Here is a 57671-nt window from a genome sequence, read left to right on the forward strand (position 1 = left end):
AGGTCGTCACATTCAGCATGGTGAAATCACACTGGCTCATTTGGCAGAAGAAACGTTTAGCTCTGAGCTACTGCCTAACGGTAGTATTACCGGCGAGAAGCTCGCTGAGGAATCCGTAGGTTCTATTCATCTCATGGCCGGAAGCGTAGATGGCAGTCATCTGAGCTCGGATACAGTGAAGGGACGTCATATTGGGCACAGTGAAATCACCTTAGCTCATCTAGCCAAAGATGCACGTAGCGCAGACTTGCTCCCAGATGGCAGTATTACCCGAGAAAAGCTGGCGGAAGAATCTGTGAACTCAAATCATCTTATACCTGGAAGTGTGAATGGCAGCCATCTGAGCCCGGATACAGTAGAAGGCCGCCATATCGGGTACGGTGAAATCACCTTAGCTCATCTAGCCAAAGATGCACGTAGCGCAGACTTGCTTCCAGATGGCAGTATTACCAGAGAAAAGCTGGCGAGAGAATCTGTAAATTCAAATCATTTAATACCTGGAAGTGTGGATGGCAGTCATCTGAGTCCGGATGCAGTGGAAGGCCGTCATATCCGAAATGGTGAGATTACGTTAGATCATTTGGCAAAAGAAACGCGCAGCTCTGAATTGTTACCCGACGGTAGTATCACCAGTGAGAAGCTGGCAGTAGAATCCGTAGATTCAAATCATCTAATACCAGGAAGTGTAGATGGCAGTCATTTGAGTCCGGACGCAGTGGAAGGCCGTCATATCCGAAATGGTGAGATTACGTTAGCTCATTTGGCAAAAGAAACACGTAGCTCTGAATTGCTGCCGGACGGTAGCATTACCGGTGAGAAGCTGGCAGTAGAATCCGTAGATTCAAATCATCTAATACCAGGAAGTGTAGATGGCAGTCATTTGAGTCCAGACGCAGTGGAAGGCCGTCATATCCGAAATGGTGAGATTACGTTAGCTCATTTGGCAAAAGAAACACGTAGCTCTGAATTGCTGCCGGACGGTAGCATTACCGGTGAGAAGCTGGCAGAAGAATCCGTTAGTTCTATTCATCTTGAACCTGGAAGTGTAGGGAGTAGTCATCTGAGTTCGGGTGCAGTAGAAGGCCATCATATCGGGTATGGTGAGATTACAATGGCTCATCTAGCACCAGAGACACGCAGCTCAGAATTACTGCCGGACGGCAGCATTACCGGAGAGAAGCTGGCAGAAGAATCCGTAGATTCAAACCATCTGGCACCAGGAAGTGTAGATGGCAGTCATTTGAGCTCAGGTGCAGTAGAACGACGTCATATCGGGTACGGTGAGATTACCCTGGCTCATCTAGCACCAGAAACACGCAGCTCCGATTTCCTGCCGGATGGTAGCATTACCGGTGAGAAGCTAGCAGAAGAATCCGTAGATTCAAACCATCTGGCACCAGGAAGTGTAGATGGCAGTCATTTGAGCTCAGGTGCAGTAGAACGACGTCATATCGGGTACGGTGAGATTACCCTGGCTCATCTAGCACCAGAAACACGCAGCTCCGATTTCCTGCCAGATGGTAGCATTACGGGTGAGAAGCTGGCAGAAGAATCCGTAGATTCAGTTCATCTTGTACCAGAAAGTGTGGATGGTAGTCATCTGAGCCCGGGTACAGTAGAAGGACGTCATATCGCATACGGTGAAATCACCCTAGCTCATCTGTCAGAAGAGGTTCGTAGTTCTGATCTGCTGCCGGACGGCAGCCTTACCGGAGAGAAGTTGGCAAAAGCATCCGTAGATTCAAATCATCTTGTGCCTGGAAGTGTAAATGGAAGTCACCTGAGTCCAAGTACAGTAAAAGGCCGTCATATCCGGCACGGAGAGATTACTCTGGCTCATCTGTCAGAAGAGGTTCGTAGTTCTGATCTGCTGCCAGATGGTAGCATTCCTGGTAAGAAGCTGGAGGGTGGATCCATTCATGCTTTCCATCTGGCCCCAGGCAGCGTGTATGGGGGGCATTTAGCGGGGGATACGATAGATAGCCGTCATCTGCGATCTGGGTGTATCACCTTGAAGCATCTGTCAGAAGAGGTGCACAGCTCCGATCTGTTGCCGGATGGCAGCATAACAGGTGGAAAGATTGAAGGCGGAACTATCCAATCATTCCATTTGGCCCCAGGTAGCGTCTTTGGTGGGCATTTGGTAGAGGAAGCGGTGGATGGTCATCACATTCGATCAGACAGCATCACCTTGAAGCATTTGTCAGAAGAGGTCCGCAGTTCCGATCTATTGCCGCAAGGCAGTATTACTGAAGAAAAGTTAGCCGAAGGCTCAGTGAATGCTTTACATTTGCAGTCGTGGAGTGTGTACGGAGAGCATCTGGCTGACAAAATCGTAGAGGATCGGCACTTGCAGCCTGGTATCATCAAATTGGAGCATCTCGCAGATGAAACTCGCACCTCAGCGCTGCTTCCGGATGCAAGCATCGATGGAGCCAAGCTGAAGGCAGACAGTATTGATTCCGTTCATCTGATTGAGGGTAGTGTAGGCACGAAAGAGCTTCAGGACGAAGCGGTGGTTGCTTCGAAGATCTCTTCATTTTCTATTCAAGCGCGTCATCTAGAGGAAGAGAGCGTTCAAGATTATCATATTGCCCCCGGCGCAGTAAATGGGTTCCATTTGGCACCGAGTTCTGTAAATGCTGAGCATCTATCCTTCAGTCCGATTCAGACTGCAGGTAAGCGAGAAGCGCTTCAGCAGTTTGGAATGACAGCATTCATGTTCAATGGGGATGCTGAGAGTGTGGAAGTGACCGTATCGTTCGATGAGAACTTTGGTCATACCGGTTATGTGCTCGTCGCCATGACGAATCAACCTTACTTCTATGCTTCCTTAAAGAGCAGAGCCAATGGAGATGCAGTGATACAAGTGGTGCGACTGCGCGAAACTCCGCATTTCTATGGGGTCATCTCTTGGATTGCTATCGGCGCTCCATTAGCCAGACCGGCAGTGGATGATCGTGTGTTTGATTAATTCGCAATGATGATGTACAAAATGCTAAGCGCAGCCGATGGCTGCGCTTTTTGTTGTGTTGTCCTCCTAGCAATTAAGAGGGTGAGTACATTTGTCCTGTTTTCCACATGACAGGAGACAAAGGCCGTTACCCTGTTCGGCGTAGTACATAAACTGTGATGTAACCCTCAGCCTGACGAATAGGCTCTGTAAGGAAGGTGGATGAGCATGAAGCCCAAACGTACTTCTGCCCGCCGCACGGGACGGCGGGTCTCTCGGATCAAACGGCGGACTTCACGCCCAGTGCGGCAAGTCGCCGCAATCCCTATCGTTAACCATCCAAATCCCTATGTTTCTGTTATTATTCCTGCCATGAACGAAGCGAAGACCATTGCGGGAGTGATATCCGGAGCTAGAAGGGTCCATCCGCGCTGCGAGGTTATTGTAATCGTCAACGGATCAGCCGATCAAACGGCAGAAATTGCCCTTTCGCTTGGTGCGCATGTTATTTCCTATGAGTTGCCGCTGGGACACGACGCTGGTCGCAGTGTCGGAGCAGAGGTAGCTAAGGGAGAGGTTCTCTTGTTTACCGATGGAGATTTAGTGATTCCTGCCTCGGGGCTACGTCCTTTCGTCACCGCCATTAGTGGTGGCGCAGACATAGCGCTTAATGATTATTCCGGACCGGTACGGAGACTTTCGCCCCATCCGGTGGTGCTGTCCAAACATGCACTTAATATTTTGCTTGGCCGTCCGGATCTAAAAGGATGTTCGATGACGGCGGTTCCGCACGCAATCAGCCGAAGAGCGCTTGAAATCTTAGGGAGTCAATCATTATCTCGTCCCCCTCTGGCACATGCTCAGGCAGTTCTGAGTGGTTTACGTGTGGTAGCTGCTCACAAAGTGCATGTAGGGAAACTGAATGCGGTCAGACGTAAGGAAGATGGCACAGATCCTTTGCAGCAGTTGATTACAGCAGATCATATGGAGGCTGTATCCCTCTTGCTTGAACACCGGGGAAACAGGGCGGGGTTCAGCGACGGAACCCGGCGCAGAGAGATGGTGAGATGATGGTTGCTCTGTTACAAGTATCTGGTAGCTCTGCCGTTCGACGAGGAACAGCAACTCGTACGGTAAAGAAAAGTTCAGCATCTAGTCAGGCCAAAACAACACTGGCACCCCGCCAAAGGGTAGCGAATCGTTCGGTAAAAAGAGGCACCCCTACCGCTCGGCCACCGATTCTGTCTCGGCAATCCAAGGTAGGTCGCGAGGTGCTGAATTTACCGAGCTTACGTGGGACCTTGTCAGTTATTATCTCCGCGCGTAACGAGGAGCAGACCTTGGGACGTCTGCTGCAACAGGTATCGCGGCTGGGACCTACTGAAATTATCGTCGTGCTTAACGGTTGCAGCGATAGCAGCTTTCCCATTTCCAGACAACATCGTCAAGCTATAGTTGTGCATTGTCCGGAGTTAGTTGGACATGATGTAGGGCGGGCTATTGGTGCGAAGCTGAGTCGAGGAGATATTCTGCTCTTCCTGGACGGAGATATGGTTATCCCTGCATCTCAGCTCGGATTATTCACAGCTGCTGTAGATGGTGGAATTGACGTGGCTCTTAATGATTTGGATCCACTGATGCCTTCTTTTGGATTATGCGATGATGTTACTCGCAGCAAGCTGTTTCTGAATTATGCTCTTGGACGGTACGATCTCGGAGTTAGCTCTATGACGGCTGTTCCTCACGCGCTTTCACGGAGAGCACTTGAGACTATAGGCTACCGTGAATTAATAGTTCCTCCTAAAGCCCAAGCTCGTTCTGTATTAGAGAAGCTAAGGGTGGAGAAAGTTGGAACGGTGAATGTGATTAAGCATAATCGGCTGCGTCAAGCGAACATAGGCGCTGGAAATGCTGTGGAGAAACTGATCATAGGGGATCACGCAGAGGCTCTCCTTGAGGTGCTTTCCCGTCGAGATGATGGGGGCCTACTTAATAGCGAAACGCAGCGTGAATACCGCAGACAAGTAGCCGCTTGGAGGAACCGGATATGACGATGACTAGTATTATTATTCCGACCTACAACGCGTTGCCACTGCTGCGGTCCTGTGTGGAATCGATACGTGCTTATACTCCACTGCCTTACGAGATCATCGTTGTAGATAATGCTTCATCAGATGGAACGGATGCCTATTGCCGCGCGAATCGTATAACGTTTATTTCATTGCCTGAGAATCGAGGCTTTCCATCCGCCTGCAATTTGGGTCTACTGCTAGCATCAGGGGATGAATTGTTACTGCTGAATAATGATGTGGTGGTTTCCCATAGATGGTTAACTAATCTGAAGAGATCGCTATATAGTGCTCCTGAAGTTGGTATTGTTGGGCCAGTGACAAACTATGCGAGTGGACGTCAACAGGTGAAGACTGATTATGAAAGTCTGTTAGATTTTCATAAGGCTGCAGAGATAACTAACCGTTCCAATCCTCAAAAATGGTTGGAGACTAAACGTTTGGTAGGATTATGTTTTTTATTCAAAAGAGAGCTACTTACTTCCGTAGGTCTGTTGGATGAGAGATACTCACCTGGACATTACGAGGATGATGACTATTGTTATCGCGCCAGGCTAAAGGGATACCGATTGCTCATCGCAGGGGATTGCCTTGTACACCATGAAGGAAGTGCGAGCTTCAAGCAGGTATACCACACCGGGCTACAGGAGCTGGTGGAACGAAATCGTAAGCTCTTTATGAACAAATGGAATGTGGATCCAACGAGTTTCATATAAAGTGCAGATCCGAAGGCAAAGGACTTAGATAAAGAGGAGGAAAGTAAGTGAAAGGAGTCATACTGGCGGGCGGAACAGGATCCAGACTTCAACCGCTGACCCGGCTTATGAACAAACATTTGCTTCCGGTCGGCAAATATCCTATGGTCTGTTACGGCATAGATCGGCTTCGCCGGGGAGGGATTACCGACATTCTTCTGGTCATCAGCAAGCAATCTGCTGGTCTGTATACGGATTTTTTAGGCAGCGGTGCAGCATTTGGTGTATCTCTGACTTATAAGATTCAGGAAGCTGCTGGAGGCATTGCAGAGGCTCTCGATTTAGCAGAAGGATTCATTTTCCCTGGGGAACGGTTTGTCGTATTGCTTGGTGATAATCTGTTTATGGATGATCTGACGCCTTACGTGGAGAGCTATCTCCGGCAGCCTGAAGGTACAGCCAAGGTATTGCTGAAGCCGGTGGACGACGCACGTAGATACGGTGTTCCCGTGTTCGATAGTCAAGATTCTGCATGGATTGCTTATATCGAAGAGAAACCTGAGCATCCCAAGACCAAATTTTGCGTAACAGGTATTTATATGTACGATGAAGCTGTGTTTGACATCATCCGCCAAGTATCCCCTTCCAAGAGGGGGGAGCTGGAGATTACCGATGTAAATAATATATATGCTGCTAACCGCAGGCTCAGCTATGATGTTCTCAAGGATTGGTGGAGCGATGCGGGGACGTTCCAGTCTCTGCGGGAGGCGGGAGAGAAGCTGAAGGATGCACTGCCATAAGTGGCAGCGGTAACGTGGAGTGGCCGGCCTTGGTAGGGCACTCCTTTTTTATAAACTATAAGAAAGTATATCTTTCACCATACTTTGCTTATATTTCTAAGAGAAACGGGGGTCGTCCTTATGGACGGCTCCCATTTTTTCTTGATTGGCGCAGCAGTCCGGACGCCTGATCTCAAGCTTGCGTAGAGATATTATCTTCATCAATCCGGTTCTGTTTGCGGTATTTGAGCGGTGAGGTTCCGGTCATGGTTTTAAATACTCTTCCAAAATGGGTCAGGTTACCAAATCCTGCACGCTCAGCGATTTCCGAAACGGTTAATTTGGAGTCCTGCAGCAGGGAGCGGGCTTCTTTCAGGCGGGTGTTATTTACATATTCGCTGAAAGTAAAACCGGTTGTGTCCTTGAACGTTCGGCTTAAATGGGAGGTGCTTATGGAGAACCTGTCCGATATGTATTCCAGAGACAGAGGCTCAGCGAAGTTACCGTTGATGAAATGGATGATTTGGGAAATTTTCTTATGGGTCCGGTTCGTTTCTACAAAATGCTCGTTTTGATCCGGAAGCTTTTTTCGTTGGATGAAGATCAGCAGCTCCATCAACAGGATTTTCCGATAGTAGTCGAAATTTGGAGGTCTCTTGGTGTCTTCATGAATCAATTTGCTAAAAAGATTCTCGACAAAGATCTGGTCGTTGCCGCTTAACTTGATCGCATTTGATCTGGAGTGAAAGCAGGAGAAGAGGTCACATGGAAGAGGGCTGTCCGCAAAAAAGTCGCGAAGGAACTCCCTTTTAAACAATAAAGTAACTCTTTCGTACATCGTACCGTTTACATTAATCAGTCTGTGCAGGTCATTAGCGTTAATGAACAATAAAACCCCGCTGACGATTTGAAAGGTTCGGTCTTCTATAAAATAGTACAGCTCTCCAGACACTAAGTAGAGAATTTCATAAGCATCGTGATAATGATTTGAAGGCATACTTGAGACATTTTTTTTCTCTCGGCTAATGTGAAAGGGATCAGACTTATAGAAGTTGATTTCCAGGGGTGTCATCTCCAATCCGGCGGGAATGATCCTCGCAGAAACATGATCCATACCTGAATCAATCGTATCACGTTCATTGACCTGTTGAACAGGATAGAAATTAAATAGCGGTAAAAGTAGAAAATCATTAACAATAACAAAATATGCAGAGATTGAATAGAAATGAATGCGCTATATTTACATATAAATCGTATTTAAGGAGGGGAAAAGAAAATCAGGGTCCGCTGCAAGTGAAAGTTAAAGCGCTTAAACTATTATCTGCGAAAAGAGGGAACGAGAGTGCAAAAGAAGGGTCATTTGAAAAGAAGGCTGCACCAATCCATTTCTTTGTTGCTCGTGCTTATACTGCTGCCATTCCAGATTGCAAATGCAGCACCTGCACCAGATGCTGTCGGTTCAGATTCAATAACCGGTGTAAAGACGATTGCCGAATGGGTGTTTGATGAGGCCGATGAAAATGTGGGGGTAATCTCAGCTACATACGGCATCTATGAGACAGCTTCTACTTTTCGCAATGTAGGCGGTGTGTTCGAGGATGTGGATGTAAGCAAGAAAGCGATCAGCTATCAGGGCTGGGACAATGGAAACGGGAAAAAGTATTGGCTTGCTACCGTGTCTACAACCGGGTTTGAGAAGATCACCTTATCCTCTGAGCAAAATTCATCCGGGTCAGGTCCGCGTGATTTTAAAGTGCAGACGAGTGTAGACCGACAAACGTGGGAGGATGTGCCGAATACGAATCTTAAAATGGCCGTCTCCAGTTTTGATTGCCCGGGAGATACCTGCAGACTGGTGAATACTCCCCTTCCGAACAGCGATGATCGGGAAATATTATATATTCGCTGGATCGTCAGCTCCGATAGCAACACCAGGGGGAATGATGAGGGCATAGGGGGTTCAGGTTCCAGTAGAATCCGAAATATCAAGGTGTCCGGCGAGCCGATCCCGGGGAAAGAACCTGTCATTCCTACCGTAGATCTTGTCCAGCAGCCTTCAGACGGTTCTGGAAATGTGTCTCCCGAAGCTCCCGTTGAAATCAAATTCAACAAGGCCATTGCCCTTGATCCGGGTTATGCTGTCCGATTTTCCGATGAGAACGATCAACCGGTTGATGGGGTTACACTTGAAGTCTTAAACAGAGATACTTTGCGGATAAACCATCCTCCGTTGACTTATGGGAAGTCTTACACAGTAACTATACCCAAGGAGCTTATCAAGGGGGCAGATCTTGTGCCGCTAGTTCGGGAAGTTTCCTGGAGTTTTGGCGTTCAGGATTCGCCTCTTGCTCCAAAATCCATCAATATGACATTTAACGGAGATCCAAAGACGAGCATTGCTTTGGCCTGGTACACGGATGCAATGACGGATACCGTGGTACAGGTTATAGAAGCCTCAAAGGTTATGGGGAACATTTTCCCGGAGAACGGGGCTTTGACTTATCAGGGAGAGGCCGAAGAAATTGAGACCTTTATGAGTAAAAGCGACAGAAGTACGAACCATAAAACGAAATTTATTAGTCATAAAGTCATTGCAGACCAGCTTCAACCGGGAACAGCTTACAAATTTCGGGCAGGTAACGGCAAATCAGGTGATTGGAGCTCTATCGGCTCGTTCACTACCGATGCTGCCGGCCACCAGCCTTTCCGTTTTATCGCCGGTTCCGATTCACAGGCTTCCAGCAAGTCTGACTTTGAGCCTTGGGGTGATACCTTCCGGAAAGCAGTTGATTATATAGGCGACCCTAAATTCCTGATCAGCGCCGGAGATCTGGTGGATAACGGTGATTTGGAGGAGCAGTGGCAATGGATGCTCGGAGCAGCCCAGAATCAATTGCTGCAAGTGCCATATGTGCCTGTACTTGGCGGTCATGAGGTCATGGATTATGACGGAGACGAGACGACGCCGAATAACAACTTCTACAACCATTTCAACTTGCCGAAACAGGTTGTTGCGGATACTCATGAAGGCTCTGTGTATTCTTTTGAATACGGTGATGCACTCTATCTTGTCTTCAATTCGCAGTATTCGGGGGCACTTGCAGAGAATGGGAAAGAAGTGGAATGGGCAGATGACCAATTCTGGGACCAAGTGGCCTGGATGAAGAGTACGGTCGCCCGCAGCGACAAGAAGTGGAAGTTTGTTACTTTTCACAAAAGCCCCTATGCAGCAGGTGACAACTCTGCACAATGGGAAGACGATCGCGTCCAGTTTTACAAGAAATACCTGATTCCCGCCTTTGACGAGATGGGCATTGATATGGTGTTCGAGGCCCATGATCATATGTATATGAGATCCTTCCAAATGTACAATGATGAAGTTATTCCCAAGGAGAAGCTGACATTTGATGGAGAGGGCAATGCGCTCAACCCCAAAGGCACGGTCTATCTCATGTCTAATGCATTCGGAAATAAATTCTATTATAAGAACAATCAATATGAACTGGATGAGAATGGAGAACCCCGCGAGATTCAGGACGAAAACGGGAATCCGGTTCCTTATGATGATTACTTTGCAGCCATCGACGAACAGCCGGAGAAGAAGATGTTTACGGATGTTTCCATTACAGACCGGGTGCTTTCCTTTACAGCATATACCGCAGCCGTAGTGGATGAGAATCAGCCGGACACCGTTGGCGACGGCCTAAAAGCATATGACAAGTATGGGATCAAGCGAACGGACACCAAGCCGGACCCGGCGGAAGCGGTGAAGGTGAAATTGAACGGCAGCAAGGCGGTTCTGACCTGGAGTGCACCTTCCGCAAGTACAGAACCTGTAAGAGGATTCCGGATTTATGAGAAGAATGACAAGGTGAAGACACACTGGAGTATATATGTGCCAGCAGCGGAAGGTCAAACGGAATACACCTACACGGTAGATGATATCAATCCTGCGAAAAAATACGAATTTATCGTCAAAGCGGTCGGCACAAGAATCAATTCAGATCCGGTCGAAGTCAGTACAATCGAAGGTCCAAGCGAGTCGGAGCCGCCTTCAGCACCTTCAGATTTAAAAGGAACTGCGGTTTCTCCTTACCAAATCAACTTGAAATGGACGGCATCGGCCGGCAATATTCAGGCAGCGGGCTACAACGTATACCGCAACGGCAGCAAGGTCGGCACGACGAAGGAAATATCCTACGGCGATACCGGGTTAACTCCGGATACGGCCTATAGTTATACTGTGAAGGCCTATAATGCAGAAGAGAAGGAATCGCTGGCGAGCAATACCGTTCAAGTAAAGACCAAACCTTCATCCACTGGAGAGGGTGTCCATAAGGCATTTCCGCAGCATACGTCTTATGTGGCCGGCTCCATTAAGCCGAATCACTTGACTCAGGCCCAACTGGACGCTACGGTGGGCAGATTATATAACGAGTGGAAAACAAAATATCTGAAACAAAATCCATATCAGTCAGACCAGTATTACGTGTGGTATAGCGACGGAGATTGGTTTGAGAATAACGAGATTACAGTTTCAGAAGCGCATGGCTACGGAATGCTGATTACCGCTTTGCTCGCGGGTCATGATCCGGAGGCTAAGAAGTATTTTGACGGGATGTATCGCTATTTCAGAGCACATCCAAGTGAAATCAATCCCGATTTAATGGCATGGCAGCAAGCGGATACCGGTACCGAAATTATTGATATCAATGGTGTGGATTCGGCAACCGACGGCGATATGGATATTGCTTACGCTCTTCTGCTTGCCGACAGCCAATGGGGCAGCAGCGGGGAAATTAACTACTTGTCCCAGGCCAAAAAGGTAATCAACGCCATTATGAAAAGCGATGTCAACCATTCCGAGTGGACATTGAAATTGGCGGATTGGGTCAGTGACAATGATTCCATGTTCGGCAATGCTACACGTCCTTCCGATTTTATGCTGCAGCATCTGAAAGATTTTAAAAATGTATCCGGGGACCCCAATTGGGATCGTGTTACCGATAAGACCTACAACATCATTAATAGTCTGTATGAAAATTACAGTCCCAAAGCCGGTTTGTTGCCGGATTTTGTATTCAAGGATGATACGGATGGGCAATACAAACCGGTAAGCCAGAAAATATGGGATACCCCGGATGGATACTTCCTGGAATCGGAAAATGACGGGGATTACAACTACAACTCTTCCCGTATTCCCTGGCGGATCAGTACGGATTATCTCCTGACAGGTGATAACCGGGCTAAAGAGCAGCTCAGCACGCTGAACCGCTGGATTCGGGCCAAGGCGGATAATGATCCGGCCAAGATCCTTGCGGGATATAAGCTGGACGGCACGGAAGCAATCAATGATTATGCAGACACATCCTTCTCCGCACCGATGATGGTCAGCGCCATGATCGATTCATCCAATCAGGAGTGGCTGAATAAATTATGGGATTATAATGCGGCCGTTTCCACTGAAGACGATTTATATTTTGGCAATAATCTGCGTCTGCTCAGCATGATTGTGGCATCCGGCAACTGGTGGACACCAACCATCGTTGATACTGAGGCTCCCATGGAACCAACAATAGAGAGAGCGGAAGCGGTATCCAGCTCTGCCATTGATCTAAAATGGACACCTTCCACGGATAATTTGGGAGTAACGGGATACAGGATTTACCGCAATGACGTTGAAATTAAGACACTGGAGGCAACAGAATACAGAGATAGCGGTTTATCTGCGGATACCCAGTACAAATACTATATTATAGCTGTTGATGCAGCAGGAAATACGTCCAAGATAAGCAATGTGAGAATCGTATCTACATTAAAGGCCAGCGGGGACGGTGGCTCGGGCGGCGGAGGTGGTAACCCGACTCCAACGCCAACGCCGGCAGCTCCGAAGCCAAGTGAAGGTCCGTCGACAACACCGGCACCAACACCGGAACTGCAGCCAAAGAAACCTGTTTTCAGTGATATCGGCAGCCATTTGTGGGCCAAAGAGGCTATTGAAGCTCTGGCGGCTAAAGGAATCGTTCAGGGAACGTCGAGTACTTTCTTTGAACCGGGCGCCAAGATGAAAAGAGCGGACTTTATCTTGCTTCTGGTCAGAGCGTTTAATTTAAAGGCTGGTTTTGAAGTGAGCTTTGCGGATGCCGATCAGGACGCATACTATTATGAAGCGCTGGGAATCGCCAAACAATTGGGCATTGCCAGCGGAGTCGGCGGCAACAGGTTCAATCCGGGAGCAGAGATTTCCCGGCAGGATATGATGGTATTCATCGTAAGAGCATTGCAGAAGTCAGGAAAATTAGCAGAGGCCGGTTCTATCTCCGACCTTGGCAAATTTGCGGATGCCTCCAAAGTGGCTGATTATGCCGTGAAGGCAGCAGCCGTACTGGTCAGGGAGGGCATTGTCCTTGGTGAAGGGAAATTGCTCCATCCAACGGGAGCTGCAACCCGCGCCGAAACGGCGGTTCTCTTTTACAGAATCATCAATAAATATTATTAATCCAAAAGGCCAACAGCCCGTTCCAATGGACCGGGCTGTTGGCCTTTTATTTTCCATTTACAAGGCCTGTTGCAATTTTCTAAAGTATCCTGAGTCCGCCAATCCGCTTGTTTAGAGACGTAACTTGCCTTTATATCCTCGGCACCGTCCCGGCTTCTGCCGCATATGCTGTAGCAGGGCGTTTGAGCAAAGGAGACATGAAGGTGCAGAATAAAATAACAAAAGTCCTGCAGCACATGGCCCATACGCACGAACAGATGGCGCGGATACTAGATGCCGAGCGCCACGTGGCTGTCCGTATGTCGCAAATTGTCCACGATCTGCCAGATGCAGATCCCGGTTTTGACGGTATCAGCGGGATGATCGAAAGCTCAACTCAAGTAAACAAGAATATTATTGCTTACTTGAATGCACTTGCAGATCTGGAAGAAGCGATGGCTGAAGGGGTAGGCAGAGTAATTAAGGAATTGAACGGCCAAGAAGAAGAGTAACGCTATAGGAGCAGGAGGCGGATGATGAGCAGAGAAAAGGCTTATCTGCAAATGCTGGAGTCGACCGCCACTATCCAGTGGAACATTGCAATGATTCTGGAAGCTAAGGCGGTTGAAGCTGAAAAGGTAAAACAGTGGGCACAACATCATATCCACGCTAGAGCTTTCGAATCTCATGAAGAGCAGCTGAAGGAATCCCTCTCCATTCACGAAGTTATCGTGGAAATGGTCGAAGGGCTGACTAAACTGGAGAATGGACTCTACAGCAATTTAAAAGCAGTGCTGGGCAGTGGTGAAGATGATGGTGGCGGGGAAGGTTTTGGAGACATGTCAGGTGATGGGTTCAGTTTTGGAGAAGACAGCAAATGAGCGGGGACCGTCTCTCTGAACATGCCGTCAAGCTGGAGATGATCCGCTCCATTTCGCGCAGTCAGGCTGCTTTGGCGGCCATCTTGGAGAGCATCGCCGAATTGACGGGGCAATCTGAGCTGACGGCCCGCAAATTGAGCGACAATATCAGAATCTTAAGTGGGTATCAGAGCGCGATGTGCCGGATGATGTCCGGGATTTCACTACATCAACCGAAACGGGGAATTCCTGCTGCGCCATGGCTGAGCAAGGCATACGCCGTAGGAACCTCCAGAGATCATGGAGCACAGGAGGAATAGAAGCATGAAGAAAAAGAGCCTTAGAACATTACGTTCAGGCAGAACCCGCAGACGCACACTACTGCTCTCGCGGAAAACGAAAGTGCGTAGAGGTCTAGCCCGCAAACCCCGCAGAGGACTTTCTCGGAAAGTCGTTCGTTATGGAAAGACGAAGAAGGGGCTTTTGGTACGAAAGAAAAGAAGACTCCGCCGCAAGCTTGTTCGAAAGGTGAGGGTTATACAAGCACCAGTTCATGTAGTGCCGGTTATCGAGGCTCCACCTGCCCCGCAGGTCATTCCGCTCCCCCCGGACCTTGGCGTTTCGCCGGAAACGCCACCGGCAGACGCCTTTCAGCAGGGGTACACAGAAGCATACAACGTGGGGTTCGACGCCGGTTTCGCCAAGGGCTTCGAGGACGGGCATAAGCTGGAGTTTAATTGAGCAGCGGCAGGTAAGTTAAGAGGAAGGGACCCGGAGATCTAATCTATGACGTGTTATTCTGATCTTTCGTGTCCCTCAGCTTAGAGGGATTGCATCCTCTCTGGAATCATCCTACTATCGGAATTTGTCTCCGAATATGATAGACTTCTAAAACGAGAATCTATTCAGAGGTTTTCAGATGTCGATAAGAAAGAGGGGATAGCAGGATGCAAGTAGGAAATGGGATCAGAAAAGCTAGACAGGATGAGATCGAAGAGATCATGGAATTGATCTCAAAATGTGTACAAGTTATGCAGGCCGCTGGAAGCGACCAGTGGGATGAGAGCTATCCGAATAAAGAGATTATCGAACTGGATATCGCACAGGGTACCTTATATGTATGTGAAGAAGATCAAGCTATCGCGGGTATTCTTGTACTGGATGAGAATGCTTCTGAGGAATATAAGAAGATCGAGTGGAAGCAAAATCAAGGGCCACATCTGATTATGCATCGTTTAGCAGTTCATCCACATATTCAGGGAAAAGGGATTGCGACTAGGCTAATTGCTTTCGCGGAGGATTACGCAGCGCGTAATGGTTACACAAGTATTCGGCTGGATACTTATGCGAAGAATACTAGAGCATTGGAAATCTATCCTCGCCTTGGTTATGACCATAGAGGTGAAGTGGGTTTTCCGAACCGCACGGCGAACTTTCCAGTATTCGAGAAGGTGCTGAAACCGGAACATAGTTAGGAAGCTTTAACATAAAAAAAGGTTCAGAGGGTTAACCTCTGGACCTTTTTTCTTTATTCCCTTAACGGCATGTCTGATATCGAGTATCGGTATTTTTTTGATCCCGGTTAAGGATAAGAAGCCTTCTACCGGATACGCCGATCAGGTAACGAACGTTAACGATATCTTCATCGCTCATATCATCAATGGACAGAACTGCTGTAAGGCGTATTCTTGTTGATGTGCGACCCGTAACGGTGAGTCTTCTTGGGATAAAAGCAATGGTTCCTGTATCTCCCGATATTACATAAAGCCTGTTGTTTCTAGAAACGGTTTTTAAATTACAGAACATGGTGTTGCTCATTGTAATGCCCCAGTACTTTCGAAAATACGAAATAACCTTAGCTCTGGTACTGAATCTAACCGGCAGACGATAATAATCGGCGCCATCAACGCGGATCACTCTACGAGAATCGGCAGAGTCGTAGACCTCGAACCATACTTTTTCAGCAGCGGCGATGAATGCTTGCAACTCATTTGGGGTTTGAGAAATTGTTGGCATTTGATCTCCTCCTCGCTATTACTTTATTAAAAGCGAAGCTATCGGTTCGGGTGATAGGACGAGTATAAAAGCGGAACTTAAGAAACATTGATAAGCAGTGTGGGAAATCATAATTTAAGTTAGGTTTTATTACATACTAATAGAGATGATCATTGTTTTTAATTGTGAATAGATCTATTCAAGAAATTTGTGTTAGTTTAAATAACTTTTGTTGACATTAAACCTGTCTTTGTCTTATGATTGATTTATTCAAATTTGGAATAGAATAGCTTCTCTTTTCGTATATCCTTAATAATTGGTTTAAGGGTCTCTACCGGAAACCGTAAATTTCTGGCTACGAAAATATGCTACGGCATATTTTTGTGGCCTTTTTGTGTTACACCGTGAAACGGCAAACGAATGAACAATGAGGGGGATAAGGACAATGGGGAGCATTCTGATCAAAAATGCTGAGATCATTACAATGAACAAACAGGAGGAAATTATTGTCGGGGATGTTCGAATTAATGACGATCTCATTGTAGAAATAGGCACTGGTCTGATCCCGCAGGGAGACGAAAAGGTCATCGATGCCACGAACCGTACGCTAATTCCCGGTTTTGTTCAGACGCATATTCATTTATGCCAGACGTTATTCCGTGGGAAGGGAGATGATCTGGAGCTTATGGACTGGCTGCGTAAACGGATTTGGCCGTTAGAGGCAGCGCATGATGAGGAATCCCTTTATTATTCGGCGATGCTCGGTATTGGAGAACTGATTTCCAGCGGAACCACTACGATTGTTGATATGGAGACTGTTCACCATACGGACTATGCTTTTCAGGCCATTGCTAAAAGTGGAATACGTGCTTTGTCCGGTAAGGTAATGATGGATCAAAAAGGAGGAGATGTGCCTGAAGCACTGCAGGAGGATACCGCTTCTTCTTTACAGGAAAGTGTGGATTTGCTTGAAAAATGGAATGGCTATGGCAATGGACGGATTCAATATGCGTTCTCTCCGCGTTTTGTAATATCCTGCACCGAACCCTTGTTAACCGAGGTACGAGATCTCTCCGCAAGGTATGATGTGAAGGTGCACACCCATGCTTCTGAGAATTTAGGGGAGATTGAGATTGTGCAGGCGATGACCGGGATGCGTAACATCGTCTACCTGGACCATCTAGGATTAGCTAATGAGCGCTTAATACTGGCGCATTGTGTATGGCTGAATGCTGAGGAGCGGCGCATATTGCGGGATCGTGGAGTTCATGTAAGTCATTGCCCTGGCTCAAATCTGAAACTAGCCTCCGGAATTGCTGATACACCGGGGATGCTCCATGATCATGTGTCACTAAGTCTGGGTGCTGACGGTGCACCGTGCAATAACAATCTGGATATGTTTAATGAAATGCGGCTCGCGGCAATTATTCAGAAGCCTCAACATGGACCTACGACGATGGATGCCCGCAGTGTATTTCGTATGGCAACTATAGGTGGGGCAAAAGCGGTAGGGATGGAAGATAAGATCGGCAGTATCGAGGTGGGTAAAAAAGCAGACCTAGTGCTCCTGAATCTCTTCAATTTCCATACCTTCCCCTCCTATGACGTAGATCCCATCTCTAGAATTGTATATTCAGCTACCCGGGCAGATGTGGAAACTACGATTATCGACGGGGAGATTGTGATGGAAAGAGGTCTGCTGAAGACTGTAGATAAGGAAGTTGTGTTAAATGAAGCGAACCGTTCTATTAAAAGATTGCTTAAGTATACTTCAATCGTCTGAAGATTGATCAACTCATAGTTAACAGGGATGTTCCAATGCCGAAAGAGCAGCGGGGCATCTCTTTTTTTGAGTGGAAGATAATTCTACCATTTTGATAAAAAAAGTAAGTATTGTTATACTAGAACAACCTGATATTTTACAAATTACTAGAATAGATTTGATATTTCGAACAAATGAACATGTAAGAGGGGATTATAAGTGAAAAAGCAAGGGCCGGATCGCGCCCATTTTTTTATCGTTGTTATATTGTTATGGTTAAAGCTGTTGCTTCTGAGAGTGTTGTTCTTTGATAGAATTGCTTGGGAATGGATTGCAGCGGATGTAGCGCCAGTTCTTTTTATTATGGGGATTTTAACGGTGATTACGCCATCTAGGGTGAGAACAACCGTCTATTGGATATTTAACGGCTTTTTATCGCTGTTGCTGTTCGCAGCCGCTGTATATTTTAATCACTTTGGTTCTGTTCCAACCTACCTGGCCTTATCTGAAATCAATCAGGTATTTCAAGTGAAGGCAAGCGTAGAATCTACCATAAAGAGTATTGATTACTTATTCTTTACGGATTTTGTCATCTTCGCTATCTATGGTTTGATTCGCAGATGGAAACAAGGAAAGACCTACCCGCGTGAACGCTTTAGTTCCCGGAAGACAGGATTCGTGCATGTGGTGGTGATTCTGGTATCCATTATTGGAGGCTTATCTTTATCGGCATATTCTGTCCACTCTGCACGGGGGATTACAAATGAGCTTGTACAGGCGGAAACTGCCGGATTTCTAAATTATGAAGTCGTTGCTGCGATTAAGATTAATGAAGATAACAATCTCATTGGAACGGGTGATATTAAGGATACGATTGCGAAGGTTGACGCGCTGCAATCTTCTTATCCATATAGTGACAAGCCGGCGGGTACGACTCCTGATTATTTTGGCTCACAAAAGGGTAAAAATGTAATTGTGCTACAATTAGAAGCTTTTCAGAATTTCCCACTACATCAATCCTTGGATGGTCAAGAATTGACGCCAGTCATGAATAAGTTAGCGGATGAGGGCTTTTATTTTCCTCATGTTTACCAGCAGATTGGTCCAGGGAATACATCTGACGCTGAATTCATGAGCAATACGTCTATTTATCCGATTGGTACTTTGGCCATGTCTACCGGATTCGGGGACAGAGAATTGCCAAGCTTACCACGACTGCTAAGGGATAAAGGGTATGAGGCATACACCTTTCATGTGAATAAAGTAGGGTTTTGGAATCGGAATGAACTATATCCGGCGCTTGGGTTTAACGGTTATTATGACAAAGATTATTTTACGAATGATCATTTTAATGCGTTTGGTGCTTCCGATGAACAACTGTATATTACGGGTGTCGAGAAATTGACAGAGCTGAAGAAGAAGGGAACTCCCTTCTACGCACAGATGGTGACAGCATCCAGTCATCATCCTTTCAAAATCCCAGATTCCTTTAAGAAAATCACTGTGCCTGATAATTTGAAGGATACGATGCTTGGTGATTATTTGACTGCTATAAACTATACTGATTATGCCATAGGTACTTTAATAGAAGGTTTGAAAGAAAATGGATTGTGGGATAACACTGTTCTGGTCATGTATGGCGACCACTTTGGCCTGCAGCCTCAGGACGTTCCGCCAGAGCAAGTGGAAAGTGCACTTGGTGTTCCATATGATTCCCGGATCAGCCGCTTTAATATTCCACTCATTGTGCGTGTGCCGGGAATGGAGCAAGGGAAGGTAGTAGAGCGTACGGGAGGACAACTAGATATCCTTCCTACGATTGCTAATTTAATGGGTGTTTCACTACAACAAGAAGGTTATACAGCCTTTGGTCATGACTTGCTCAACATTGATCGTAATGTGTTAGGGATGAGATATTATTTGCCTTCCGGCTCCTTCTTTAATGATGACATTCTCTATGTCCCTGGAAAAGGATTTGCAGATGGTGAAGCTGTGTCGCTGGATACGCTCAAGCCGGTAACGGACTTCTCGAAATATCAGAGCGATTATGAGTATGTATTGAAGCTAATGAATTTGTCCGACGAATATGTGAAGCTGTTACCACAGAGATAGGGGGAATCATGAAAAAGTTCTGGAAACCGGAGTATCTCGTAAGCCTTGCCGGCTGCGGTCTCATTATTTATCTGCTATTCGTAGGACCTTTTATTGGGGTTGCTGATAATGGAGATTTCCTGCGTATGATGAATACCATCGGTCTGAACTACTATGATACTGCAGCATCGTATACCGACCAGTTTTTTAATTTTAGCCATTCTCGTTTTGCGTATGAGAATTTGTTTAGGGGCTTCTATCCTTCTTCACAGATTTTGATTGTGCTTGTACCGAGGTTGATCGGCGGGCTCATCCATGGCAGCTTTTTTGATGTTAGATTGCTCGGTGCAGTTTACGGTCTTCTTTTACTGGTGGCGACCTGGCTGCTGGTGAAGTACAATGCTCGCGGCTCTTATGTTACGGGGCTGCTGCTAGGTGTAGCTATTTTGTTTGTATTCTATGATATTGGGTATTTGGCATACTTTAACTCCTTGTTTGGAGAACCGGTATCGATGGTGTTTATGCTGTTGACCTTTGCACTGGGGTTAAGACTCACTATCCAAGAAAAGCCTACGACTAAGGGATTAACCTTATTTTTTATTGCGATACTGTTTCTGGTCACCTCCAAAATTCAGAATGCGCCGATTGGGATTGCCTTTGCATTGATCTTCCTGCGGTTTATGACGCTTGATGGTGAGCGAAAATGGAGAAAGCTGGCCTTACGCTTTTCGATTGCGATATTTCTGGTATCCATCGTTATGTACGTGACGGCGCCAAAAGAGCTGAAGCATATTAACCTGTATCAGACTGTGTTTTTTGGGATATTAAACGAATCACCAGATGTGAAGGGAGATTTGCAGGATCTCGGATTGCCGGAGCGGTTGGAGGTACTTGCGGGCACGAATTATTTTCAGACCGATACAGTGATCAAACAGGATGATCCTTCGCTGGTACCGGATTTCTACGACCGGGTATCCCATAAGGATGTATTGTTCTTCTACTTAAAACATCCAGGACGGTTAATAGATAATATGGAATATGCTGCTAGTAACAGTATGGCGATTCGTCCTTATTATCTAGGGAACTATGAGAAGAGTGAAAATAAGCCAGCAGGTGCATTATCGTACACTTACAGCGGGTGGAGCGAATTCAAGAACAAGCATATTCCGCATACGCTCGGATTTCTCACTATATTCTATCTGGTGTATTTTGCCGGGGCGGTGTTCCAATATTTCCGTAGTCGGGATGTTCAGGGAAGAGTTGCTGGTGAACTGCTGATGTTATTAGGACTGATAGGGATTTTCTCCTTCCTGGTTCCGATTCTTGGGGACGGAAGGGCTGACATCGGTAAGCATTTATTCTTGTTTAATGTGTGCTTCGATATGATGGTTGTAGTCATGTTCGGATGGGTTGTACACAAGGTAGTGGGAATTGTAAGACGTTAATTTATGGAACAATTCAAACAGCAAGTTTCCGATTATGGAGACTTGCTGTTTTTATTAAAATATAAGAATTTATATGTTCCATGTTGTAAATTATCCTTATATTTCTCGCTTAAACGCTTACCGTCCTTATAGGGACGTCGAAGGTGTTTATGCTTGTTCATCCTCTAATAGCTCACGCAGCATACCCTGGCGGTCATTCATAAATGCTTTGGTCACGGTATAGTGCTCTGTTTCCTCCAAGGCGACAGACCTTATGCCCTCACCTTCTAGAAGAAAAATCTCAGCTCCCGGATAGGACATTAGAATGGGAGAATGGGTCGCGATAATAAACTGTGAATCCTGTTGCACTAGCTCATGCATACGCACCAGCAGAGACATTTGCCGTAGAGGAGATAGAGCCGCTTCAGGTTCATCGAGAATATAAAGACCACGCCCTCCAAAACGATGAACGAACGCTGCGAAAAAAGACTCTCCGTGAGACTGCTCGTGCAGGGATTTACCACCGTAGGAGTTCTTGATCGGTGGGCTGAAACCCGGTTGTTCATCTAATTCATCAATGTAAGAAGCCACATTATAATAGCTCTCCGCGCGTAGAAAAAAGCCGTCCTTTGGACGTCTAACCCCTCTAGCAATTCTAAAATACTCATAGAGACTCGAATGAGAGGAACGAGTGTTAAAAGAGAAGTTAAGTGTTCCACCTTCAGGGTTAAAGCCCCACGCAGCAGCAATTCCCTCTAGCAATGTAGATTTCCCTGTGCCATTCTCCCCGACAAGAAAGGTTACTGGCTTTTGAAAAATAAGCCGATCCAGTGTTCTTACGGCTGGCAGATGAAATGGATAGGCTTGGAATGATGGAACCTGATCACGAAGCAGTTCTGCATGGCGCAAGTACAACGTGGTGTTATTCATAGTGCCCCCCTTGTGAATGCCATAAATAATCATTTCCGCTCAGATATGACGAGATGTAAGTCTCAAGCTAGACCTTTATAGTGCGTGTTCTAAAAGTGCGGTTTTCAGCACCGAGAAGATTGAAAGAAGGTTGAAACAGAGGAGCGGAGCGTAGTGGAAGCTACGTGAGCACCGGAAGTTTCGCCTGAATTCAATCTTCGATGTCGAGTAAGCTTCTTGGGCTACTTCGTGATCAAAAGCGGACTTTTTGAACAACCTCTTATAGTATACCAGCATCCTGTGAGTGGATGAAATCATCTAAGGTTCGGGCAAGCCGGGCAAAAGACAGGGGACATCTGCCAATTTAGTTCTAGTAAAGACAGATGTCCATGAGGCGAGTGCTGACTCCGCATATAGTTATACTGTCTTGAGAATACGACGGGGCAGGGTGAAGGCCGTGAAAGCGAGAAAGAGAAAAAAACACAAGCATCCGCGAGAATATCGCGACGGTTATCACGAAGGATATCGTCTTGGCATGTGTGAGGCTGTGCAGCGTCTGAATACTCCAGGGGTCGAAGCTTGCCGACCATTTAAGTTAATGTATGTTCCTCAAGGATTTCAGGCGATCGACACTGGCGTAACGGAGGCGCTGCAGCAGCTTGTAAGTGAGCTTGTAATAAGTACTCCTGAAACGATGCTGGAAACCGCGGCACGGGAAATGCCTGGGGCAGTGCTAGTGATGAATGGGCTTCATGTATTCCCGGAAAATCATTTAGAACAGATTTCGGAGATAAGAAAGCTAGGCATCCCAACCGCCATTTGGTTTGTGGATGATCCTTATTTTACAGAGGACACTTCAGTCATTTGCAAGCATTATGATCACGTATTTACACATGAGCTGGGTTGTGTAGAGTTTTATCAATCCCTTGGGGTGTCATCGGTTCATTATTTGCCACTATGTGTCAATCCAAAGATGTTCTACCCACGGCGTACCGGCCCGCAATATCAGTATGACATTGTATTTATTGGTAATGCATTTCGTAATCGGACAGAGCTGTTTGACGAACTGGCACCTTATCTTAAGGGGAAAAAAGTGCTTATCGCTGGGGGGTTCTGGGAACGCCTCGCAACCTATGATCAACTTACACCTTTTATCAGCAATGGCTTTATCCCGCCTGAGGAGACAGCGAACTACTACAGTGGAGCAAAAATAGTCATTAATATTCACCGCCCGTGGGAAGAGGGTCAGGATAACCGGAATAGCTACCGCCTTCCTTCACGCTCCATTAATCCGCGCACCTATGAGATCAGCGCCTGCGGTACTATGCAGCTTACGGATGTTCGTGAGGATTTGGGCAATTATTATCGGCCTGGTTATGATCTGGATACTTTTGGCTCGGCTAAGGAACTGCAGCAGAAGATTGAGTACTATTTGAAGCATGAAAAAGAGCGGCGAATCTATGCTTTACGGGGATTACGGACTACCATGCGAAACCATACATTCACTGCGCGTTTGCCTCATTTGCTGAATGTAATTGCTTCACGTGTATGAAATCTATAACGGGATAAAGGAGCGAGGATTATGAACAATAATGAATTTATTATGCCTACCCCCCCATTACCTCTTACACCTCCGGAGGAAGAAAAGCTGCGTGGTCGTCTGAGTGGTTTTAAGGGGGGGTATGATGAGGGCTATTTACGGGGGCGCCTTGCGATCCTGAATGGTCGATCTGAAGAAGTATTTCCTGTGCGGAATATTCATGTCATGTATGTCGCTTCTGGCAAAGGCTACCCTTACTCTCCTTTAGATGATGCGGTTCTTTGCGCACTACAAAAATTAACAGCTCAAGTCACAATTACGGATGTGCGTCAAAATCTAGTAGAGCTGGCTGCAGCGCAAAGACCGGATCTGGTATTGGTGCTAGACGGTATGGATTTACCTCTTGAGCAGATCGATGCTCTACGCACTAGTGGCATTCGGACAGCTATCTGGCTTACTGATGATCCTTATTACACTGACTTTACGGTCAAGATTGTGGCTCACTACGATTTTGTATTCACACTTGAACGTAATTGTATTGATTTCTATCGGGGACTTGGTTGCCCTGAGGTCCATTATCTTCCTTTTGCTGCTCACCTGGAGCATTACCGTCCTACTACAACACGTTCGTCAGTCAATCGGGAAGTTAGCTTTATTGGCTCCGCCTATTGGAACCGGGTGAACTTCTTCCGTGAGATTCTTCCTGATTTGATGAACTATAACACGGTGATTAACGGAATCTGGTGGGATCGTCTGCCTGAGGCTCCGCTCTACGGTGACCGTATTGAAATTGGCAAATGGATGTCCCCACAAGAGACGTCAGTAGCTTACAGCGGCTCCAAAATCGTCATTAACCTCCACCGCTCGCACATTGATGAAGTGGTTAATAACAATACGCTTTCGATTCCTGCCGTTTCTCCTAATCCGCGTACCTTTGAAATTGCAGCAACGGGCACGTTGCAATTAGTAGATGCTAGAGATGATATGGGATCTTTCTACAAACCGGATGAAGAAATTGTGACCTTTGCGAGTCCTCAGGAAATGATGGATAAGATCCGTTATTACTTAACCCATGAGGAGGAACGCCGGGCAATCGCGCTGCGTGCTTTTGAACGGACGCTCAAGGATCACACTTACGCAAAACGTATTCACCAGATGCTAACAGTAATCTATGGCTAGACTTTGGCCCAAACTGGATATGGAAATGTGCGCTTAGCAGGGGACAGGTGTCGTGCCGGCATCTGTTTTTCCTCGATATACTGTAGAACCGGACCTCAGCGTATGCCTGTAACCTGATGAAAAGAAGCTGATGGAGCGGCTTGTATAGCTGAACGGAGGCAAAGGTGGGTTATGGACTGAGAGGGCGAGGCTCGGGCTAAGCGGATGCTTTCGAAGCGAGTTTTACTGCGAAGTAAGAAACTTGAGCAACGCTTCGTAAAACAAAGCGGATGCTTTCGAAGCGAGTTTTACTGCGAAGTAAGAAACTTGAGCAACGCTTCGTAAAACTAAGCGAATGCTTCCGAAGCGAGTTTTACTGCGAAGTAAGAAACTTGAGCAACGCTTCGTAAAACTTTTAGGGAGGTGAATGGCTGCTCCAGGCCCTCGTTAGGGAGCGCCGAAACGCCATGGCTGATAAAGCTACAATCGTCCTCTTTTCACATGTATCTAATACACGCAGTATTACCGGAGCGGAGAAGCTGTTGTTGTTTTTCGCTCAGGAGCTTTCTCCGTACTTTAATTGTATTCTCGTTGCACCACAGGACGGCAAGCTGACTGCTCAGGCTCGAAGCTTCGGAATAAGTGTACAGTTGCTCTCGATTCCTCTTTTATATGGAATGTACACTCCTTATGCAGGGCTCGAGGCAGATGCTCGTAAATTCCAGGAAAGCAGGGAGTACCACGAGTTAACAGACTGGCTGACCTCTCTGCGCCCGGCGTTTATTATTACAAGTACCTGTGTCCATGCTTTGCCAGCAATGGCTGCCAAGTCACTGGGCATTCCGGTGGTATGGAAAATATCAGAGACGATAACAGACAATGAATATACACCCATTAGTGTAGGGCTGATTCATCGGAATAGTGATGAGATTCTGGCTATTTCACAAACGGCAGCAGCTTGCTTTCCAGAGGAAGTAAGAGCGGAGAAAGTGATTCAGCTTCCCCCTTCTTGGAATGACAAAGAGATGATGATTGAGGCTTGGAGCAAGCTTCGGGGCGAACGACGGCGAGAGCTAAAGATTAAACCGCAGGAGCAGCTGGTCGGTTATATTTCTTCCTTTATTAATAAGGAAAAAGGATTGGAACATTTTGTGAAAATGGCTGTGCTTGTGTACGCGGTCCATCCTAGTGCGAAATTTGTTGTCATAGGTTCAGCTGGTGACAAAAGCTACTATGATCGCTGTGTCCGCAAGGTAAAGCTCGAGGGTCTGTATACCCGATTTAAATTTGTTGGTTATGCTGAATGCCTTCCATCTGCTTATTGCGCTATGGATGTGCTGGTTGTTCCCAGCCTGATCCGCGAAGGCTTTGGAATGACCGCTTTGGAAGGAATGGCTTTTGGAAAGCCTGTGGTCGCTTACGACTCCGGGGGCTTGCGGGAAATCCTGCACTCAGCAGGCTGCGGCGAAAATCTCGTGCCCGCGTCGGACATTTCCGCGCTGGCCGAAAGAGTCAACGTTATGCTGGCGCAGCCGGGACTGGCGATAACCATAGGCGCCCAAGCGCGGGAGCGAGTCGACGCCGTTTATGGTCCGGCGGCTTATCGGAGCCGCCTGCAGGGTCTTGCGGAGATGTGGAGCCTCCGCTATTGCAGCGCACCGCCGGTGCGCGAGGCTGACAGCGTGGTGGAACTACCCGCTGTCCTGCCTGAATTGCCCGCTGCGTCGCCGGCTTTGCCGCGAAGCAAGGGCCTGCCGAGCCGCGTCGCCCGCAAGCGACGCGGCAAAGCCCGGGCGCGCCGGCGAAGCGGGCGCCCGTTGGTTTTGCGCCGCGCTGCTCGCAAGCGGCGTAAGGGTTCTGCCCGGCGGCGGAGCACCGCCGGGGGCAAGCGCCGCCGAGCCCGCCGGGGTGGGCGGCGGCGCGCTGCGTAAGTGCCTCGCTTGCCGCGAAGGTGGCAGGCTGAGCGGAAAGAGGGGCATTTATGCTCCAGATTATCACGAATTCGGATAAACGAGCGAAAAGAGGGGTATAAATGCCCCAGATTGCCGCGAATTCGGCTAAACGAGCGAAAAGAGGGGTATTTATGCTCCAGATTGTCGCGAATTCGGCTAAACGAGCGAAAAGAGGGGTATAAATCCCGCAAATTGCCGCGATTCGAGCCGGAACCGCCAAATGAACGGTATAAATCCCGCAAATTGCCGCGATTCGAGCCGGAACCGCCAAATGAACGGTATAAATCCCGCAGATTGCCGCGATTCCAGCCGGAACCGCCAAATGAGCGGTATAAATCCCGCAAATTGTCGCAAATCCAGCCGGAACCGCCAAATGAACGGTATAAATCCCGTAGATTGCCGCAAATCTGCTATTCTACCAATCCTGCTAAAAGCCCAACCCGCGCTTCTAGCAGTCTCAGTCCACCCGACTGAGTCAAGTCAGACCATCATCAAACAGGCAGGGGAGTGAACTCATGAAGATCATGACGATTTTAGGCACGAGGCCTGAAATCATCCGCCTCAGTGTTATCATTCCGCTTCTCGACGAACATGCTGAGCGGCACATCCTGGTGCATACCGGCCAGAACTTCACCGCCAGTCTCAGTGGCATTTTCTTTGCAGAGCTGGGACTGCGGGCGCCGGATTATGTGCTGCAGGATAAGCAAGCAGGACTCGGCGGCCAGCTTGCCGCCATGTTCGGAGGGCTAGAGAGCATTTTACAGAAAGAACAGCCAGACCGTGTCTTGCTTCTGGGGGATACGAATAGCGCGTTATGCGCGATTTTGGCCGAACGAATGGGTATTCCGGTGGTGCATATGGAGGCAGGCAACCGCTGCTATGACCTAAAAGTGCCCGAAGAGAAAAACCGCCGTGTCATAGATGCCGTTTCGACCATTAATATGCCATATACACAGCAGAGCAAAAGACATCTAATCAGCGAAGGCTTCCCAAGCAGACGTATTGTGTTAACAGGAAATCCGATTCATGAGGTCATGACTCATTTTGAACCGAAAATCCAGGCTAGCAGCATTCTGGAGCAGCTGAATCTTACCTCAGGGCAGTATTTCCTTGTAACAGCACATCGTGCAGAGAATGTAGATGATCCAGAGTCCCTTGTACAAATTATGTCAGGTCTTAACGCAGTGGCTGAGCATTTTGGAATTCGTTTAATATGCAGCATTCATCCTCGCACTCGCTCCAAACTAACTGAGCAATTTTCTCTTCCAATGAACCCTCTCGTTGAATTTCATGAGCCCTTCGGATTTTTTGATTTTGTTTATTTGGAACAGCACGCCTTGTGTGCCATCACCGACAGTGGGACCGTACAGGAGGAATGCTGCTTGATGAAAGTACCAACCGTTACGATTCGCAGAACAACAGAGCGTCCCGAAACGGTAGATTGCGGAAGTAACGTGGTGTCAGGTGTTGACCAGAAAAGTATTCTACGTAGCGTCAAGCTGATGGCGGCGCTCCGTCGGGATTGGGAGGCTCCGGAAGGTTACTTGACTCCGGATGTTTCGGTAAAGGTAGTTAAATTTTTGCTTGGAGGGAACCTGCATGTTCAATAATAAACGGATTGTGGTCACAGGCGGCACCGGTTCCTGGGGGCATGAGCTGATTAGGCAACTTCTGCCGCAAAATCCTAAGGAAATTATCGTATTCTCCCGCAGTGAGTCCGCTCAGGTGGCGATGAGCCGGGAGTTCGAGGATCAACGACTCAGCTTTATCATTGGCGATATCCGTGACAAGGATGCGCTGGTCGCCGCGTGCCGTGGCGTTGATTATATCTTCCATTTGGCGGCGCTCAAACATGTTCCGGTCTGTGAGGATCAGCCGTATGAAGCGCTCAAAACCAATGTTGTAGGCACTCAGAATGTAATCGAAGCAGCCATTGTGAATGGCGTTGAGAAAGCCATTTACATTTCTACGGATAAGGCTGCAAACCCGTCGAACTTCTATGGAATGACCAAAGCGATTGGAGAAAAATTGTTCGTCTATGCCAATCTAATTGGCTCAAACACCCGTTTTGTAACCGTACGTGGAGGTAATGTGCTCGGAACGAACGGCAGCGTAGTACATTTGTTCATGAAGCAGATCAAGGACAAGGGACAGGTACGTATTACCGATATGAAAATGACCCGCTTCTTTTTCACACTACGCGATGCGATTACGCTGTTATTTAAAGCTTCTGAGGTTAGCTTAGGTGGAGAAATCTTTGTCATGACGATGCCTACTTGCCGGATTATCGACCTGGCTGAGGTGTTAATCGAGGCCTCTGGAGAGCCGAATGTAAGTATTATCGAGACCGGAATTCGTCCGGGGGAGAAAATACACGAGATTCTAATGAGCGATTTCGAAAGCTTAACAACCGTTGTCTACGATGAACAGTATCTAGTGATTCTCCCTACGCTGAACATGCCAGAGTTAAAGGCACATTATAGCGCTTATCCTCATGTCTCTTTTAATAGTTTCAGCTCCGAGACGAATCTAATGGATCAGGAAGAGATCAAAAGCATCTTGATTCGAGGAGGTTTCCTGCAATGAAGCTGCTTATCCTTGGTGGAAACGGTATGGCGGGGCATATGCTGGCGGATTATTTCCGCCGCCAGGGCAAGCATCACGTCTTCCATACAACCCGGGATAAGAGCGATCTTGGCGGGCTGTATGTAGATGCGAACGATATAGCCGGAGTAGAGAAGCTGGTCGATATCGTCTCCCCTCATTGCATCATTAATGCGATGGGGGTACTCAATCAATTCGCAGAACGTGACAAAATAGGGGCTTACCACGTGAATGGCTTTCTTCCTCACCACTTGTGGCGGATGGCGGAAGCTGTTCATGCAAGACTTATTCATATCAGTACCGACTGCGTGTTTGAAGGAACACGCGGGGGGTACACAGAAGAGGATGTTCCTGATGGAACCTCTGCCTATGCGATTTCGAAAAGTCTTGGCGAGGTGCGGCAACCTGGGCATCTTACGATCCGGACTTCGATTATTGGTCCGGAAATCCGCCCAGACGGCATTGGTTTGATGGATTGGTTTCTGGCACAGCGTGGTCAAGTGTCAGGATACCGCCGGGTGATGTGGAACGGAGTCACTACACTCCAATTAGCTAAGGCAATGGATACGCTGCTGGATTCCACGGTATCGGGGCTGATCCATTTAGCGCATCCGAAGCCGGTAAGTAAGTATGAGCTGCTTCAGCATATTCAGGCTGCTTTTCATAAAGAGGATGTGGAAATCATCCCTGAGGATGAACATGTTCAAGATCGAACATTAGTGAATACAAGAACGGATGTTAATTTACCGTTGCCTTCGTACCCATTGATGCTGCAAGAACTGGCTGACTGGATGAAACAGTCAGAGATGTCCCCATGAAAGGTCAAAAACTACTGATTACCGGGGCTGCCGGATTCACCGGTCGACATGCCGTTCATTTGTTCTTGGCAGGAGGCGCTGAGGTTACTGCTGTGGTGCGTCCGCCATCCACAGCGGGTGCCCTAGCTTCCGCTTTGTTTCCAGAAGGAGTGAAGGTTTATTACTGTGATTTAAGCAATCGGAAGGCCGTAGCTGAGATGATCAAGGAAACTACACCGGAGGCTGTCCTTCATTTGGCAGGAAACAACTCGGTGCCCGAGTCTTGGCGTAACCCTTTGCTCTTTATGGAGACGAATGTGATGGCAACGTTATATTTGTTAGAAGCCATGCGAAGTCTACCTACCAGTCGAATTCTTGTAGCAGGCTCGCGACTTAAATTCAAACCGGGTGTGGTGGCAGGACCCCCACACCCATATAGCCTCAGCAAAACAATAGAAGAGCTGGTGTCTCTGGCTTGGGGGACGCTGTTTAAACAGCCCGTTCTGCTGGCTGAGCCCTGCAACCTAATCGGTCCCGGTCCTTCTACTGGTTTCTGCTCTTTATTGGCACAGCATATTGTTCGTAGTGAAGTACATGCAGGCGAAGAAATCCCTCCCTTTAAACTTTCATCTCGCTATGCATTACGTGATTTTTTGGATGTACGCGATGCTGTAAGAGCTTATGACTTTATATTGCGCGAAGGTACTAATGGAACCATTTATCAAATCGACTCAGGGACACAACGGCAACTTGGGGATATTGCGGAGCAACTGATAAGCCGCTCCAGTGCTTCAATTCCGATGGACTGGGGACCAGCACAAGCTGCTCTGTCTATTCCGGTTAACGGAGTGGCGGGGGATAAACTAATAACTTCAGATGCCTCTGCAACACCTGAAGACAATGTATCTTCACTGGGCTGGAAGCCGGGAATTGAGTTTAGTCAGTCCTTAACAGATATTTTGGACTATTGCCGCGTGAACTGGGAAGGACGGATGTTATGAGACCGAAAGTATCGGTAGTGATTCCTTTTTATAACTGCCCTTATATAGAACATGCCTTGCAAAGTGTGCTTTCACAGTCTTGGGAGCCATACGAGATCATCGTCGTCGATGACGGCTCGACCGTTCACACAGATCTGATTAGACCGTATTTTCCGCGAATTCATTATTTAGGGAAAAGTAACGGAGGAACCGCCTCTGCACTGAATCACGGCATCTTGCATGCAAGCGGAGACTATGTGGCCTGGCTCAGCTCAGATGACTTATTCTATCGAGACAAAATCAATAATCAGGTGCTGTTCATGGAGCAGAACAACCTGTTCATCTCTTATACCAACTTCAATTTTATTAACGGTCAATCTCAACTAGTTCAGATGAACGCATCGTTATTGTTTCCTAGTCACCTCGATTATTTACGTTGTTTTTTACAGGGGAACCCTATTAATGGCTGCACGGTGATGTTCAAACGAGAGGTATTTGGAGCGATTGGGCTTTTTGATGAATCACTTCCCTATACACATGACTATGATTTATGGTACCGCGCGATTCTGAACGGGTATGCACCTGTGATGCTGAATCAGTCACTCACCGCTTACCGTAATCATGAAGGGATGGGGACGCTTAAGTATTACGATGTCATTATGGCAGAGGCAGCTGCAACCAACGCTCGCTACAAGGGTCCGCTCCAACACTTGATCTCTTCGATGGGGGGGTAAGAAGGTTATGTACCGGGAAATTGAAGTGAATGACTTTCTACCAATCTTATTGGAGCAGTTGAAATTCTGTGAAAGTATACTGGATATCGGCAGCGGCACCGGTACCCTGCTTGAACGGTATGAAGCCGCAGTTGTCCTAGGACTAGAAATTCACAGACCTTACCTACTGCATCGTGAATATAAATCACCTCACATTATTCCAGTGCATGGGGATGCTAGTCATATGGATAAATTATTTCTTCCTAAGACGTTCTCGGCAGTCACTTTTATCGATTCCATAGAACACTTTGAAAGGAAGGAAGGACAGAGATTACTCGGGATGGCCGAGAGAATCGCCTATAATCGTGTAGTCGTGTTTACACCTCGGGGGTTTTTTCCGCAGGAGGGAACGGACCATTATCACTTGCAAGGAGAACATTATCAAAAGCATCGGAGCGGATGGGAGCCGGAGGACTTTATGGAGCTGGGGTATGCTGTAACTGTACTTAAAGGCTTTCATCATGCTCAAAACCCATCGTTTCGTGAGGCGTATGGCGAAGGCCATGCTCCGGTAGATGCCTTATTGGCTTGCAAAACAGTATAAAGAGCGAGCTTCAGGTGAAGGAGGTGAGCGCATGAGTGAAGAACCTAAAGTGTCAGTGATCATTCCTTTTTATAACTGTCCATATGTGGATCTCGCCATCCAAAGCGTCTTGGAACAAAGTTATTCGAACATAGAGATCATTGTAATCGATGATGGATCTACTCTTTGGATGGAAAAGCTTGAGCCCTTCAGGGATAAGATTATTTATATACGAAAAAGCAATGGAGGAACCGCCTCCGCGCTAAACAGAGGGATAGGAGTAGCTACCGGAACTTATTTTGCCTGGCTAAGTGCTGACGATTTATTTCATCCGAATAAAATCAATCACCAGATGCAAATGCTCAAGAGCACAGATACTTTGTTTAATTATACAGCCTATTATTATGTAAACGAGCAGGGTGAGCGGATTTCAGAGACGATAAGTATGATTTTTGACAGCAGGGCACAGTTTATTGAGACCATGATGTTAGGCTGTCCGGTGAATGGAAGTACGGTTCTTCTCCATATGGATATCTTTCGCACAGTAGGGAAATTTAATGAGAAATTGTTGTATACACAAGATTATGATCTATGGCTGCGTATTTTGCCGTATTATACATGGTCTTATATAGAGGAACCGCTGCTTGATTACCGAGTTCATAACGAAATGGGCTCAGTGATTCACAAAGAGGAGCAGAAAAAGGAGATTGAGCAGGTACAAGCAAGACATCGCCGGGTTCTATCACGCTTGTTGCAAAAGGAGAGAAGGAAATGAAATTAATATTTCCTGTTCTAACTCTAACTAGGGGCGGGGCGCAGCGTATGCTCACGGAGCTGGCTAATCGTCTGACAGAAATGGGTCATGAAGTGACGATCCTCTTACCCAGTGATGGTGTCGTAGAATACGAGATGAAATGTAAACTGATCTATGCAAAAGAAGGAGAACTGGCAGCAAGCGATTTTCCTGCAGGAGATGTGATTATCTCCAACTTCTATACCACAGTCGAGGTATCACAGCGGGCAAGTGAAGAGGGGAAAGGCATTCATGTTCGATTGGCGCTTTGTTATGAGCCTACCTTTTTACCTGACAATAGCCGTTCTTTTTCATCGTATAATATTGCATCCAACCTACTGGTTCTATCACACTGGCAACAAGGAATTGTCCAGATGAACCATGGGATTAAAGGGAGAATCGTACCGATCGGGGTAGGTCCTGTTTTTAAAAATACGAAAATCCGTAATCGTAATAAAAGGCTGGTAATTTCCGCGATTATGCGCAAACCAGAGGGCGGATTCTCAGCTCACCGTGAGCAGGATTATTTACTTCGGCAATTAAACAAGGTTAAAGCCCACCATCCAGAGGTTGAAATATATTTAATTTCTCCTCCCGGAGAACAAGCGGAATCTGCAACGCTACAAGCCCTAGTGAACGACGAACGTTACCAAATAAGAACTCCAGCGAATGATACAGAACTTTGTTTCCACTATAGTGAGAGCGACATTTTCGTAAGTTCGAGTACGTATGATACAGGTTCGTTACCAGGGATCGAGGCTATGCGTTGTGGTGCAGCGCTCGTTACGGTTTACGCCGGTGGGAATAAGGAATATTGTACACATGGTCATAACTGTTTGATGTCCTACCGGTTTGAGAATCGGCTTGCAGATGACATTATAACCTTAATCAGAGACCCGTCTTTACGCCGACGATTGGCTCGTAAGGGGGAAGAGGTTTCACAGGATTTCACTTGGGAAAAAAGTACACGAATATTTCAAAATATGTTATTTGAGATTGTATCAAGGAATCCATCTTAGTATGTCCCAAAATTATAAAAGAACCTTCAAATCCACAAAAAAGTGGTTTGAAGGTTCTTTTGCAGTTAGAAGATGGCAAAGGAGTTCATCATTTCACGAAAAGACTGCGCATATTTTTCCGTACCGTAACGTGAAACCATATAATTTCTTCCTTGCTGGCGGAGTGCATTTCGCATTGGCATATTGTTCATTAGCTCTAGCCCTTCATTGACGGCCGTTTGGATGTTGCCAAGAGGATAAAATTTACCTGAAATATTATGCACAATAAAAGATCTAACGCCGTCGGAATCCGTGCTAAGTACGGGACAAGTGCAGCAAATGGCTTCCGCAACGGCATATCCAAATCCCTCTGTAACCGAGGTGGATAACAGAAACCCACCAGAATTGGCTATCGAGGAATAATAAATCGGCATCACATGATTTGGAATATTGGTAAAGGTACTCAGACGGTCATTCAGACCTAAGGTTTGCAATTCTTCTTGGAAGAGCTGCTTTTGATCTTCTGTGGCTAATTCAGGATCATGAAACATCCATAAATGAAGGTTTGGTTTGTGAAGGCGAATTTGATGGGCAATTCTCAAATATTCGCGCCAATTTTTGTTGCTTTCCAGACGCCCGACCCAAGCGATGACCGGATCAGCGGGAGGTTCAGCAGGGATGTGCTGAAAGGACTGAACATCAACAATATTGGGAATGACATACCGATGTAGCCATGGACAGATTTCAATAAACAGCTCCAGTAAATGATCCGTTGGTGGGATTAAGACAGCGTTACAGTAGGAGCGGAAATAAGGAATAGCGTCTTTGATTAGATCTTCCGCATGACTCCGTTTTCCAAGTCCTTGAGATTCGTATATCAAAATACCGCCATAACCGAGCTCACGCAGACGCTTGAGCAATAAATAATCGGATGTAACAATAATGGCATCATAGTTATGTGTCTCAAGTACTTCTTTAATCTCCTCATCTATAGAGGAAATGAAGACCGGAAAGTTAGCCTTATTCTGGCTTCCTGAACCAGGCATTAGATATAAAACATGACATTCGATCCCATTACGCTGGAGACTCTCGCACCGCAGCTTATTTAAAGTCTCCACCCCGCCACTCGGTATATAAAACGTGAATAAAACTTTCATGCACGTGCCTCCTGACTTTTGCGGAGCAATACCGACTCGTTGAAATACGGCTTACTGTTTATAAGATACGCCGATGTGCATTCGCAGGTGACGGTAAACAGTCATAGTTCCAAATCCTTTCAGGATAGCTTGTTCTTCGGAAGGTCATGCTAACGACTGTTACGCTGCACACATACAACAATAGAGATGGAGGATGAATTCATGATGCGATCCAAGATCAGCATGTCAGTCTCAGCCGCATTACTTCTAGGCTTGGTGAGTATTACAGGGTGTGGGACGAATACGGCAGAAAAGACTAATGTGCAAACTAATAGTGTCCGGGGGGTAAATGACGGACGTATCGGTGTAAACTCCGTGCGCGGAGGAACAATGGGTACGCATAATATTACTAAAATGGAGGTCAGTCAGGATCTTGCTGATCGTATTGCTGCTATGCCTGAAGTTCGCACTGCGAACGTAATGCTTGCAGGTAAAAATGCGTATGTCGCCGTAACGTTACATGATACAACTACTGGTCTTCGGGCCAAAGGTACTACATCTTATCGAGCCAAATCGTCTACAGTTCCTCACAATTATGGACCGACTGGAGTAATGTCGGGTACAGGAAGAGTGAAAATAGGACGCGATGGAATGAATGATACAGGGGCCGTAACGAATGGAACGAACGGAGCTCTGAGAGGCACTGTGAATACAGTCCCTGGTACAACAAGCACTGGACCTGCAACACTTGGCATGGGTACTCACAGAAATGGAACAACCGGAATGGGAAGTCTGGGAACAGGTACAGGTACAGGTACAGGTACAGGTACAGGAACGACTGGGACAAGAACCCATACTTATAATAATGGACCTCTGCTGAATAGCAACGGTTCGAAACATGATGTCAATATGGGAATGGGTATTGGTAACGGAATGGGCATGGGAACCAGAAATACAACCGGAACCGGGACAGGAATGACAGATGGTTTGGGGACTGGAATGGGTATTCGCAGTACCACTCCAAACTACACCAATAGTACGCATGGTACGAATTACAGAAGTAATTCCACACACATGAACAGTACTCATTCGACTCACATGAACAGTACAAATAACACTATGAATATGAAAGAAACAGATACAGTAACTAAAGAAATTAAAGCGAAAATCGCTGCTGAAGTTAAAAAACATGATGCAACGATTAAGGATGTATATGTATCAGCAAACCCAGACTTTGTAGAGCGTGTTAACGTTTATGCAGAAGAGGCCCGTGCGGGTCATCCAATCAAGGGTTTTGTGGATGAATTCCGAACGATGGTTGAGCGAATTTTCCCGACGCGTAATTATTAATCAATAGTTCGATTTTATAAACCAAAAAAAGCAACAGTCCTCACCTTTGTGGCGAGAATTGTTGCTTTTTTATTATATAACCACCTTATTAAATGGTAACTGGGCGACCGCCAATCCATACGCCTCGCAAATTCAATTCAGCGTCAAGACGCAGGATATCACCACGTTTTCCGGCTTCCAAGGTACCGATCGAACGCTCCATTCCAATCGATATCGCCGGAGTAAGGCTTGCAGCACGGGAGGCTTCTTCTAAGCTGAGCCCTACTTCTTGTATGAGATAACGGAAGCCACGAATCATGGTAAGTGTACTACCCGCCAAAGCGGCAGGGTTATCTTTAAGTGTGGCGATGCCATCTTGAACCAGCACAGGTAAATCACCGATTGTATATTCGCCATCACTAAGACCAGTTGCAGACATGGCATCTGTAATTAATAACAAATTGTTATCTTTTTTTAGATTAGCCACTAGAGAAATCGCTGCAGGATGAACATGTATGCCATCGGCGATGATCTCCGCACGTATGCGTTTATCGAACATTACAGCACCAGCAGTTCCAGGCTTGCGGTGATGTAGCGGTGTCATTGCATTAAACATATGCACGGCTTGATTTAATCCGGCATCTGCCGCGGCAATAACCTCTTCAAAGGAAGCATCGGTGTGACCGAGAGCAGCAGTAATACCATGCTTACGGAGCCAGAGGATAGCTTCTAGTGCACCTTCGCGTTCCGGAGCCAAGGTGACTTGCCGGATCATGCCCGGATAATCATTCTCCCATTGTTCCAGCCACTCAATATTGGCAAGAACAATATGCTCAGGGTTTTGTGCACCGGACCATTTCGGGCTGATGAACGGTCCTTCCAAATGCATGCCCGCGATTTGTGTGTATGGCATCTCAGTGGCGCGATATGCGTTTATTTCTGCAAATACTTGGTCAATGGCTGGCTTGGAGGCAGTCATAGTCGTAGCCAACATGGTAGTTGTGCCTTGGGAGCTGTGAAATTTAGTGATGGTATTTAAAGATTCAGCATCACTATACATAAAGTCGTGGCCAGCTCCACCATGTACATGCACATCTACAAATCCAGGGATGAGCAGGTCTTCCGAAGCTTGACCATCAGCTGGCCAGTGCGCGTAAGCCTCTGGAAGCCATGTTGCCTCGCCGGCATAATGAATTTGCTCACCCGATACGGCAATCACGCCATGCTCAATTAATCCTTTTGGAGTCAGCACCTTACCAAACAGTAATTTTCCTGGTTCTTTATTTATTTCAGCCATTTTCCTGCTCCTTCATCTACAAGGACGATTACATTCGGATGGCTCTGCAGTAAAGATGCAGGGCACTGGGTAGTAATCGGACCTTCAACGGCATTCCGGATGGCTTCAGCTTTGCCGGCACCGCGTACTAACAATAGAATCTGGCGAGCTTTCAGAATGCCGCCGATGCCCATGGTTATTGCTTGCCGCGGCACATCGTCCAAAGAGTCGAAGAATCTGGCATTTGCTTCCCGTGTGTCTTCAAGCAAATCAACGACATGGGTTTTGCTGCTGAGATTGGCATCTGGTTCATTGAACCCGATATGGCCGTTGCTTCCAATCCCGAGGATCTGCAAGTCAACCGGTCCGTTTTCTTCCAGCATTTTGTCGTATGCGAGGCACTCCGCTTCCATATCTGCTGCATTGCCGTTAGGGATATGTGTCTGTCCTGGGTCAATATCAATATGATTGAATAATTGCTCGTTCATGAAACTGCGATAGCTCTGCGGGTGATCAACAGGCAATCCGATATACTCATCAAGATTGAAGGAAGTGGCTTTCGAGAAGCTTACAAGTCCTTTTTGGTGCATTTCAACCAATTTGGCATAAACACCAACTGGGGAACTTCCGGTCGCTAGACCGAGCACCGCTTTTGGATTGCTTTGAAGCAGGCTGGCGATAAGATTCGCACCCGTTTGTACAAAATCTTCATCACTATTGAACTTAAGAATATTCATTAAGATTGACCTCCTCGTTTGTTTCGGTAATGTTGGACATTCAAATAAGATTGCTCCAGTCTAGGAATAAAATCCCCAAAACGGGTGCTGACCATTCCAGTAAACAAAATATCAATGATGTGTAGCTGGGCAATACGTGAAGCCATATCTCCTCGGCGCATTCCTTTTTCCAGAGAAGAGGAGAAGAGTGGAATATCAGCCAGAGTTGCCAAGGTGCTGCTGCCGTAAGAGGTTAGAGCGATGGTGCTTGCTCCGCTGGCTTTGGCACAAGTTAAAGCATCAATGGTCTCTGGGGTTTCTCCGGAATACGATACTGCGAATACGACATCGCCTTCAGATAGCGAAGAGGCAGATGTAATCTGCATATGGGAATCAGCGAAAGCGGTGCAATTCACGCCAATGCGGATCAGCTTCTGATAGAAATCTTGTGCGACAATGGAGGAAGTCGCCATCCCGTAAAGATCCACTCGTCGTGCTTGGCACAATAAATTAACGGCTGCTTGTAATCGTTCCAGATCTAGGAGTGAAGTAGTATCCCGAATGGATGTCAGGTGGTTCGTTTGCATCGCTTCCACAATTACGGAAAGCGGGTTACCTGCAACGATATCCTGATAAGAAGAACCACCATCCTGAGGCGCTGCATCGCTATGAGCAATTTCAGCCGCCAGCTTTACTTTGAAATCTGGGAAGCCTTTAAAATGTAGAACCTTACAAAAACGTGTGATAGTAGCAGGACTAATACCGCATTGCTCCGCGAGTTCTGTGATGCCCATATGAACGATTTCACCTGGTGATGACAGGATCCGTTCCGCCAGCTTGCGCTCCATTTGAGACAGCTTGGACTTTTCATGCTCAAGTGCATATAAAATTGGGGACATCAATCCACCTCGACTTCTAATGTAACTTTTAAAATTATTTTTAAAATTACTTCTTCAAATAAGAAAATTATTTTCATACTCAGAATAAAACAAAATCTATCCGGATGCAAGGGGTAAAAATGAATACAATAAGGATAATATGCGAGAATTATTAGTCTCTCTTCTATTTAAATAAAAACGGCCCACTCACAGAAGACTGCGAGGTGGACCGTTTTTGAACAATACCTGAAACGTGCTATACCGTAGAACGTTCAATAATGCGATACTCAAGCTTACGGTGTACAGGATGACTATCATTATTTTGGATCTGATCATAGATGATCCGAAAAGCTGTAACGCCCATTTCGGGTAACTGGTTATCTATGGTGGTTAGACCTAAAAGTCGTCCGATCGGCTGGTCGTCAAATCCGATGACGGCCAGATCCTCAGGAATACGGATACCGTTCTTCCACGCTTCGATGATTAGACCGGCTGCCACATGATCGCCTGAAATAATTAGGGCATTAGGCCGGTTCTTCATTTTCAGCAGTTGGTGCAGTACACGTCCACCGTCCTCTTCATTCATACAGTTATACATCATCCATTCTTCCTGAAAAGGCTGGCCTGTAGCGGATAGAAAGTCACTAAAGGCAATTTGCCGGATAGAACTACTGCTGCCATGTTGTCTGCCTTCACAGTAACCTATCTGTTCATACCCCTTATCATGCAAGTACTGCAGGCCGGAGCGAAAAGCGGAATAATGTTCGATATACACAGAAGAGAAGCGGCGTTCACCTCTATCTTGGCAGATGACTATCGGGCCATATGCTGTATACTCATCAATGACTTCTGAGCTCATTCTCGTAGATACAATTACCACGCCGTCAATTTCTTTGTTGCGCAGCATCTCCAGTACCTTGAGTTCTTCTTCATGACGATAATCGGTCTGGCACAGAATCAAGCGGTATTGCGCTAGCAACGCTTCTTGGGCTAAGCCTTCAATAATTACAGAGAAATAAAAAATGTTGATATTAGGGATAATAACGGCAATGGCGTGGGTACGGCCGGTAATTAGATGCACGGCATTCATATTACGCGTGTAGTTTAACTTTTCAATCGTATTTAAAACAGCGGTTCGTTTGGTTTCACTTACATAAGGATGATTATTGAGTACTCGCGAGACCGTTGTCACGGAAACACCAGCCATACGGGCGATTTCTTTTATATTAGCCATTCGAGAACAACAGCCTCCCTTTGGTGCTTGTGTGTAGTGTCTAGTCTTTTTATTCTATCATATCGTCCGTAAATTACTTTGCAAATAAAAAGCTTGCTATGGAATCCATTTCATAAATTAGACTGTAGTTGCAAGGGATTACCGGACTAAACCGGCGTAACCTAACGGGCGTGACGGACCGGTACATCTAGTTTCATTTCTAATGTAAAGGTCCGAGGATCGGCTTCATTTAAAATCTACAAAAAACGGTTGTCATCGTTAAAAGATGACAACCGTTTTTTTCTTTGTAGCTATACAGTTTGTGACGCTTTTGGTGCTCTATTGCGCAGCATCTCCCACACAATGAACGCAAGGACAAGCAGCTGAGGCACTAAAGTTTCCCAAGTTGGATACATCCCGAGCCAGCTAATAGAAGGTAATCCATCCTGTACATGTGCGGGTAGTTTCCCTGCGACTTGAAGGGAGTGAATGCTCTCTCCAAGAAAGCGGAATACTAAATAGTAAATAAGAAGTGTAGCTGTACGGAAGAAGGCAGCAATCGGCAATTTCGCACTTAAGGCAATAATTGCGTAACCTACAATTGCTAGAATGACTAGAGCACTACCGATCCCTAGCAGCAATTGAGACACTTTAATGGAGGGGGCCATCCCTACATAAAAAATGGTGGTTTCTGCTCCTTCACGTAAAATCGCAAGCGCTGCTACGGAGGACAAAGACCAGAGATTGCCCTTGGCTAATGCTCCATCCACTTGCCGTCCAACATAGTTGTTCCAATTTGCGGTATTTGATTTACTATGCAGCCAGCGTCCAATGGTAAGCATCATAATGACGGCTACAAGACCTGTGATGCCTTCAATCATCTCGCGTGCTCCACCAGATGCGGCGCGGGAAATGGTATAGGTGAGTAGAACGGCTAATGCGATACTCGCTACAAGTCCTACAGCTGCACCAGACCAAATCCACTTCTGTGCTTTTGTGTTGCCATCACGTTTCAGGTAGGCCAGAAGGGCAGACAATACGAGGATCGCCTCCAGTCCTTCACGCAGAAGAATTAGCGCAGCATCCCAAGCATTATAGGTTGTCTCACCAGCCAAAGGAGTCAGCTCAGTGACCATATTATCCATGATCTTTAAGGCTTGATCTAGCTTAGGTGGATTAGAGAGCAGATAGCCAGTGACTGCTGCACTTTCGTTCTCAATATTGGTATAGACCGCTGGAGATGCGATCTGTACTTGTCCTTCAGCAGAGGGCCAATCTACGATGAATTGCTCCATGATATTAGCTGCTTCTGCGCTGTTGCCTGCTTTGGCAGTGGAAGAAGCTTTGTTGAGATGGCTGATCAGTCCTTCAATAGATGCTGGTTTACCAGAAGTATCCCCAGCATCTATTGCTTTGCCTTCACTGTAATCAGCAAGCAGCTGATATAAGGCTTCTGCTTCTGATTTCGCCGACTCCTCGCGGAGCGGTTCTGCCTGCAGCGCAATGCGCAGCAGGCTGATCTTCGTCTCCAGCAAGCTGTAGACGGCGGAATTGTCGGCCCGGATGTTGCGCTCTGCCGGCTTCCATCCGCTGACGATGTCGCGGTACGCTGCCGCTGCCGCGCTCCAGTCGGCGCTGCGCACCGCATCCCGCGTGCGCTCCGCCGCGGGCAACAGCTTCGCCGCCGTCTCCTGGCCGGCGGCTCCAGTGTCACCGCCGTCCGTGCCGGAGGCGGCGGTGACATACGCGTCCACGCTTCTTGCGAGCGTGGACAGTGCCGTTTTGGCGGGCGCACCATCGCCCGCCGCAAGGGCCGCCGCCGCGTCTGCAAGCGCGGCGTCAACGGCGGCAGCCGGACCGGCAAGTGCCGGGTCCGGCGTGTTCGCGTTCGCGGTGCGCCACAGCGCAGCGAACGCTTCTACATCGGCGGCGGCCGCGTCCCAGCGGCTCTGGCCGGCTTCGACGAGTGCGCTGCCGACTGGCGGCAGCAGCTCGTCGACCGAGCCATCACCCTTCGCCCCCGCCGGGATAGATAGCATCAGTATACATATGATGCTAAACAGAATCAGTACGGCTGCCTTCGATAGCAGCCGTTTATTAAGAGAGTACATCGGGATAATCCCCTTTCAATAATGGACAGGAATATTCGATTGGAAAATTAGGGCAGGCTTAGCCTAAAAGTGTTTCCCCGATGTAGCCGCCTTGGCGAACACCTGGGAAGCAAGCAAATACCGCACTGCCTGTATGCGTCATATATTCGTTTAGCCGATCACTTTTCGAGAGGCGCTGCTGGATCGCAACAAATTGCTTCATTAAATCCCGTTGAAAGCTGATGAATAATAATCCTGCATCGAGTTGACCTGTTGCGATATCTAATCCGCTGGAAATAGAGTAAGAGCGGCGCAGCATTTTGACTGTGCCGTCACCATGCGCTAAGGCTGAATGTGAATCCGGCGGAATGACGGGATTCCCGGAAGCATCAGCCGCTTTCAGATTCAGATCATCGAATTCATCCTTTGCACCGATAGGTGCTCCGCTATGACGATAACGTCCAAAGGTGGCTTCTTGATCGCTCAGAGAGGAACGGTCCCAGACCTCAATTCGGAAACGTACACGGCGAACTGCCATATAAGTGCCGCCGCTCATCCATGAAGGACCGTCACTGCTGCTGTTCCAGACCACTTCTTTCATTTCTGCTTCGTTCGTAGTATCTGGATTTCCTGTGCCGTCTTTAAAACCTAGAAGATTACGCGGCGTCGCTCCCTTAGGATCTGCTGTTCCTGTGCGCTGGAAGCCTTCCTGTGTCCAGCGGAGTACGGCTGTGCCACGGGCGATACGTGCCAGATTTCGGATGGCATGGAAGGCCACCTGCAGATCATCAGCACATGCTTGGACACAAATATCTCCACCACACCACTTAGGATCCAGGTTGTCTCCCGTAAATGCTGGAAGATCGGCTAATAGGGTTGGACGCTTGGAAGACAAACCGAATCTGTTGTCAAAAAAAGAAGGGCCGACACCAAAGGTAAGCGTACAGCGTGAAGGGTTTAAACCATCCACTTCACCTGTATCGGAGGGTGGGAGATTAGGGTTGTCATTGACGTCGCCAATGAGGCTGCCAGTAGTAAGAGAAGCTGCGGCAGTTGTCCATGCTTGCATTAGCTTTTTTACATCGGCTAGCTTCGTTGTGGTCAGATCAAAGGATGCGAAGTAAATAAAATTTTGCGCAGGGGTTAGAATGCCGGCCTGATGACTCCCGTAAAAAGGAATGGAATCAGCATCGGTGGCTACTGTTGGCTCAGCTACGGCATTGCGCGCAGCCATAATTCCACCAACACCTCCACCACCTAATAATAGACCAAGGCTAGTGGCGCCAGTAAGCCGCAGCATATCGCGGCGGCTTAGTTTTTTATCTAATATAAGATTGCTCTTGGATTCTTCATTGAGAGGGGCACCCTCTGCATTCGCTGGTAAACCGGTAGATCTATTTTGCTTATTCATGATGATCACACTCCTAGAATAGTTCCCATGTTGGACAATGGCTCAGCCAAGGCATCCAAATTCTGACTCAACTTACGCACATCTTCTTCCTTCAGCTCTTCATAGGAAACATATCCATCTCCAGATTTGAAAGGAGCAAGCTCAGCTTGCAAGGCTGCAAACCGTTCACCAATCGTTTTTTCCAGCTCAGCATCTTTTTTCGCCAGTTCTGGCTTTAACAGCTCGTATATCTTTTGGGCACCTTCCACATTAGCGACGAAATCGTACAGATCTGTGTGGGAGTAACGTTCTTCCTCACCTGTTACTTTAGATGAAGAAACCTCATTAAGCAGTTCTACAGCACCAGTAACGAGCAGATTGGCATCGATCTCTACGGTCTCTACTTTTGCACGTAGAAGCTGGGCATCTTTCAATAATTGGTCAGCAACTTCGGTCATATCTTTGGTAGTGTTATCCTGCCAGAGTGCCTTTTCAAGCTTATGGAAGCCGCGCCATTCAGCAGCATCTACGTCATTCTCACGGGCATCAATATTCGGATCCAAATCACCAAGTGCTTCTGCAATCGGCTCAATTCGCTCGTAATACATGCGGGCTGGTGCATAAAGTGCCTTTGCATCCTCAATCTTTGCTTCTTTAACTGCGTTCGTGAAATTTTCTGTTTGCTTTACAAATTCATCACATTGCTCGATGACATATGTACGATATTGTTCAACCGCTGATGAAAAGTCGGCAGTAGTTGCTGTAGTAGTATCAGATGTATTTGTTGCCTTGGTACTGTTAGCAGCAGCATTTGCAGAGTTATTATTGCTAGTGTTGCTATTACTGTTATTGTTGTTACTGGCACACCCGGTAAATAGTATGGAGGCTGCAAGTAGACCTGCAGGCACGGCATATGTGAATTTCATTGAATGAAGCACCCCTTTTTTTATATGTAAATGATAATCGTTATCATTTATGCTGGACTTATCATAAGTCCGTATACATTTACTGTCAATATAAAATTGTGATGTATTTCATAGTTATATTTTGCAAGATAAAAAAACTCCCGGGACTGGGAGTTGAGTTTGTAGAAATATATCTAATTACATCCGGGTATTAGCAAGTTAACACTTCTTTTGATTTGATCATTTATTTGCGCGAACACAGCAGCTATCGGACCTCATAGTCTCTATTGACCTAAAAAACACCCAATATTACTCTCTTTCTTATAAATAGCTGCAGAGGGGTCCGAAACTCTGCTTAAAAGGCGAAAATATACTAATAACGTCATCTGGGTCCGTAACCCTCTGAAGGAGATGATGAATACACTGTTGAAGCTGGCAGTCAACGACCAACAACACAAAACAGCGATTCTCCAATAATGGATGAATCGCTGCTATGTGTTGCTTACAATTTTTATAATTAACCGGGCCGTCTCATCTATAGGAAAAAAACTACTTATTCGACAGCCCCATTCTGTGTCGTCTTTATTTTATTGTTCATTATGGGATTCATGTTCCGTAGTGGGATGATTTTTGAATACTTCTGCGGCTTCCTCAGCAGAAAATTCCGGTTCGAATTTACCGACTAGTGGCAATTTGTTTAATTTCGTAGTTTGTACCTCTGCCTTAGTAGGTTGATTATTTTTCGAGTTGCTCATACTTACACCTCCTTTTAATAAGAAACAACAAGTTGTAGTTTGCCCTGTAAGGAGATGATTCTATCCAAGAGGATTTTCAAGTTTTGCGGATGAATGTCCTCACTAAAGCGGTGTAATAAGCTTCGGATGGTTAAGCCCATTTTGTAGTTATGACAGCACCATTAACTTCATCAATACATAATATGTTTTGACTGTATCCCTTTACCTTGTTATACCAAACAAACCCAGGGCAAGGAGGGGTGACACCATTGAAGGGGAACGAACACCACAGCAAATTTCTGTTGACTCATCGTGAGCGCGAAGTTTTCGAGCTTCTCGTGCAAGACAAAACGACTCGTGATATCGCTGGTTTATTATTTATCAGCGAAAAAACAGTTCGGAACCACATCTCCAATGTAATGCAAAAACTAAACGTTAAAGGCCGTTCACAAGCGGTTGTCGAGCTGATCAAGCTTGGGGAGCTGAAAATATAGCTGGCCATGTCTTCGGAAGTGACGCGTTTAAGCCTTCTCCACCTCTAGGGGTGAGGGAAGGTTTTTTGTAGTGTCCGGAATATTAAATTTGACTACATTTTATGGATTGACGGATATTGGGAATGGTTGTAAAATCATCATAAAGTTAAAACCTTTAAACTTTTGAAATCATTTTGATACTTTCGATAAAGATGAAACTGACATTCAATGTTCGATTCTCAGTCAGGACATAGTTGTGGCGAGAAGAGTTAGTCCTTTTTTATTTCCCTGAAAGTTATAACGTTTAAACTATTGAACTTGGAGGCATAGAAGCTTAGATGAACATTCATGATGTAGCCAAAAAGTCGGGGCTCTCTGTAGTGACCGTATCCAGAGTTCTTAACAATTCACCTTCTGTACGTGAAGGCAATAGGCGGAAAGTGCTGAGTGCTATGGAGGAATTAAATTATCAGCCCAATTCAGCGGCGCGGAGTCTCGTGCGTGGCAAGACGGGAGTCATCGGTATGTCGATTACCAACTTTAACGACTCCTTCTATGACCGCGTGATTCGCGTGGTGAACCGGAAGCTGGCAGAACAATGTTACTTCTTGGCCCTGTCGATAGCCGAGAATGAGGATGAAGGCGTTAACTTCCTGTTTCAGAAGGACCGCGTTGACGGGATTATCCTGTTATCTCCGCTTGAGGAAAAAGAATATGTGGAGGAGCTGAAAAGAAAAAATATTCCGTTTGTCTTGCTGGATAACCAGCTCCAGCATGAGGATGTTCCCAGTGTCGTCGTCGATAACTATCAAGGGGGGTATGAAGCTACCAAGCACTTGATAGGTCTTGGACACACCCAGATCGCCTATATCGGTGGCCCTTCGGTGTTCCTGAGTGTAGCAGAGCGCAAGCGGGGTTATGTACAGGCGCTGGATGAAGCGGGACTAACGCCTTTCGGCACGGAATATTGCGGATTTACGGTAAGTAGTGGTTATGAGGTGGCCAAGAGATGGATCCGTGAAGATAAGCTGCCGACAGCCATTTTTTCAGGAGACGATTTTATTGCTTTAGGTGTTGTTCAAGCCCTGCGTGAGGAGGGGATTCTGGTACCTCAGGATATCTCAGTGGTTGGCTTTGATGATCAGCAGTTCGTAGGTGAATTTTATCCCCGATTGACGACAGTCAGACAGCCTGAGGCGCAAATGGGCAGCATTGGTGTTGATTTGCTGATGAAATTAATCAATGGGGAGGTGATGCCAGCTGTTGTAACGAAGCTCGCTCCTCAGCTTCTCGTGCGTGAATCCACCGCATCTGTAAGGTTAACCTAAATATTAGGAGTGAAACGAACTGTGAAGTACTTTTTGGGAGTCGATGCAGGGGGCAGCAAAACTTATGCAATGATTGCAAATGAACAGGGAACGGTCATTGGTGTAGGCAAGGGAGGGAACGGGAATCATCAAAATAATCGTGAGCAGGCGGAGAACAGTTTGCACCAGGCTGTATCGGGAGCGATTATAGCGTCGGGGCTGACAAAGGATCAGATGGAGTATTCCTGGTTCGGTCTGGCTGGAGCGGACAGAGAATCCGATTTTCGAATTTTACGACCAATCATCAGCAGACTTGGCCTTCCCCGAACTGAGATTTCCTGCGATACCTGGATTGCCTTGCGATCAGGTACAGAGAGTAATTATGGGATCGTGCTGATCTGCGGCTCGGGAGTGAACTGCGCCGGTAAAAATCCGCGAGGCGTTACATACCAATGTGGTGGATTTGGCTATCGGTTCGGTGATTACGGCGGCGGCTATGATCTAAGTATTGAGGTATTCCGTAGCGTTCTTCGGGCGGATGATGGAAGAGAGAAAGAGACTGTCTTAAGCGAACGCTTAATTCATTTGCTGGGCTATTCCAGTGTTTCGGAGTTAAGGGAGGATTACCTGGATCATTCCAGAGACTTGCCTCCCCAGATTGCTGAGCTGCTGTTTCAAGCGGCAGATGAAGGAGACCAGGTTGCTATCGGACTGCTGACTAAGCAAGGGGATGAGCTGGGTTTGGCAGCGGTATCTACAATCCTCCATTTGGCTATGGAGGAGGATTCCTTTGACATCGTACTTGCAGGCAGCCTATTGACCAAGGGGGATCGCTCAGGCATCATCCGGCGGGCCATTGAACAGAGAGTGAAGCATTCGGCTCCAAATGGCACTTTAAGGATTCTAACCCGGGAACCGGTTGTAGGCGCGGTCGTTTTGGCAATGGAAAGCAGCGGTGTGCGTGTGGATCAGGAGGTTCTTGATCGTCTATCACTGGGTAAGGAGGGGCTATTATTATGAAGGAGACTTTGAAGCTCGTTGTCATCGGAGCGGGTTCATCGTATACGCCTGAGCTTATTGAAGGCATCATCATGCATCATAGAGAGCTTCCCGTCCGCGAAGTATGGCTGGTGGATATTGAGGCGGGAAGGGAGAAGCTGCATACGATTGCGGAATTAAGCAAGCGTATGATTGCTGAGTCCGGACTGCCGATTACCGTGACCCAGACGCTTGAGCGCAGGGAGGCCATCGCCGGAGCAGACTTTATCTGCACTCAAATCCGGGTAGGTATGCTGGAAGCGCGAAAATGGGACGAATTAATTCCGCTTCAATACGATGTCATCGGTCAGGAGACGACGGGTCCCGGAGGGATGATGAAAGGCTTGCGGACCATTCCGGTTATTCTGGATATTTGCAAGGACATCGAGGAGTTAGCTCCGGATGCCTGGTTGCTGAATTTTACGAATCCGGCTGGTATGGTAACTGAAGCTGTTCACAAATATTCATCGGTAAAAAGCGTAGGCCTGTGCAACTCGCCGATCGGTTTTCAAAAGTGGCTCTCTGAGTTCTTCGGACTTCCTATAGAGAAGATCTATGCGGAGTTTGTCGGCATCAACCACCTGCACTGGGTATCCGATATCGTAATTGACGGTAAAAGCAAGCTACAGGAGCTCATTGATTACCCCCAGAACTACAAGGCGAGTAATGTGCCGTTTGATTCCTGGGACCACCGGTTTCTGAATACTTTGAAAGCCATCCCTTCTTATTACCTGAGCTATTACTACATGACGGACGCGATGCTTGCGGAACAGAAGGAAGCAGCAGCAACGATCGGATCGCGCGCTGAGGTAGTGAAGAAGGTGGAGGAAGAGCTGTTTGAGCTGTACCGGAACGTAGAGCTAAAGGAGAAGCCAAAGCAGCTGGAGCAGCGTGGTGGAGCCTATTACTCGGAGGCGGCAGTGCTGCTGATGCGCTCCATTTATAATGATTCCCGTGATATCCAGACGTTGAATGTAAGGAATAACGGAATGATTGACTTTTTGCCGGACGATGCCTCCATTGAGGTGAACTGTTTGGTAACCAAACAAGGTCCGCTGCCGATTCCGCTGCGCAAAATTCCGCAGCCCGTCAAAGGCCTGCTGGCCGCGGTCAAGCAATACGAGAGCCTCACCATCGAGGCGGCTGTGCATGGAGACCGGGATATGGCCCTGCAGGCTATGGTTCATCATCCGCTCGTGCCTTCGGTCACCGTAGCTGAACAGCTGCTGGATGAAATGCTGGAGAAGAACAAAGCGTTTTTGCCGTTGTTTCACTAGAATCGTCCAGAGGAGGAAAAACGGATGAACACGGCCGAGAAACCAAGTAGATGGAAGAAATTCACCAGTCAATTGGATTTACAGTCCATGGTTTGGCCGGGAATTATCTTTGTATTCATTTTTAGCTACATTCCGATGTATGGCGTGGTTATGGCGTTCCAGCAATACGATATTTTTGGCGGCATTATGAAGAGCCCCTGGGTTGGATTTATGCATTTCAGAATGTTCTTCGAGGCACCGGAGTTCTGGAATGTGATGCGAAATACCATTGTGATTAGCTTGCTTAAATTGATTATCTCTTTTCCAGCACCGATTCTTCTTGCACTGATGCTGAATGAGATCGGTAATATGGGCTTTAAACGCGTTATCCAGACCGTCAGCTATTTACCGTATTTCCTGTCTTGGGTTATTGTATCCGGTTTTGTATTTTCGCTGTTATCTGTTGACAACGGAACGGTAAACTATGTACTGGAGCGATTCAATCTGGTAGGGGAGCCAGTTAACTTCCTGGCATTACCCAAATACTTCTGGTCTATTCTAGTAAGTGTAAATGTGTGGAAGGAGGTCGGATTTGGGAGCATTGTCTATCTGGCCGCGATTGCAGGCATTGATCCGACTTTATATGAAGCCGCTTCCATAGACGGAGCAAGCCGATTTAAGCAAATTCACTTGATTACACTCCCCAGCATTACCCCCATTATCATCATCTTTATGATTCTTGCCATCGGCAGTCTGCTTAGTGCGGGCTTCGAGGACATTTTGCTGCTGGCAACCAATCCAATCCTGCGACCCTACTCCGATGTTATCGACACCTATGTATACCGTGTGGGGATATTAAATGCCAGATTCTCTTATGCGACAGCGGTAGGGCTTTTCAAAGCGGTGATCAGTGTCATTCTGCTGGTGATGGCCAACAAAATCGCGCGCCGGGCAGATGTTAGTCTCTGGTAGGTACTACTACTCATAGCGAATGCTTCCGATGCAAGTTTTATTGGGATGTATCGACTGTAAGTAATGCTCCATAAACCTTTTAGGAGAGGTGAACAATGAGACTAAGCCTGGGCGACAAAATCATGCAGCGGACTATTTATATCCTTTTGACGCTGCTGGCGCTACTTATGCTGTACCCATTTTGGAACGCGCTGGTCATTTCCTTTAATCTAGGGAGCGATACGGCGCTCGGCGGTGTAACCTTGTTACCGAGAGCATTTACCCTGGAAAATTATTATATTGTGTTTCAGGATCATCGCCTGCTGAATTCTTTTCTGATCACCATTCTTAGAACGCTCGGCGGCACGGCATTGTCCGTCTTCTTCACGGCCCTGTTAGCTTACGGAATGTCCAAGAAAACATTGCTTTTTCGAAAACAATATATGGTGTTCTTCATGATTACGATGTTCTTCAGTGGAGGGCTCATCCCTAGTTATTTACTAGTTCGCTCTTTGGGTATGCTGGACACCTTTTGGGTTCTGATTATCCCCGGCATCATCAGCGTCTGGAACATGATTGTCATCCGCACCTTCTTCAACGCTTTGCCGGAGGGGTTGGAGGAATCGGCCAAAATCGACGGTTGCAGTAACTACGGCATTTTCTTCCGAATCGTTATTCCCGTCTCCGGCCCGGTGCTGGCCACGATTGCTTTATTTACTGCGGTCGGTTACTGGAACGACTGGTTTACGGGAGCGATCTATATTACGAAGGACGAACTGCTTCCTATACAGACCCTGCTGCGGCAGGTTATGAACTCCAACATTATGACCCAAATTGGTTCATCGAATGCCATCGCGCTGGATCATATGAACCGAAATCGGACGATTACTACGAAGTCACTGACCATGGCTACGATGATGATCGCTACTATTCCGATTATCCTTACGTACCCTTTTCTCCAAAAGTACTTTGTTAAGGGCGTAATGATCGGTTCATTGAAAGAATAGCAGTCTCCATACTATGTAGAAAGAAGGGAAAAGAATGGGCAATCGTATGAAATGGGTATCGCTTCTGCTGACTTCGCTGGTGCTTCTTCTCGCTGCCTGTAGCGGAGGGGGGAATTCTAACACTTCACCAAACACAAGCGAGAAAAATCTGAATACCGAGGTCACCACGGATGACGGCAGCGGGATTAAGCCCGTCACCTTCAGCTTTTATGGAAATTACGACTGGCTTACGACATCACCATGGGGGGATAATGAGGCGACAAAATGGATTCAAGAGAACCGTAAGGTTACTGTTGAACCGATTCAATCGGGAGGTGCGGCCGGAGAAAAACTCAACACGATGATCGTCGGTGGTGATTTACCGGATGTCATTTTTACTGACCGGGGATCCTCAGTGGAACGGCTGGTGCAGGCAGGGCAACTTGTTGCGCTGGATGATTACTATGACAAGTATCCGAACTTCAAGAAATATGTGAAGGAATCCACCCTGAATTTGCTCCGTTCAGATGACGGAAAAATCTATCAAATCCCCAACTGGTATACATCCGGGCAATTCGGCAACGGCGGATGGATGGTGAATAAAGATATTTATAATGAGCTCGGCAGACCGGCGCTGGAGACCTTTGATGATTTGTATCAATATTTACGCTTGGTGCAAGAAAAGTATCCGGATGTTGTACCTCTGGAGGTTGGCGAGAAGGGGGCAGGTCTGGAAATTATGTATGGCGGTTTTAAGGAGAACTCCACCAGTAAGTTCATTTCACTCATGGGATATCCGGAAGGCGACAAGCTGTCATCTATCTTGGACGATCCCGCTTACGAGGAGATGGTGCTGTATATCAATAAGCTCTATCGTGAACGGCTGATTACGCAGGATGCACTGCAGCAAACCCAGGATGCGGTCAAAGAAAAGGTCAATACCAGCCGGGTAGCGGTCATGGTCGAATCCAATATCACTACGTATGGAGCCGAGGGACACCGTGCACTGACTGCGAACAATCCGGACAGCGGTTATGAAATTATTTGGCCGATTCATAAAGCCGGACTAGACAAAACACAAGTGTTTGTAAGCGGTTTCGAGACGCTGGGTTGGAACGTCAGTGTCATTACAAAAAAGGCCAAGGATCCGGAGGCCATCTTCGCTTACTTTGACTGGATTACGGGTCCGGAGGGACAGAAGGTGCTTTTCTTCGGTCCTAAAGGCTTGTACTGGGATGAGGAGGACGCAGACGGAGCACCAATTCCGAACGAGAAATACAAGACGACTCCTGCTAACGAGCGTACCGAAACGATGAGAAAATTCGAGGACTTTAACTGGGCGGGTAATACGACCTTTATTGATACGGCGAAAATGAGCTTAGAGGCGCTGCTTTCCGCGAACCAGAAATCATGGGAGACAGTGGCGCAGTCCACGGTGACCTGGAAAACCGCGCTGGACATTACGGAATTTGTGAATACCGATCCGCTACCGGATACGGAGATTGGCATCATCGCACAGAATGTAGGGGATATTTATACCCTTGCTTACGCACAAATGGTTCAGGCGAAGTCGGATGAAGAGGTATTGTCAGCACTGGAGACAGCCAAAAAGAACACCCAAAAAGCGGGACTGGATAAGCTGCTTGAGTTCAGAACCGAAAAATGGCAGGAGAATGTCAAGAAAATCAACGCTACGAAATAAGATTATTGGAGGCGAGATTATGGCATTTGCGCTGAGATCGAGATTCATAGCAATGTTAAGCTTCGTGTTGGTTTCTTCGATAATGGGTGGTTCCGTTCCGGTTATGGCGGAGGAGGAGAGTAATCCCCCTTTCGAAACGGAAGTTATTGTACGGACCGTAAACCAGTTTAAGAACACGGCGGATGTCCAGAATTTCATCCAGCTGTCCACAAGCTACGGTGTCGATGTCATCAGCATGAACGTGAAGCAGGATGAAGATGATGAGGTTCCGTCTGGAAGTGTATTTTATCAGAGTGATATCGCTCCGATCGCGCAAGGCTACGAGAATTTCGATGCTCTGCAGGCTGTCATTACAGCAGCTCATGCTGCAGGAATTAAGGTTCATGCCTGGATTCCCCAGTTCCATGATCAGCAAGCCTTCCTTGCTCACGATGAGTGGCAGATGCAAGCGTTGGTTAATGGGGTTCAGACTCCGTTCACAGGTTCTAACGGCAACGAATACTTCGTCAATCCGATTCACCACGAAGTGCAGCAGTATGAGCGTTCCATCATTCAGGAAGTGATCGAAAATTATGCTGTTGACGGTGTTGTGCTAGACTGGATCCGCTTTGACAATTACAACATGGACGTCAGTGATTACACGGTTGCGAAGTATCAGGCGCAGTTCGGGTATTCCCCGCTCAGCATTGACTTCGATACGGATTCGCCTCAGCGTGAGCAGTGGAATGAATGGAGAACTGAACAAATTGGACAGTATGTAGGCGATATCCGTGAGGATATTTCCGAATCCTCAAATCCGGATGTGCAGCTCGGTGTGTATATTTTGCCGCCGGAATTTACAGAGGTTGGACAGAATGTAGCCAAATTTAAAGATGATATCGACTTTGTCGCACCGATGGCGTACTTTGATGACTGGGAGTTCAATAGTGATTGGGTATACAGCACTTCCTACGGCATCCTGAAGGATACGAGCGACCGGATCAGTGGCAGTGACGTGGAGATTGTTGCGACGCTGGATAATGACTGGACAGATGATCAATATCAGGAGATTTATAAGGGAATCCGCGAGAATTATCCAGGTGTGAAGCGTCTGTCGTTCTTTGCTTACGGGGCCTGGCCAGAAGATGAGCTAGCCAATATCAAAGAACGTGAAACCTGGCCGACGCCAGGCTGGACGCCTCCGGTAGAACAAGACTATCCGGCTCAATTACCAGCAGGATGGAAGGCACGAAATATCGGTACCATGCCGGGGAACGTTACCTACAATTCATCCAATAAGCAATATACACTCAGCAGCAGCTCTACGGATATTTGGGGAAATGGAGATCAACTGAATTATATATACCAATCCGTGAGCGGCAATGCGGAGATTATTGTTAAAGTGCAGTCCACTAGCCGATTGGACGGCTGGGCCAAGGCCGGCATTATGATTCGGGAGTCGCTGGGTCATAATTCGAAGCACGCAGATATGATGCTTACCCCCGAGAATGGGGCAACCTTCCAGTATCGTGCAGAGACCGCGGGCAATATGGTCGACCATACTGCGGCTGCCTCGGCTCCAAGATGGCTAAAGCTGACCAGAAGCGGAAATACCTTCAAAGGGGCTATTTCGACGAACGGGAATAACTGGCAGACGGTTGGAACTGTTCAGATCCCGATGAATCGCAAGGTGTATATTGGCATAGCGCTCAGCAATCCGGGGGATGATTCGAGAAATAAGGCCGTATTTGGAAATGTGAAAATTACGGATTAAGTCTAATACAATTACAACTATACATCATCATTCGCTTTATTTTCTATGGGCAAAGCAAAGATATCAGAGGCTTGATTTGTATTTAGACCTCCTGGAAAGCACCCGAAGCCTGGGGATTTGCTGTCAGGGAGAGAAAGAACGGATACCGGCTGACTTTGGAATCTGAGGATGTAATATAATCGGCAGAACACAGTGCAAAGCAGATTGGGTTAGAAGACATTCATCTCCGAAATACGGGTGAATGTCTTCTTTCTTTGCTCATAGTGTTCTGAAAATGTCATTTATCGTGTAATACAAAGCATTAAGTTCTTCCATATAAACTGTTTTTATTTTGGTTTTATCAGGATTGTCACTTATCATTTCCATAAAGACATCCGGATCATTAATGATACCATTAAGACTTGCGCGCTTTAACAATTCTGCATCGGAAATATCATCCTTAAACGACAGTCTTAAGATTTCCATAGTGTCGTTTACTATACCTTTGAAATTCTCTTCTTCCCCAAAGAAAGTTGCAATCTTATTCAAAAAGTCTGCATATTTATCTGGTATTTTTGAATTTTCTGAAAAAAATATCATTTATATCTTCTCCCTATATTAATCGAATTTTTAAATAGTTTTAAGTAATTGGCCAGTCTGAAATCATCTAATTATAGTCAGAAACATTATAATTGGATTTGGAACAATTGGCGGTTAAAAATGATACAGTAGTACTGTTTACACAGATTAAGTGAGTACGATATATCGGAAATTCTAACTTGTTTCATAGAGTTAAGTTATAGTTGACCAATTCGAAAGCGGCGGAGGCTGGGGATGCTAAAGACAGTATCAGTTATTTTTAATGAGCGACCAAAAAGGTGGGGATTAAGAGGGGATCCATATCTTTGGGATGAGCTAGAGAGGTACTTTCAGGAAGTGAATTATCCATGTACAGGTGAGGAGTTTGCAGAGATATTCAAATACGCATTTGAGGAATTAACAGGAAGTAGCTTAGGTGATTTAGATAAACAAATCTATTGTGAGAAATACAGTCATGGTGGTATGTCCAGTGGGCATGTTTGTCTGGAGTTTTGGATTGAAGTAGCGATTCCATTGCTAATTGAACGATTGGAGGGATTAGCAATTTAAATTGGTGAACAATCGGATGCATCTCACCTTCCCCCCACCACCAATGTAATGTAAAAACTAAACGTTAAAGGCCGTTCACAGGTGGTTATGGAGCTGAAAATATAGCTGGCCATGTCTTCAGAAGTGACGCGTTTAAGCCTTCTTCACCTTTAGGGGTGGGAAGGTTTTTTGTTGTTTATGCATATTTGCTAAAAGAATATTCAATTGATAATCATTCTCAATACATATATAATTAATCCAAAGTAAGGGGAAGTAGGGATGAGCATGAAGCGTAGCGATGGTCTGAATGAAGCGGAAACGATTGATGCCCATAAGACGCTTAGATGCGAAGGGTTTAGTATTACTTACCAGTTGGACGGAAGCCACTTTGAGATAAAACCACCGGTCGAGTTAGGGGAGGGCAGCTGCCGGAGCCTGCTTACTCAGCGTTATCTTCAGATGACGGATTTTGATCTCCAATTTAATCGGGATATCGAAGCGAGGGGCGAGTTTAGAACACCTCGTACGGAGCTGATATTCTGTATGGGACATGGAATTGAATGGGGGACCTCGCTGAAGCAGGACTATTTTGCCATAGATACAGGAGAAAGTGTGCTGCTTCACGGCGGAGTAAGAAGTGAAAATTGTATATACCTTAGCGGAGCGGGCTACAGATTCCTCAGCATAGATATGAGTCCGGCACAATTTGAGCGGATGACCAGCGGACTGACCGAGGATACACGGCTCCAAGCCGGAGGAGGAGCTGGGTTATTTTTTGGCAAAAACGCTATCACACCATCTATCCGACTCATTCTGTCTCAAATTGCGGATTGTTCCTATAGTCAGGGTATGCGGGAACTCTATCTGGAGGGGAAAATGCTGGAGCTAATGGCTGTCTATCTCAATGAATCTTTATTTGAAGCTGATCGGATTTCCCACACAGTCAAGCTATCTAGAGATGATATGAAGAGCCTGCGACTAGCCAAGGAAATTCTGCAACGTGATTATTTACATCCACCGACGCTAGCAGGGCTCTCTCGCATTATTTGCCTTAATGAGTTCAAATTGAAGAAGGGCTTTAAGGAAATGTTCGGTTATACTGTCCATGCCTATGTGATCGAACAACGGATGCAAAGGGCACAGCAGCTGCTAGAACATGGAAATATGACGGTAAGTGAAGCAGCATCCAGAGTCGGATACGTGAATGTCAGCCATTTCTCAGCAGCCTTTCGTAAAAAATTCGGTGTGCGTCCTGGAGAGTATCTGATCAGTGGTAGACAGCGTTCTTTAGGAACAAG

Annotated in this window: 50 protein-coding genes and 1 riboswitch (2 of these 51 running past the window's edge); of the genes, 37 read left to right on the forward strand and 13 right to left on the reverse strand. The window is 46.8% G+C overall.

The genetic code is table 11. From position 1 onward, the window contains the following. The 5 genes from MKX35_RS08515 to MKX35_RS08535 form a co-directional block, all read left to right on the forward strand. Positions 1 to 2974 carry the 3' portion of a WIAG-tail domain gene (locus MKX35_RS08515; protein ID WP_341044040.1) on the forward strand. It extends 2432 nt beyond the left edge of the window, so only the last 2974 of its 5406 coding nucleotides appear in the window; its start codon lies beyond the left edge, outside the window; the stop codon is at positions 2972 to 2974. A gap of 207 nt (positions 2975 to 3181) precedes the next feature. Continuing rightward, positions 3182 to 4024, forward strand: a complete 843-nt coding sequence (locus MKX35_RS08520) for a glycosyltransferase family 2 protein (protein ID WP_305953491.1) — start codon at positions 3182 to 3184, stop codon at positions 4022 to 4024. Next, positions 4021 to 5004 carry a glycosyltransferase family 2 protein gene (locus MKX35_RS08525; RefSeq protein WP_143759550.1) on the forward strand — a complete coding sequence of 328 codons (984 nt, stop codon included), beginning with the start codon at positions 4021 to 4023 and terminating at the stop codon, positions 5002 to 5004. The genes MKX35_RS08520 and MKX35_RS08525 overlap by 4 nt, the downstream gene beginning before the upstream one ends. Then, positions 5001 to 5738, forward strand: coding sequence for a glycosyltransferase family 2 protein (locus MKX35_RS08530; RefSeq protein WP_042191509.1), 738 nt, complete (start codon positions 5001 to 5003; stop codon positions 5736 to 5738). The genes MKX35_RS08525 and MKX35_RS08530 overlap by 4 nt, the downstream gene beginning before the upstream one ends. 47 nt (positions 5739 to 5785) lie before the next feature. After that, positions 5786 to 6517, forward strand: coding sequence for a sugar phosphate nucleotidyltransferase (locus MKX35_RS08535; RefSeq protein WP_042191506.1), 732 nt, complete (start codon positions 5786 to 5788; stop codon positions 6515 to 6517). Positions 6518 to 6689: 172 nt separating this feature from the next. Here MKX35_RS08535 and MKX35_RS08540 read toward each other — a convergent pair whose 3' ends face one another. Continuing rightward, on the reverse strand, positions 6690 to 7610 hold the full coding sequence (locus MKX35_RS08540) for an AraC family transcriptional regulator (RefSeq protein WP_341044042.1): 921 nt from the start codon (positions 7608 to 7610) through the stop codon (positions 6690 to 6692). Between the two features lie 228 nt (positions 7611 to 7838). Between MKX35_RS08540 and MKX35_RS08545 the strand changes: the two genes are divergently transcribed. From MKX35_RS08545 to MKX35_RS08570, 6 genes are all read left to right on the forward strand, one after another. After that, positions 7839 to 12995, forward strand: a complete 5157-nt coding sequence (locus MKX35_RS08545; RefSeq protein WP_256716375.1) for a glycosyl hydrolase family 8 — start codon at positions 7839 to 7841, stop codon at positions 12993 to 12995. A gap of 203 nt (positions 12996 to 13198) precedes the next feature. Continuing rightward, positions 13199 to 13486, forward strand: a complete 288-nt coding sequence (locus tag MKX35_RS08550; protein ID WP_042191504.1) for a hypothetical protein — start codon at positions 13199 to 13201, stop codon at positions 13484 to 13486. 24 nt (positions 13487 to 13510) lie between these two features. Then, on the forward strand, positions 13511 to 13855 hold the full coding sequence (locus MKX35_RS08555) for a hypothetical protein (RefSeq protein WP_042191502.1): 345 nt from the start codon (positions 13511 to 13513) through the stop codon (positions 13853 to 13855). Then, complete coding sequence (locus MKX35_RS08560) at positions 13852 to 14154, forward strand: hypothetical protein (protein WP_042130853.1); 303 nt, start codon at positions 13852 to 13854, stop codon at positions 14152 to 14154. Before MKX35_RS08555 ends, MKX35_RS08560 begins: the two co-directional genes overlap by 4 nt. Positions 14155 to 14158: 4 nt before the next feature. Continuing rightward, on the forward strand, positions 14159 to 14575 hold the full coding sequence (locus MKX35_RS08565; RefSeq protein WP_076285968.1) for a hypothetical protein: 417 nt from the start codon (positions 14159 to 14161) through the stop codon (positions 14573 to 14575). Between the two features lie 206 nt (positions 14576 to 14781). Further along, entirely contained in the window at positions 14782 to 15309 is a 528-nt protein-coding gene (locus MKX35_RS08570) for a GNAT family N-acetyltransferase (protein ID WP_042191497.1), read from the forward strand. Between the two features lie 61 nt (positions 15310 to 15370). Here MKX35_RS08570 and MKX35_RS08575 read toward each other — a convergent pair whose 3' ends face one another. Further along, positions 15371 to 15850, reverse strand: coding sequence for a DL-endopeptidase inhibitor IseA family protein (locus tag MKX35_RS08575; RefSeq protein ID WP_076285969.1), 480 nt, complete (start codon positions 15848 to 15850; stop codon positions 15371 to 15373). 258 nt (positions 15851 to 16108) lie between these two features. Beyond that, a riboswitch (purine riboswitch) is annotated at positions 16109 to 16207 on the forward strand. A 67-nt stretch (positions 16208 to 16274) separates the two neighbouring features. On the opposite strand from MKX35_RS08575, the gene MKX35_RS08580 reads away from it, so the two are divergent. The 3 genes from MKX35_RS08580 (at position 16275) to wsfD (ending at position 21127) form a co-directional block, all read left to right on the forward strand. Beyond that, positions 16275 to 17612, forward strand: a complete 1338-nt coding sequence (locus MKX35_RS08580) for a 5'-deoxyadenosine deaminase (protein ID WP_076285970.1) — start codon at positions 16275 to 16277, stop codon at positions 17610 to 17612. 198 nt (positions 17613 to 17810) lie between these two features. Next, a complete protein-coding gene (locus MKX35_RS08585) occupies positions 17811 to 19703 on the forward strand; it encodes an LTA synthase family protein (RefSeq protein ID WP_076285971.1) in 1893 nt (630 codons plus the stop codon). Between the two features lie 8 nt (positions 19704 to 19711). Then, entirely contained in the window at positions 19712 to 21127 is a 1416-nt protein-coding gene (gene wsfD / locus MKX35_RS08590) for a glycan biosynthesis hexose transferase WsfD (protein ID WP_076300407.1), read from the forward strand. 147 nt (positions 21128 to 21274) lie between these two features. Here wsfD and MKX35_RS08595 read toward each other — a convergent pair whose 3' ends face one another. Then, positions 21275 to 22036, reverse strand: coding sequence for an AAA family ATPase (locus MKX35_RS08595; protein ID WP_076300408.1), 762 nt, complete (start codon positions 22034 to 22036; stop codon positions 21275 to 21277). A gap of 514 nt (positions 22037 to 22550) precedes the next feature. Between MKX35_RS08595 and MKX35_RS08600 the strand changes: the two genes are divergently transcribed. From MKX35_RS08600 to MKX35_RS08655, 12 genes are all read left to right on the forward strand, one after another. After that, positions 22551 to 23567: a CgeB family protein gene (locus MKX35_RS08600; RefSeq protein ID WP_081383023.1), complete on the forward strand. Its 1017-nt coding sequence runs from the start codon at positions 22551 to 22553 to the stop codon at positions 23565 to 23567. A gap of 51 nt (positions 23568 to 23618) precedes the next feature. Then, entirely contained in the window at positions 23619 to 24734 is a 1116-nt protein-coding gene (locus MKX35_RS08605) for a CgeB family protein (RefSeq protein ID WP_042194464.1), read from the forward strand. Positions 24735 to 25180: 446 nt separating this feature from the next. Beyond that, positions 25181 to 26644: a glycosyltransferase family 4 protein gene (locus MKX35_RS08610; RefSeq protein ID WP_076285975.1), complete on the forward strand. Its 1464-nt coding sequence runs from the start codon at positions 25181 to 25183 to the stop codon at positions 26642 to 26644. 111 nt (positions 26645 to 26755) lie between these two features. Further along, the gene (locus tag MKX35_RS08615) at positions 26756 to 27139 is read left to right on the forward strand and encodes a hypothetical protein (RefSeq protein ID WP_143759551.1); all 384 of its coding nucleotides are present in this window, start codon (positions 26756 to 26758) and stop codon (positions 27137 to 27139) included. Between the two features lie 41 nt (positions 27140 to 27180). Then, positions 27181 to 28275, forward strand: coding sequence for a non-hydrolyzing UDP-N-acetylglucosamine 2-epimerase (gene wecB / locus MKX35_RS08620; protein ID WP_076285976.1), 1095 nt, complete (start codon positions 27181 to 27183; stop codon positions 28273 to 28275). Then, positions 28265 to 29251, forward strand: a complete 987-nt coding sequence (locus MKX35_RS08625) for a polysaccharide biosynthesis protein (protein WP_076285977.1) — start codon at positions 28265 to 28267, stop codon at positions 29249 to 29251. The genes wecB and MKX35_RS08625 overlap by 11 nt, the downstream gene beginning before the upstream one ends. Further along, complete coding sequence (locus MKX35_RS08630) at positions 29248 to 30087, forward strand: dTDP-4-dehydrorhamnose reductase family protein (protein WP_076285978.1); 840 nt, start codon at positions 29248 to 29250, stop codon at positions 30085 to 30087. Before MKX35_RS08625 ends, MKX35_RS08630 begins: the two co-directional genes overlap by 4 nt. Continuing rightward, positions 30084 to 31067, forward strand: coding sequence for an NAD-dependent epimerase/dehydratase family protein (locus MKX35_RS08635; protein WP_042191474.1), 984 nt, complete (start codon positions 30084 to 30086; stop codon positions 31065 to 31067). The genes MKX35_RS08630 and MKX35_RS08635 overlap by 4 nt, the downstream gene beginning before the upstream one ends. Next, positions 31064 to 31780, forward strand: a complete 717-nt coding sequence (locus tag MKX35_RS08640; RefSeq protein ID WP_076285979.1) for a glycosyltransferase — start codon at positions 31064 to 31066, stop codon at positions 31778 to 31780. Before MKX35_RS08635 ends, MKX35_RS08640 begins: the two co-directional genes overlap by 4 nt. 7 nt (positions 31781 to 31787) lie before the next feature. After that, positions 31788 to 32363, forward strand: a complete 576-nt coding sequence (locus tag MKX35_RS08645) for a class I SAM-dependent methyltransferase (RefSeq protein WP_076285980.1) — start codon at positions 31788 to 31790, stop codon at positions 32361 to 32363. Between the two features lie 31 nt (positions 32364 to 32394). Further along, the gene (locus tag MKX35_RS08650) at positions 32395 to 33117 is read left to right on the forward strand and encodes a glycosyltransferase (RefSeq protein ID WP_076285981.1); all 723 of its coding nucleotides are present in this window, start codon (positions 32395 to 32397) and stop codon (positions 33115 to 33117) included. Then, positions 33114 to 34154 (forward strand): glycosyltransferase family 4 protein, encoded by a 1041-nt coding sequence (locus tag MKX35_RS08655; RefSeq protein WP_076300409.1) that lies wholly within the window; start codon positions 33114 to 33116, stop codon positions 34152 to 34154. Before MKX35_RS08650 ends, MKX35_RS08655 begins: the two co-directional genes overlap by 4 nt. Positions 34155 to 34219: 65 nt before the next feature. On the opposite strand, the gene MKX35_RS08660 is transcribed toward MKX35_RS08655, so the two are convergent. Then, a complete protein-coding gene (locus MKX35_RS08660; protein ID WP_042191464.1) occupies positions 34220 to 35290 on the reverse strand; it encodes a glycosyltransferase family 4 protein in 1071 nt (356 codons plus the stop codon). Between the two features lie 201 nt (positions 35291 to 35491). Here MKX35_RS08660 and MKX35_RS08665 point away from each other — a divergent pair, with 201 nt between their 5' ends. Further along, complete coding sequence (locus tag MKX35_RS08665; protein ID WP_076300410.1) at positions 35492 to 36619, forward strand: YhcN/YlaJ family sporulation lipoprotein; 1128 nt, start codon at positions 35492 to 35494, stop codon at positions 36617 to 36619. Between the two features lie 88 nt (positions 36620 to 36707). On the opposite strand, the gene nagA is transcribed toward MKX35_RS08665, so the two are convergent. From nagA to MKX35_RS08705, 8 genes are all read right to left on the reverse strand, one after another. Further along, complete coding sequence (gene nagA, locus MKX35_RS08670) at positions 36708 to 37895, reverse strand: N-acetylglucosamine-6-phosphate deacetylase (protein ID WP_076300411.1); 1188 nt, start codon at positions 37893 to 37895, stop codon at positions 36708 to 36710. Beyond that, the gene (gene nagB, locus MKX35_RS08675; protein WP_076119467.1) at positions 37883 to 38611 is read right to left on the reverse strand and encodes a glucosamine-6-phosphate deaminase; all 729 of its coding nucleotides are present in this window, start codon (positions 38609 to 38611) and stop codon (positions 37883 to 37885) included. Before nagB ends, nagA begins: the two co-directional genes overlap by 13 nt. After that, a complete protein-coding gene (locus MKX35_RS08680) occupies positions 38611 to 39489 on the reverse strand; it encodes a MurR/RpiR family transcriptional regulator (RefSeq protein ID WP_042191459.1) in 879 nt (292 codons plus the stop codon). The genes nagB and MKX35_RS08680 overlap by 1 nt, the downstream gene beginning before the upstream one ends. A 235-nt stretch (positions 39490 to 39724) precedes the next feature. Further along, entirely contained in the window at positions 39725 to 40702 is a 978-nt protein-coding gene (locus tag MKX35_RS08685) for a LacI family DNA-binding transcriptional regulator (protein ID WP_076300412.1), read from the reverse strand. Positions 40703 to 40992: 290 nt separating this feature from the next. Continuing rightward, complete coding sequence (locus tag MKX35_RS08690; protein ID WP_076285986.1) at positions 40993 to 42792, reverse strand: FTR1 family iron permease; 1800 nt, start codon at positions 42790 to 42792, stop codon at positions 40993 to 40995. Positions 42793 to 42850: 58 nt separating this feature from the next. Continuing rightward, positions 42851 to 44182: an iron uptake transporter deferrochelatase/peroxidase subunit gene (efeB, locus tag MKX35_RS08695; RefSeq protein WP_081383025.1), complete on the reverse strand. Its 1332-nt coding sequence runs from the start codon at positions 44180 to 44182 to the stop codon at positions 42851 to 42853. A gap of 5 nt (positions 44183 to 44187) precedes the next feature. Then, complete coding sequence (gene efeO / locus MKX35_RS08700) at positions 44188 to 45087, reverse strand: iron uptake system protein EfeO (RefSeq protein ID WP_076300413.1); 900 nt, start codon at positions 45085 to 45087, stop codon at positions 44188 to 44190. A gap of 566 nt (positions 45088 to 45653) precedes the next feature. After that, positions 45654 to 45821 carry a hypothetical protein gene (locus tag MKX35_RS08705; protein ID WP_179085837.1) on the reverse strand — a complete coding sequence of 56 codons (168 nt, stop codon included), beginning with the start codon at positions 45819 to 45821 and terminating at the stop codon, positions 45654 to 45656. A gap of 248 nt (positions 45822 to 46069) precedes the next feature. Between MKX35_RS08705 and MKX35_RS08710 the strand changes: the two genes are divergently transcribed. The 8 genes from MKX35_RS08710 (at position 46070) to MKX35_RS08745 (ending at position 55266) form a co-directional block, all read left to right on the forward strand. Beyond that, on the forward strand, positions 46070 to 46294 hold the full coding sequence (locus MKX35_RS08710; RefSeq protein WP_019908812.1) for a helix-turn-helix domain-containing protein: 225 nt from the start codon (positions 46070 to 46072) through the stop codon (positions 46292 to 46294). A gap of 317 nt (positions 46295 to 46611) precedes the next feature. Next, positions 46612 to 47601, forward strand: a complete 990-nt coding sequence (locus tag MKX35_RS08715; RefSeq protein WP_076300414.1) for a LacI family DNA-binding transcriptional regulator — start codon at positions 46612 to 46614, stop codon at positions 47599 to 47601. A 21-nt stretch (positions 47602 to 47622) separates the two neighbouring features. Continuing rightward, positions 47623 to 48600 carry an N-acetylglucosamine kinase gene (locus tag MKX35_RS08720; RefSeq protein WP_076300415.1) on the forward strand — a complete coding sequence of 326 codons (978 nt, stop codon included), beginning with the start codon at positions 47623 to 47625 and terminating at the stop codon, positions 48598 to 48600. After that, positions 48597 to 49895: a 6-phospho-beta-glucosidase gene (locus MKX35_RS08725; protein ID WP_076300416.1), complete on the forward strand. Its 1299-nt coding sequence runs from the start codon at positions 48597 to 48599 to the stop codon at positions 49893 to 49895. Before MKX35_RS08720 ends, MKX35_RS08725 begins: the two co-directional genes overlap by 4 nt. A gap of 24 nt (positions 49896 to 49919) precedes the next feature. Beyond that, positions 49920 to 50846 (forward strand): ABC transporter permease, encoded by a 927-nt coding sequence (locus tag MKX35_RS08730; protein ID WP_042191444.1) that lies wholly within the window; start codon positions 49920 to 49922, stop codon positions 50844 to 50846. A gap of 95 nt (positions 50847 to 50941) precedes the next feature. Beyond that, positions 50942 to 51832, forward strand: a complete 891-nt coding sequence (locus tag MKX35_RS08735) for a carbohydrate ABC transporter permease (protein WP_042191442.1) — start codon at positions 50942 to 50944, stop codon at positions 51830 to 51832. A 34-nt stretch (positions 51833 to 51866) separates the two neighbouring features. Further along, positions 51867 to 53513 carry an extracellular solute-binding protein gene (locus MKX35_RS08740; RefSeq protein WP_076300417.1) on the forward strand — a complete coding sequence of 549 codons (1647 nt, stop codon included), beginning with the start codon at positions 51867 to 51869 and terminating at the stop codon, positions 53511 to 53513. Next, positions 53485 to 55266 carry a family 10 glycosylhydrolase gene (locus tag MKX35_RS08745; protein WP_081383026.1) on the forward strand — a complete coding sequence of 594 codons (1782 nt, stop codon included), beginning with the start codon at positions 53485 to 53487 and terminating at the stop codon, positions 55264 to 55266. Before MKX35_RS08740 ends, MKX35_RS08745 begins: the two co-directional genes overlap by 29 nt. Before the next feature lie 258 nt (positions 55267 to 55524). Here MKX35_RS08745 and MKX35_RS08750 read toward each other — a convergent pair whose 3' ends face one another. After that, on the reverse strand, positions 55525 to 55845 hold the full coding sequence (locus MKX35_RS08750; RefSeq protein ID WP_042191436.1) for a hypothetical protein: 321 nt from the start codon (positions 55843 to 55845) through the stop codon (positions 55525 to 55527). Between the two features lie 234 nt (positions 55846 to 56079). Here MKX35_RS08750 and MKX35_RS08755 point away from each other — a divergent pair, with 234 nt between their 5' ends. After that, on the forward strand, positions 56080 to 56394 hold the full coding sequence (locus MKX35_RS08755) for a hypothetical protein (RefSeq protein ID WP_042191434.1): 315 nt from the start codon (positions 56080 to 56082) through the stop codon (positions 56392 to 56394). A gap of 258 nt (positions 56395 to 56652) precedes the next feature. Next, on the forward strand, positions 56653 to 57671 hold the 5' portion of the coding sequence (locus tag MKX35_RS08760) for a helix-turn-helix transcriptional regulator (RefSeq protein ID WP_076300419.1). It continues 7 nt past the right edge of the window; 1019 of the gene's 1026 nt are visible here — the first part of the coding sequence; it begins with the start codon at positions 56653 to 56655; its stop codon lies beyond the right edge, outside the window.

Origin of the sequence: Paenibacillus sp. FSL R5-0923 (assembly GCF_038009145.1) — a bacterium.
Taxonomy (GTDB): domain Bacteria; phylum Bacillota; class Bacilli; order Paenibacillales; family Paenibacillaceae; genus Paenibacillus_AQ.

What these genes read in the sequence shown, in the direction of transcription:
- MKX35_RS08705 (WP_179085837.1), bottom strand. Translation starts at nt 45,821, where the DNA reads ATGAGCAACTCGAAAAATAATCAACCTACTAAGGCAGAGGTACAAACT.
- MKX35_RS08735 (WP_042191442.1), top strand. Translation starts at nt 50,942, where the DNA reads ATGAGACTAAGCCTGGGCGACAAAATCATGCAGCGGACTATTTATATC.
- efeO (WP_076300413.1), bottom strand. Translation starts at nt 45,087, where the DNA reads ATGAAATTCACATATGCCGTGCCTGCAGGTCTACTTGCAGCCTCCATA.
- MKX35_RS08740 (WP_076300417.1), top strand. Translation starts at nt 51,867, where the DNA reads ATGGGCAATCGTATGAAATGGGTATCGCTTCTGCTGACTTCGCTGGTG.
- MKX35_RS08530 (WP_042191509.1), top strand. Translation starts at nt 5,001, where the DNA reads ATGACGATGACTAGTATTATTATTCCGACCTACAACGCGTTGCCACTG.
- MKX35_RS08730 (WP_042191444.1), top strand. Translation starts at nt 49,920, where the DNA reads ATGAACACGGCCGAGAAACCAAGTAGATGGAAGAAATTCACCAGTCAA.
- MKX35_RS08685 (WP_076300412.1), bottom strand. Translation starts at nt 40,702, where the DNA reads ATGGCTAATATAAAAGAAATCGCCCGTATGGCTGGTGTTTCCGTGACA.
- MKX35_RS08750 (WP_042191436.1), bottom strand. Translation starts at nt 55,845, where the DNA reads ATGATATTTTTTTCAGAAAATTCAAAAATACCAGATAAATATGCAGAC.
- MKX35_RS08570 (WP_042191497.1), top strand. Translation starts at nt 14,782, where the DNA reads ATGCAAGTAGGAAATGGGATCAGAAAAGCTAGACAGGATGAGATCGAA.
- MKX35_RS08715 (WP_076300414.1), top strand. Translation starts at nt 46,612, where the DNA reads ATGAACATTCATGATGTAGCCAAAAAGTCGGGGCTCTCTGTAGTGACC.
- wecB (WP_076285976.1), top strand. Translation starts at nt 27,181, where the DNA reads ATGAAGATCATGACGATTTTAGGCACGAGGCCTGAAATCATCCGCCTC.
- MKX35_RS08575 (WP_076285969.1), bottom strand. Translation starts at nt 15,850, where the DNA reads ATGCCAACAATTTCTCAAACCCCAAATGAGTTGCAAGCATTCATCGCC.
- MKX35_RS08660 (WP_042191464.1), bottom strand. Translation starts at nt 35,290, where the DNA reads ATGAAAGTTTTATTCACGTTTTATATACCGAGTGGCGGGGTGGAGACT.
- MKX35_RS08635 (WP_042191474.1), top strand. Translation starts at nt 30,084, where the DNA reads ATGAAAGGTCAAAAACTACTGATTACCGGGGCTGCCGGATTCACCGGT.
- MKX35_RS08645 (WP_076285980.1), top strand. Translation starts at nt 31,788, where the DNA reads ATGTACCGGGAAATTGAAGTGAATGACTTTCTACCAATCTTATTGGAG.
- MKX35_RS08755 (WP_042191434.1), top strand. Translation starts at nt 56,080, where the DNA reads ATGCTAAAGACAGTATCAGTTATTTTTAATGAGCGACCAAAAAGGTGG.
- MKX35_RS08640 (WP_076285979.1), top strand. Translation starts at nt 31,064, where the DNA reads ATGAGACCGAAAGTATCGGTAGTGATTCCTTTTTATAACTGCCCTTAT.
- MKX35_RS08580 (WP_076285970.1), top strand. Translation starts at nt 16,275, where the DNA reads ATGGGGAGCATTCTGATCAAAAATGCTGAGATCATTACAATGAACAAA.
- MKX35_RS08690 (WP_076285986.1), bottom strand. Translation starts at nt 42,792, where the DNA reads ATGTACTCTCTTAATAAACGGCTGCTATCGAAGGCAGCCGTACTGATT.
- nagA (WP_076300411.1), bottom strand. Translation starts at nt 37,895, where the DNA reads ATGGCTGAAATAAATAAAGAACCAGGAAAATTACTGTTTGGTAAGGTG.
- MKX35_RS08680 (WP_042191459.1), bottom strand. Translation starts at nt 39,489, where the DNA reads ATGTCCCCAATTTTATATGCACTTGAGCATGAAAAGTCCAAGCTGTCT.
- MKX35_RS08725 (WP_076300416.1), top strand. Translation starts at nt 48,597, where the DNA reads ATGAAGGAGACTTTGAAGCTCGTTGTCATCGGAGCGGGTTCATCGTAT.
- MKX35_RS08665 (WP_076300410.1), top strand. Translation starts at nt 35,492, where the DNA reads ATGATGCGATCCAAGATCAGCATGTCAGTCTCAGCCGCATTACTTCTA.
- MKX35_RS08540 (WP_341044042.1), bottom strand. Translation starts at nt 7,610, where the DNA reads ATGGATCATGTTTCTGCGAGGATCATTCCCGCCGGATTGGAGATGACA.
- MKX35_RS08560 (WP_042130853.1), top strand. Translation starts at nt 13,852, where the DNA reads ATGAGCGGGGACCGTCTCTCTGAACATGCCGTCAAGCTGGAGATGATC.
- MKX35_RS08605 (WP_042194464.1), top strand. Translation starts at nt 23,619, where the DNA reads ATGCCTACCCCCCCATTACCTCTTACACCTCCGGAGGAAGAAAAGCTG.
- MKX35_RS08625 (WP_076285977.1), top strand. Translation starts at nt 28,265, where the DNA reads ATGTTCAATAATAAACGGATTGTGGTCACAGGCGGCACCGGTTCCTGG.
- nagB (WP_076119467.1), bottom strand. Translation starts at nt 38,611, where the DNA reads ATGAATATTCTTAAGTTCAATAGTGATGAAGATTTTGTACAAACGGGT.
- MKX35_RS08745 (WP_081383026.1), top strand. Translation starts at nt 53,485, where the DNA reads ATGTCAAGAAAATCAACGCTACGAAATAAGATTATTGGAGGCGAGATT.
- MKX35_RS08630 (WP_076285978.1), top strand. Translation starts at nt 29,248, where the DNA reads ATGAAGCTGCTTATCCTTGGTGGAAACGGTATGGCGGGGCATATGCTG.
- MKX35_RS08565 (WP_076285968.1), top strand. Translation starts at nt 14,159, where the DNA reads ATGAAGAAAAAGAGCCTTAGAACATTACGTTCAGGCAGAACCCGCAGA.
- MKX35_RS08600 (WP_081383023.1), top strand. Translation starts at nt 22,551, where the DNA reads ATGTGTGAGGCTGTGCAGCGTCTGAATACTCCAGGGGTCGAAGCTTGC.
- MKX35_RS08610 (WP_076285975.1), top strand. Translation starts at nt 25,181, where the DNA reads ATGGCTGATAAAGCTACAATCGTCCTCTTTTCACATGTATCTAATACA.
- MKX35_RS08650 (WP_076285981.1), top strand. Translation starts at nt 32,395, where the DNA reads ATGAGTGAAGAACCTAAAGTGTCAGTGATCATTCCTTTTTATAACTGT.
- wsfD (WP_076300407.1), top strand. Translation starts at nt 19,712, where the DNA reads ATGAAAAAGTTCTGGAAACCGGAGTATCTCGTAAGCCTTGCCGGCTGC.
- efeB (WP_081383025.1), bottom strand. Translation starts at nt 44,182, where the DNA reads ATGAATAAGCAAAATAGATCTACCGGTTTACCAGCGAATGCAGAGGGT.
- MKX35_RS08555 (WP_042191502.1), top strand. Translation starts at nt 13,511, where the DNA reads ATGAGCAGAGAAAAGGCTTATCTGCAAATGCTGGAGTCGACCGCCACT.
- MKX35_RS08595 (WP_076300408.1), bottom strand. Translation starts at nt 22,036, where the DNA reads ATGAATAACACCACGTTGTACTTGCGCCATGCAGAACTGCTTCGTGAT.
- MKX35_RS08520 (WP_305953491.1), top strand. Translation starts at nt 3,182, where the DNA reads ATGAAGCCCAAACGTACTTCTGCCCGCCGCACGGGACGGCGGGTCTCT.
- MKX35_RS08525 (WP_143759550.1), top strand. Translation starts at nt 4,021, where the DNA reads ATGATGGTTGCTCTGTTACAAGTATCTGGTAGCTCTGCCGTTCGACGA.
- MKX35_RS08655 (WP_076300409.1), top strand. Translation starts at nt 33,114, where the DNA reads ATGAAATTAATATTTCCTGTTCTAACTCTAACTAGGGGCGGGGCGCAG.